Origin of the sequence: Paenisporosarcina sp. OV554, from assembly GCF_003058165.1 — a bacterium.
GTDB lineage: Bacteria > Bacillota > Bacilli > Bacillales_A > Planococcaceae > Paenisporosarcina.
In genome coordinates this window covers 57,672-98,969 of the sequence record NZ_QBUC01000013.1, presented here as the reverse complement: position 1 = coordinate 98,969, position 41,298 = coordinate 57,672, and the positions used below count along the sequence as shown (strand labels likewise).

Sequence of the window (41,298 nt, the reverse complement as noted above, 5' to 3'; positions counted from 1 at the left end):
CACTTATTATACAACAAAAAAAGCGAGCCCTTCCTCGATAAAAATCGAAGAAAGGCTCGCTTAATTTAAACAATATAGACTTTTTCAGTGGCCTCGGAATTAATGAGGAGGTTTTTTGATTGGATTGTTTTTCAAGCGAGAATATTAGTGTTTAACCAGTTGACCTCATTGTTATACTAGGAAAGTAAGTATCAAGGAGGATTTTGGAAGTGAACTTTAATTTTCGTAAAATAGTAGCGTTATTGATTATTGGAAGCATCCTTATCTTTTCAGGTTGCGGAACTACTTTATCAAGTAGTGAAGATGAAAAGTATGAGCCTGTTGTAAAAGAGACGGAAGCTCTAGAAACTCGCTCCGATGATGCCGTAAAAGAAGAAACTGTTGAAGACGAGAAAGAAGTCGCGAAGCAAGAGAAAGTGAAGACCTCAGCCCCTGCCAAGACTGTTCCGAAAGAAGGAACAACAGATCAAATTCCGGTGACGCTTGTTTCAATCACTGACGGAGATACCATTCGCGTGATGTATAACGGTGTCAATGAACCGGTTCGTTATTTATTAATAGATACACCTGAAACAAATCATCCACGTCTTGGGAAACAACCTTTTGGGTCTGAAGCCAAGGAACGCAATCGTGCCCTTGTGAATAGTGGGAACTTAACACTAGAATTTGATGTTGGTGAAAAACGTGATAAATACGGACGTTTGTTGGCATATGTGTATGTCGACGGTAAAAGTGTTCAAGAAGCGTTGATACGCGATGGGTTAGCACGTGTTGCTTATGTGTATCCTCCAAATACTCGCCATTTAACACCTTACGAAGAAGCACAGCAAGTTGCTAAGTCGAAAAAATTAGGCTTTTGGGCAGTTGAAGACTATGCTACAGATTCAGGATTTGCGAATACGCCAACTGCTTCTTCAGAAAGATCTTCTGATGCAAGCTCGGAAGCTGGATCTGAGCGTTCGTCAGAAGTTTCAACAGAGACGACAGAATGGTTCGATAATTGTACGCATCTGCACACTAAGTATCCAAACGGAGTTGCAAACAACCACCCCGCCTACCAGGTCAAAATGGACAGAGATAAAGATAACTTTGCATGTGAAAACTAATGAGAATGGCGAAAATCGACTTTGAATGCGATTCATCCAATTAGAATGTCTTTTCAACCACCTTTGGCGGATTTTCGACCAACTAGAAGGCCTTTTGAACCAAGTTGACTTTTTCACTCGTTTTAATCACTTAAAAACAAAATGGACCTCCTCGGAAAGAAATCGAGGAGGCCTTTCGTGTTTTTAAGATAATTCAATACGATTACAAGAAGCCGACGAAGATACCTGCCAGTATGACAGAAACGATTGTTACAGTGATGAAACCTGCAACTAACATTGGTGGCAACATGTGGCTTGTTAACACTTCGCGTTCCTTTTCATCTGTTGTTAATGAGTTGATTACTTCGTTTGTAATGATGTAATCCGCTGGGAAACCGTATAGTGCGGTTAATGAAACGGCAAAAGCCATTTCTTTACTGACTTTTAATACTTTGCCCATAATCAATGAGAACACGTACATGCCTGCTACTCCAAGGACGATACAGCCAATCAACGGCCAGATCAGTTCCACCATCATTTCTGGTGTGGCTTTTTTCAAACCGTCCAGAATGAACAACATCAATCCTAAAATGGCGAATCCAAAGCCATTTGCTTTTTTCAAAGGGTGTTTTTCTAAGAAGCCAACACTTGTTGCGATTACTCCAAACAATAAACACAATACGAATGGACTAATGGTCACTATCGGCGCAAGCCATACAGACACTTGATAAGCTAAGAAACCAACAAATGCTAAACGGAAAAATTTGAAGAATTCGGTATTGTATTTTTCGGGCATCCACTTAAATAATTTCAATTCATTTACACCTGAATCAATGTTCCCGCCTTCAACTTGTTTCTCCACAATTTCCCCATCTCGGAATTGTTGAAGCAAACGTTTTCCTTCTTTTTTCAACACAACTGATGTTAATGGATATCCTGCGAAACCTTGCATTACATAAATAACGATAGCGAAAACTGCTAAGCTTGGAAGTCCTGCCGCTGCAGCACCTTCGGACATAATAAGTGCTGAAACAAGTCCGCCTACTAAAGGTGGAATGGCAACGATAATCGTTTCACTGCCAAATAGGAATGTTCCTATTGCAAATAATGCTGTGATAATACCGAGAATTCCAGCTAATGCGATTAATATCGTTCTCCATTGCTTGATCAATTCTTGCACAGATAACAACGTTCCCATGTTAGTAATTAACAAGTAAATTAGCATCACCGCTACGGTTGGTGGTATGCCAGCCAGCTCCACAATATTTTCCGGGAAAAATGTCCAATATCCGATTAAGAAAAGGACGGCACTAATAAAAATGGAAGGAACCCAAGCTTTCGTGCGAACCGCAACTACATCTCCAATAAAAAGGAAAAATACCAAAATACTCAATGCTAACATCTGTGACATTACGATTTCCCTCTCTCCATAAACTTTTCTCTTACTCTTCGTTTGTCGAAGTAATGTGTACAACAGTAACATGATTCGACATGATAAATATATAGAATAAATAGAATTGAATGAATATTATGATTTAAATAAGGAAAAACGTGCATGTAAACGCTTATATATGACATAAACGATTAATTATCGTCAGGAAGACTTTATTATGGAAGGAAAAGGGGAATAGAATAAAAATGGACATTAAACTTTCTTAAAACATGACGAATCTACCAATGTCTTTTATGCTACTAATTACAGAATGAATTTTCCCAAATTCTTTGAAAGTTTAGGTGCTCTATATGAAAAAAACAGTACTCGGAATTGCGGCTATCGGAGCTGCTTCTACTCTATTTTTACAGCATTACCCGATGTTCGGAAAAACGCCAAATGCGAAGAAAAGATTGGATTATCAAGGCTCACCAAATTACGAAAAAAATAAATTTAAGAATATCTACCCAACGACTATGGGAAGTGATTTACAGTCTTTAGGTTCTATCATAAGAGATTATACTCGGAAAATCCCTAATTTAACGCCTTCTCTCCCACTTCCGATGCAGAGTTTTAAGTGGGATAATCATTCGCATAATCAAGCAAGAGTAACCTGGTTCGGCCATTCAACTGTGTTTCTAGAGCTCCATGGAAAGACGATTTTTATCGACCCGATGCTTGGTCGTTCGCCATCGCCGTTTCCACAAATCGGTGGAAAACGCTACAGCCAAGACCTGCCATTTGATAAGGAGGACATTCCATTCATTGATATTGTGCTTTATTCTCATGACCATTACGATCATCTAGATTATGATTCAGTTAATTTGTTGAAAAATAAAGTCGGGCAATTTATTGTACCTCTAGGTGTCGGGAGTCGGTTAGAAGGATGGGGTGTTCCTACCGGAAAAATTAATGAACTGGATTGGTGGGACGCAATAGAGCATTCGGGAATACAGTTTATTAGTACGCCTGCTCGTCACTTTTCAGGACGAAGTCTGTTCGATCAAAATTCCACACTTTGGACGTCTTGGGTTATTCAAAGCGGAGAAACGAATATTTTTTATAGTGGTGATAGCGGATACGGTCCTCATTTCAAAGAAATTGGAGCTCAGTACGGCCCATTCGACTTTACTATGATTGAATGTGGACAATATGATGATCGTTGGGCTGATATTCATTTAACTCCTGAAGAAACGGTGCAAGCTCATCTTGATGTAAATGGAAAATTGATGATGCCAATCCATTGGTCAGCTTTTACTCTAGCCTTTCATGAGTGGACCGATCCAATTGAACGTGTAACGAAAGCTGCTATTGAACGGGGTGTCGCTATTACAACGCCGATAATTGGACAGTCGATAGTTGTTGGAGCTGAAGAATATCCATCAGAACAATGGTGGATGACGGTTTAATGTTACAAACATAGAGACGGGCAATTTTAGTTCCATAACGATATAGCTATCATTTTTATCAATAGACCATCTATTTCGTTATCGATAACATGGAACTATTTCGGTTGTTTGAATAAGCGCAAAGAAAAAACTCCTTTTAAAAAGCTAAACATCTTCTTGTAAGATGTTGCTTTTAAAAAGGAGTTTCCATTATGCTAAGTTTTTTTTGCAGTACTCAAGAATTTCTGCTTCTTCGTCGTCTTCTAGAGCAAAGTCAAGTGCATCTCTTGATGCTTTTTCCGTAAAGTAATATTGCACAACGCGCTCTCCATTTTCATCATCTGAAGCAAAAATCACCCGAAGCTCTAATCCACCTTCTGTATAAAGTTCATCGTCTTCTTCAACTTTAATATCTAGTAAAAATTCATAACGGTCTCCGACGATAATACCAGTCGGATCGTTTATTTTATTAACCAAATGACTTATAATTTCCATTATTTATTCTCCTTTAGATGATTTATTGGTCTTGATGTTGTCTTCCTATGGTCTAATTGTATCTGTAGAGCTTATATAATGCCAATCAATATAATAAATCTTTTAATTCTCTTCCCACACATTAAAAACCATGCCGAACGGATCGCGCACATAACAATCCTTTCCTTTACCTTCCCAGCGAACAATTTCACAGCCATTTTGCACAAAAAGTTCCTTAGCCTCATCCAAATTGTTGACGACTGTTCCATAACAGGACCTAAATTTTCATTGCCTGGAATTAGAAAAATGGAATTGTGGTTCGTTCGAAATTCCACTTCATCTACCTCACTTTGGGCAGGCTCTTTCAAACCCATAACCCTCTCATAAAAAAGTTTCGCCTTCTCTACGTCGTCTACTTGAAAACCAATATTCTTAGACATACTAAAATTCATCTTATTATCTCCTCCTCATCAAGTAAAAGTTTGAGGACCTTGTTAATTCCATATTCTATCTAGATCCTATTAGGTTTTTCAATACTTCATTAGTTAAGTTTGGCACGATATTAAGCGTAAAATCGCGTTCCATTCGTTCGTATTGTTTATGTGCATCGTATCCGTAAGGTCCGATATTGATAACGGGGACGTTTATGGCACGAATGGCTTCATAGTCGACATAGTGTTTTGTTCCCCATCCAGGATTATTCGTTGAGACAGCAGAAATCCCTGACTCGTCGTCGCTTAATGCGACAAAACTCATGTCCGAAATGTACGGGAAAAAGTTTTTTGTGACGATTGGATGCGGGTAGTTAGGTTGAACGGTTTCCACTGCCATATCTAAAGCATCAAGTAGGTTTTGTTCTTTGTCACTTTTACCAGTCACTTCAATTCTTGGTGAATAGAGTGATGAGTAAAACAAAATGATGGTTGGATTTTTATCAGGCATCCATTTCCAAGTTTCTTCAACAACGCGAACAGCGAACATGCGTGTATCGAGGTCGGTTTGCTGTAATAATTGATCTTTGAAAGCTTCCACATGTAGCGTAAAAGCTTCACCATGCTCTTTCTGCAGTAGAGATAGCATGTCCTCGTACTTCATGACTCGTGGTTCCCACAGGATGTCATTCATTGGTTCCCCACTTACTTTGCTAAACGTTGCATAATGTTGTTTGAATTCTTGTAGTGCCGTGGAAAATGCCGTTTCTGCTTCGACTGTTAAGAGCTCAAGTACTTCTTTTGGTGACCACGAATGTATAAAGAAATTGAAATAGACATACGCAGATAAAGCTGTCTGCACAGTGTATGTTGGTTTTAAGTCCATTTGTTTTAATGAAACTGGTGGCACCGTCGTTTCCCCAAAAGCTTCATTGCAAAGTGCCGGATTATAACTGATTTGTCTTGTTAAATGAGCAGCGATAAAATTAGGATCAATTCCTTCAAAGCAAGAACCCACATGGGTTTCAGACCCCGTAATGAAGAATGATGGCAATAACTTCCCAACTGTTCCTTTGTAAATGTAGCGGTTAGGATCCCCATTGTAACGAGGAGATACAAAATCAGCATTAATCGCTGCTACATAATCAAATCCATGAACGTCACGAAGACGTTTTAATTCGGTTAATGAAGATATAATCCCGTGCGAACCATCTTCTTCATCACACTCAAAGACCGCCATTAAATTACCTTCAAGCTCTTCAGGATGCTCCGAATAATATTTCAACAAGTACAGATGACTAGCCACGCCTGACTTCATGTCAAGAACACCTCGTCCAAATTCGAATTCACCTGACGTGAGATGATCTTTCACCGCTTCAGGCAAGTCTTCTTGTTGTAAGGCTTGTGCTAGTGCATCGGGGTCCAGTGCATGCTCTTTTAAATTAAAATCGTCGATGCCAACTGTATCAATATGTCCCATTAATAAAACCGTTTTATTGGAAGGGTTTTTTGTTCCTTTAACAAACGCAATGACATTGTAACGCTCTTGCTCATCGTTTTCCGTCTGTTGATAGATTATGTGTTCAATATGTTGTTGGAAATAAGGATAGGAAGAAATGAGCGTATGAAGTGCCTGCGACATCACCTTTTCTCCGCCCTCATTCACAATACTTTCAATTCGCACTAACTGTTTCGTCAATGCCCACACTTCTTCACGGCAATCAAACATGTCTAGTCACCCCTCTAGTCGATATATTTAGTTACACGTAATATATCATAGACAGTCGACATGGGGAACACGCTTTGATTACAATAAGGAGAGTTAGGAGTGAACGAGTATGCAACCATTTACAGCAGAAGTTGTACGCGTATTAAAAGAAATACCTGAAGGCTACGTAGTCACTTATGGACAAGTCGCACGCATGGCAGGTAGTCCTCGCGCTGCAAGACAAGTCGTACGCATTTTACATACGATGAGCGAGAAACACGGATTGCCTTGGCATCGAGTAGTCAATATTCGAGGCGAAATCGCCATTTCTGACGAAGAGTCAAAGAATTTGCAACGCACGTTGCTTGAAAGTGAAGGCGTAGCGTTTCTAGCAAGCGGACGAGTAGATTTAAGTGTGTTTGAAAAGTAAGTGTTTGCGCCAACACTAAAAATCCTCAATAGAAAAAGGCTGCCGAGGCAACCTTTTTCATACTCTATTTATTTTTAATTTTATCTTCTGGACGCCAGCCATTTTGCAAATCTCTTATCGATAAGTCGAAAGTATACTCTAAATGAGGATAGTCTTTGAAGCCAGCCCAGTCACCGCCCCAGTCAAATCCTAGTTCTTTACCGAGTTTGGCAACCTCTACCCAATCCGCTTCACCATTGTTGTTCATGTCGCGTTCCAAATCGTAACTAATCGAGCCATCCTTGTTTTTCAAGACGAAATCGATGGCAAGTCCATAGTTATGAAAGCTTTCACCACCACGCGCATACGTAACGATGTCCCCTTCCATCGAACGTCCTTTGTCATATAATACGTCTTGAGATTCTACAGATCGAAAGCCATCACTTATCATGATGGGGACGCCTATTTCTTCTGCTTGATCTAGTAATTGATTACTTTTTTCTCCAACAATTGGATGCAGTCCTTCTGGTAAAGTTCGTTCCTTAAGCTCTTCTCTAAACTCTAATTCATTGTGAACCCATATAAAGAAGAGCCCGCCAATCACGAGCCAGAACGCAATATTTAACCATGTCCATAGTCGTTTCAGGCGAACTCCTCCTTCCTACACACTGTTTTCCATCTTACGAAATTTCTTTTATTTCTTTCAATGATTTTAAACCGACTATTCCCTTATCGATAAAAGAGTCGCTCCTTTGAAAGGAACGACTCCATTGAAATTAAGCTGTGACATCTCGCTTAGTAAATGACCAGAAGCTGATGACTAAGAATAACAACATATAGATGGTCAAGACCACAAGGGATAATGGCCAAGTAAGTCCTGGAACAAACGTATTTCCCGAGATATATCCAGTTAAATCTGTATGTGTAAACAAGATGTATTTCACGAATTCATATTTACTTAGGAATAGTACGATACTTGGTCCAACAAATAAAAGGAATATCGATAATCCAATGGCAAGAGAACTTGAACGGAAAACACTGCCAATCATAAAGGCAAATGTTAAATAAACGATTATACCTACGAATTGCAAGGCGTATAACGCAAGCACCCTTCCCCAATATGATACTTCGACAACTGCTCCATTACGATAGTCTAAAATTGCGCCGCCACTTGGATCATAGAACAAGTAACCTGCAATTAATGATGCGACAAATGAAATCATAGTTAGCATCAAAGCAAATAACAATGTCGTCAAATATTTCGACGTTAATATTTTCCATCTCTTGACCGGTCTACTTAGTAACATCTTAATGGTGCCTTGTGAGAATTCAGATGCCACAATACCAGCTGCCGCAATAACTGACAACAAGACAACCAATGACAACATAAAGTGTGAATCAAGTATAGACTGTTCTCTACCACTAGGATCCATTGGTTCTAAATCTTTTTCTATACGATATTCTGAAATTGCTAGTTCTTTTTCTAATTGTTTTTTCGTCGTATCATCTATGTTAGGATTTGCAAGTTCAGCAGTCAAAAACGCTTTATTTTCAGCTTCATTTTCTTCCCATGATGGCTGATTTTCTGGTTGGTCTAAAGTGGATTGTACAAACTTCATAATACCGCCAATACCAATTAATATGAATAATAATAAGGCTACCATAATCCAAGTGGCTTTTTTATGCCATAACTTCATCCATTCATTTCTTATGAGATTCAGCAATTTGGCCACCTCCGGTCATTTCTAAGAATTGATCTTCGAGCGTTTTACGGAATGGTTGCACAGCAAATATTTGAAGATTTGCAGTTACCATGGATTGAATGATTGCAGGAATTTGGTCTTGCTCTACTTTGACGATAAATCCATGACCGCTTTCTGCCACAGTTAGTCCCAGTCCTACTAATAATTCACGTGTTTGTTCAACTGGTTGAGCTTCAATATAATAATGTGCTTCTTCTTTTTGATTCATTTCACGAATATCGATAAGTTGACCGTTTTGAATGATTGCAATTCTGTCACACATAAGTTCGATTTCAGTGAGTAAGTGACTCGATACAAATACGGAAACTCCATCTTCTACAGCGATTTTCCGCAAATATGTACGAAATTCTCGAATCCCTGCAGGATCTAATCCGTTTGTTGGTTCATCGAGAATTAAGAATTTCGGACGATGTAATAAGGCTTGTGCTAAGCCTAGACGTTGACGCATTCCGAGTGAATATGAGGATACTTTTTCGTGTATACGATTTTGCATGCCTACTTGATCCACTACTTCGGTAATACGCTCTTTTGTAATCGATTTATTCATGCGCGCAAAGTGCAATAAATTTTTCCATCCAGACATGTATTTGTACATCTCAGGATTTTCTACAATTACTCCTACTTTACTCATCGTTTCTTCAAAATGATCTGTCAGTGTCTGACCTTCAACTATAACTTCTCCACTTGAAGGTTTCATTAATCCTGCCATCATTCGAATAGTCGTTGTTTTACCTGCTCCATTCGGCCCTAAGAAACCTGTGATTTGACCAGGGAATAATTGCAAATTCAAGTTATCAATAATTTTCTTTTTGCCGATGGTTTTTGACAAACCCTTTAACTCAACAATTGGTTGTTGTTCCACTCTTATCACCTTCCTTAAATAACGACATCTGCCATCTACTCCATAAGACGAAGTAACTACTTAAAAGTTCATCATTTCATTGATTACTAATCAATAATCTTTCGGTGGCTATTTTTATATACGAAACACATGGGTCAAAGTTTCATTTTTTGATAAATTTTCTATTTATTTTACAAGTAATTATATGGGAATTATTTCATGCGAAGGATTTATTCGGTGATGTTTATAGGATAAAATAGGGAAAAGGATGTGGTGAATTATCGTGAAAAAATTTCCCAGGAAATATGGGTTGCATTTAGAGTATCCCATAGGAACAGTCCGCTATTCTATAAATATTGATGAAGTGTTTAAGTCTGCTAGCGTCATCAAGCTACCTATTTTTCTTTATGGTTTCAATTATGCAAAGGATTTGGATGATCTCGTAGAAGTTTCACCTGAAGATATCGTAGATGGATCTGGCGTTTTGCAAACACTGGTCACCCAGACGAGAAGTTTTTCAGTTCGTGATTTACATGTACTGATGATCGTAGTTTCAGATAATACTGCAACTAACCTACTGATAAAGCGTTATGGGTTTAAACGTCTAAACAGTTATTTGCAGCATCTTGGCATGACGAAATCGAAACTGGGACGTGAAATGTGTGACCCTATTGCAATTTCCGAAGAACGAGATAATTTTATTTGTGCGCGTGACGTAGTAGCTTGCTTACGTACGCTGGTTAGTTCTCCTGTTTTTCATGACATGTTACATATTTTAGAGAAACAACAATTTCAAGATAAAATACCGGCTGGAGTTAATAATGAGAATTTTGTTTTCTTTAATAAAACGGGTGAGTTAGATGATATTGAACATGATGTTGGACTATTTGTTTATAAAGGACAAATTGGACTTTTCGTTGGCTTAACTGAAGGTGATAATTCACTAGATCGCGAGTTTTTACATGAATTTGGCCATATGTTTAATGAATTATAAAAGAGCAAACCGCTATCGGCTCGCTCTTTTATTTTTCATTGAACAATTGATCATCTATTTTACTTGATTGTCCTGAATCACCGAACCATGATTTCATTTTTTCTTGGGCACGTTGTCTAGTTGGCTCATCAATATGTGAAATTACTTGATACAAAGCATATGCAATAACACTTGCATCATCCGCCAAACCAATGACTGGAATGAAATCTGGAAGGACGTCAGCTGGGAATATTAAGTACCCTAATGCACCAATAATCGTTAGTTTTGCAGATTTTGGTACTGCTGGATTTTGAGTAGTGAAGTATAGTAATAAACTTGTATATACTGTCGTTTCTCCTGCTTTTTTGCTATATTTCAATAGTTTTCTCCAAAACTTTTCTTCTGAATAATGCATTTGCGAGCTTTCAATCTCACTTTGCGGATCTAAGCTTTTTATCAAATCCTTGTTTTTGTTCATATCAACACCCCTTTGAAACTAGTATGTCGGTTTGTGTGATAGTTTTCAATGAATACCTATAATATGTTTTCAAAGACTAATTGCAAAATGAGCAAAGCAGTAACTATCCGTAAGATTGGTTTCACATACTGAGGTTTTATTTTCTCCGCAATTCGTACACCTAGTTGGGCACCTGTAATCGATCCAGCCATTAAGGCAAGTGTTAATGGCCATATAATGACTCCAGATGAAATATAACTAATCGCTGCACCAAAACAACTAGAGAAAGTAGCAAGTCTTACTAGTCCTACTGATTTCACATATGCGATGTTCATGTAACTAAACAAGTAAAGCATTAACGTACCTTGTCCCGGACCAAATAAACCATCATAAATACCGATTCCAAAAAGACCTGGTCCACTAACTCGTGTCAGTTTTAACGGTTTTTCTCCTGTGAAATTGCCTTTTCCAATAAAAGATGTGAGAAAAGCAAATGCTAGCAGGCAAATTGCCAGTACATACAGATTGCTTGCAGATAACTGAGAAGCAATAAACCCTCCCGTTACACCCCCACCCAAACTTATCGGAATTAGCCAAAAAGAATCCTTCAACGTGATTTGTTTACGTTTATACAATGTGAAAAAACTGGAGAAAGAACTTACTGTGTTGGATACTTTATTTGCGCCAATGGCTGAATGAATCGGCATGCCTAGAAGCAACATCGTTGGCAAACTAATGAGGCCACCACCACCTGCCAGAGTGCCGATTGTTGTTGCCGTAACACCAATCAAATACAGTAGTAGATAATCCATAGTCGTCACCTGTCTTTCTTGTTATTCCTTATTGTACTTCGCGTCTCGAAATAAGAACATGACGATGATATAATGAGTTACGATAAGAAAAACTTATGACAAGGGGGATTGATTATGTTTATTGGATCAAAAATTCGTTTAACAGGTATCAGAAAAGAAGACCTTCCAACATATCGTCAGTGGAATAGTGTTGAATCATTTGGCCGTTTTTATAATTCTTCACCTATTCGCGAAGAATCCGAGAAAAATGCGAACCAATTAATCGATGATCATTCAGACCGCAGTTACCGTTTTGCGATCCGTCCTCTTGATACGGAAGAGTTTTTAGGCGTTTGTGCAATTGAAGAAATCGTCTGGCCACATCGTGTTGCCTGGCTTTCAATTGCTCTTGGTCCTGATTTTCATGGCCAAGGGTTTGGTAGGGACGCCATGCTGTTGTTAGTGAATTACGGGTTTAACGAACTCAATTTACATAGATTGACTCTGACCGTTTTTGGCTATAACAAAGGCGCTATCAAGCTCTATGAATCTCTCGGATTTAAACATGAAGGTACTTACCGTGAATTTTTGCAACGCGACGGAAAACGTCATGACATGCATCTATACGGAATGCTTGCCTCAGAAGTAAAACTACTCAAATAATGGAACCGAAAAAGGATGCCTTCTTTTTAGGAGTCATCCTTTTGTTATGCTTTTGAATGGGTAAAGCGCTCATACAAACTGCGCACAATCGTCGTGAGACTTAATATAAATACAATGATTAATGTAATTTGAATCACCATAATCATCCAGTCTGGGAAGGACAGGATGCCAATATTTATTAAGTGATTTAAGCCAACAAAAATAGAGACGAGGGCCGCCAGAAACGCAATCATGGTTGCAAAGAGGGCTGCGAATTGTAGGAATGACAATTGTTTAATATGTTTTCGCAAGCGAATCACTTGCAACAGAATGACCAATAAGAACAGGATGAATGACAGATTGGAAGAACCTATGTAGATTGAATTAGCAATATAGAAAACTAAAATTATACTAAGAATGATGCTTTGGTATTTGTCTATAAATGTTATCATGATGATTTCGCTCCTTTACAATTAGTACGAAAAAGCTATTAAAAAGTTTCAATTTTGGTAAAATTAGATAAAAAACCCATACTTTAACGAAACGAGGAATTTGATGCTTACAATATATATTACTCGACATGGGCAAACTGAATGGAATGTACAATCTCGCATGCAAGGGTGGGCTGACTCCTCCTTAACAGCCAGTGGAGTGGTAGCGGCAACACAATTAGGCAAGCGTCTTCAAGATGTGCCACTAGACGCCGTATACAGTAGTACGAGTGGTCGCACGATGCATACTGCACAACTTATACTCGGCAAACGTACTATTCCACTCATTCGAAAAGAAGACTTACGCGAAATTAATGTCGGTGAGTGGCAAGGTATGTTATCTTCTGACATCGAGCGTGATTTCGCGGAAGATGTAAAAACCTACTATGAACAGCCAAGTCAATTTCAACCAACTTCTGGTGAAAGCTTCTATATGTTGAAAGAACGAATATTGCGTGCTGTTGAAGAAATCGTCACTGCTCATCCAAATGGTCATGTTTTGATTGTAACGCATGGTGTCGTTAAAAAATGTTTAATCAATCATTTTAACGGCGCTGAGTTGGATTCACTTTGGGATCCCCCTTTTATCCACGGCACAAGTTTGACAATGCTGGAAATTGATACTGATCGACGAGAACTCACCTTGATTGGCGATATGTCGCATGCGGAAGAAGTAGAAGGTACAGTTCGAGTGCAGTAATTTTGGATTTTGTACAACCTGGAGCCGCACTCCGTCAACCTAGAGCGACACAACATACATCCACACAACAAAAGCGGGGCTATTAACCCCCGCTTCTCATTTAATGTTTCATTTGAATACGTTGTTTACGGTGTTCTCGACGAGCAGGGCCGGATTCGTAAAGTCGAATTTCGGATTCGCTTTCAGCGATAATGCCCGGCACAGGTGTTGGCTTACCTGTATAATCAATTGCGACAAACGTTAAAAAGGATTCGGTCGTTAGCTTCGTTTCACCTGTTAACAAATTCGTTGATTGCACGCGTACATAGATTTCCATTGATGTTCGACCTGTCGAACTGACGACTGCTTCTAATTCGAGTACATCACCTACACGAGCGGATGATAAAAAATCGACGGAATCGATAGACGCGGTCACGACTGCATTTTTACAATGCTTCATGGCTGTGATTGCAGCTATTTCGTCAATATAAGATAAAACTTTCCCCCCGAAAATGGTTTCGAGATGATTGATATCGGGCGGCAACACTAAATGTGTTTGAATCGTACGGGACTGCTTCATCGGAATTGGTTGGGTCATAATTTAATCTCCTTCATGATTCATAGGTTCATCATACAAAACCTGACCATCAATTTAAAGTATCTAACATAATTATCGTCTTAGCTTTTATTTTTGCAAATAAAAAAAGCCAGTCCTCTATTCATTCATGGACTGGCTTTCAAACTATACGTAATGAATCAGGAAACTGCTTCTTCAGATCTTGCATAGCGTCTTACTGCACACAATTCATTCTCATACTTCGTACCCGCTAATTCAATAATTTCTACACATTGTCCTGTCGATGGAGAATGAACCATTAGTCCATTTCCACAATAAATTCCAACATGTCGAACTTTGTTAGAAACTTCATTTGCAAAAAATAATAAATCGCCTATTTCCCACTGATTTGTATCTGTTGAATTAACTTCTTGCCCATTTCTTGCTTGATCGTCTGCATCCCTTGGAAGGAAATATCCATGTGCTTTATACATGTTGTAACTAAGGCCGGAACAATCATAGCCATATGAAGACATTCCGCCCCAGAAGTATGGTTTCTCTATGAATTTAGTAGCACAAGAAACGATGTCGCCTCCTGAACGTTGAACAAATGATTCAATACCTGGTGAATGTTCGACTTCTTCACTTAAAATTAGCGCTTCTCCATGAGGGGTGTTCACTAAAGTAAACTGATCATTATTATCGATAACCGGTAAGATTGTATTAAATGGAACCACAAGTAACGGTTTTCTTTCCTTCGTCCAAAGCTGAACTTTAGGGAGACGGACTTTCGCATATCCGAAATCTGAAATGCGTTCCATTTCTTTTAATTGAACGAGGGGTACCCATCCTGGATAGCCACGTTCATCTTTTTTAGAATGTTGCCAAGTACAAATTACTTTAGCCCAGTCGCCGACAATTTCTTCGATTAACACAGGCTCCCCATATAACAATTGTGTTTGAATGCGGTTTCCTTCACACAGATCGAGCAAGTCTTTATACGTTAATTCTTCCAACCATTTTGGAACACGGACTGGATTTTCTAAACCTGGTGTATCTTTTTGACGTGCTGATTCAGGAGATGTCCATACTGTTGCTACTGAAACTGAACAAACCCATCTTGTTACTGATTGAAATAGCATTTTACCTCTCCTTATCCTTTTAGAAGTAAACGTTTATTCATTAACTCACTATGTAATCCGAGACCAGGTAATTTAGAAAATCGAATATGTCTGCCTTCGTAAGTTATACCGCCTTCAACAATATCTTCAGCCAACATTAACGGTGCATCAAAATCAAAACGTGTCACATTCGGTTGACTTGCAGCAAAATGAGCGGCTGCTGAAATGCCAAGTTTTGTTTCAATCATGCTACCTGTCATGCATTCTACACCATAACTTTCAGCTAATGCATTAATTTTCAGCGCTTGATAAATGCCTCCAGCTTTCATGAGTTTAATATTAATTAAATCAGCTGCACGCAGTTGTAACACACGTACTGCATCTTTGGGGGTGAAAATAGCTTCGTCCGCCATGATTGGCGTATGTGTATGCATCGTTACATATTGTAGTCCTTCTATATCATACGCTTTTACTGGTTGTTCGATGAGTTCTATTTCAAGACCAGCGTCTTCCATTTGACCAATAGCTCGGACCGCTTCTTTTGCTTCCCACCCTTGGTTCGCATCGAGTCGCAGCTTTGGTTCTTTACCAATCTTCTTTCTGATTGCACGGATACGTTCAACGTCTTTTGCGATATCATCAATACCTACTTTGATTTTCAACACATTAAACCCTTTACCTACATAACGGGCCGCATCCTCAGCCATTTCTGCTGCATCATTTACACTGACCGTAAAATCGGTTTCAAGTGTATCACGATAGCCTCCGAGAAGTGTGACAAGCGGAAGCCCCGCTAGTTGACCGAGCAAATCATGAATGGCCATATCAAGCGCCGCTTTTGCACTTGAATTACCAACCATGGAGCGATGCAATTTTTGGAATACCCGCTCCGAATGGTGTAAATCAAGACCAAGTAAGTGAGGCCCGATCACTTGATCGATTGCAAATTGAATACTCCCAAGCGAATCACCTGTAATGACATGAGTTGGGGGGGCTTCTCCCCACCCATCCAAGCCATCCTCGGTGGTGATTTTCACAAAAACAGATTCGGCAATCGTGACGGTACGAAGTGCAGTTTTAAACGGTTTTGTGAGCGGTACCGCAACCGAAAAGGTTTCGATTGAATGTATGATCATGATGGATTACCTCCCTTTTATTTGACGCCTGGTAAAATGGTCAATGTTTTTGCATCCGCATCTAATCTTGCTTCCACTCCAAGTGGTACTGCAAAATGTGGTTGACAATGACCAATTTTAAAACCAGATACTACTGGCTTTCCTAAATCCCCTAAATAGTGGTTCAGCACTTCTTCAAGTGTTAATGTTGTTTTTCGTTTTTTTGGTTCTGTTTTTGAAAAATCACCTATAACGAATCCAACAGCATCATGTAGTTTCCCTGCTAAACGCAATTGGTTTAACATGCTATCCACTTTATATGGTTCTTCATTTACATCTTCAATTAACAACAATTGCCCACGTGTATCAATCTCATATTTAGAGCCAAGCGCACTGACCAGCAGCGATAAATTACCTCCAACCAATTCCCCTTGTGCCATTCCACCACTTAGAGTTGTTAAAGGTGATATATCTTCGGTATAATGCAGTTCGATTGGTTCGAATAATTGTCCAAACATGCGACCAGATAGTTCCTGGAAGGTGTCTTTTCCGACATCCGATGCGAGCATTGGTCCGTGGAATGTGACTACATTGGCGAATTGACCAATAGTCGTGTGTAAATAGGTAATATCGCTATAGCCCCACAATATCTTAGGTTGCTCAGTCATTAATTGAAAATCGATGCGGTCCGCATAGCGAGCAGCTCCGAATCCTCCTCCTGCGCAAATAATAGCTTTAACGTTTGGATCTGAAAGCATATCGTGTAAATCTCCTAAGCGTTCATCATCTGTTCCCGCTAAATAACCATGAATTTTTTCAACATGTTTCCCCATTTTAACGTTTAATCCTAATTGGTCTAAAAAGGCTAGCGAGCGGTTTAAATTTTCTATATTAGGTGGACTTGATGGAGCGATAATTCCAATCGTATCCCCTTTTTGTAATCGTGTTGGTCTAGTGCGCATGGATGTTGCTCCTCTCTTCTGTCTTGAAAACTAGTTATCTATATTTAAGTATAACTTTTTTTCATAATAGAAGTATTCGACGTCCATTTGAAACGCCACAGCTTTTCATTAATTTCCGAGTCAGTTTTCAGCGTATTGATTATTTGTTGCTGTTGTGCAAATCGCACTCATACTAGCAAAATGTCGTTTGGCACGCTAATTCCACTTGGACTAACATCGCTCGGTAAGCTTCCAATATATCTTTGGCTTTAAATTTCACAATTGTTGTTCCTGGTTCAATTTCACAGCCCGGCATAAGTGCTGCCCACTCGGCTTGTCCGTAGTTGACAAATTCAATTCGTAAAGTTGGATTTTTAGGTGGCAGGAGTGGTTTTACCAAATGTCGATTGTCGACGGCTTTTTGAATTCGTTCAGTTAAAAGTGCTTGTGATTTTTTGGGATGCATCGTTTTTACAGCTTGGCGTGTAATTGATTCTTTGACCGCTACCGTCGTTATGTTTGGAATAAGCTCTTCTGCTTCACGACACGCACCGTCATCACCGGCAACTAGGATGACTGGCACACCAAAATGACCCGCCACATATGCGTTGAACCCAAGTTCCCCAATCTCCACTTCGTTAATATACATATTGCGAACACCAAAAATCATGCTGTGACTCATGACACCAGGCTGTCCAGCACGCGAATGATATCCTACAAAAATCGCTCCAGCATATGTTTCATCCAGCGCTTGCACCATCGAATACGGTTTCACTCCACCCGTAATCAATAGCGCTTCTGGATTCAGTTCTTCTATTAGCAAGTTATTCATTTTCGAATGACTATCATTTACCACTATCTCGGTAGACCCTTTTTTCAGTAAACCTTCAATAACCGCATTTGCTTCATTGGTCATGATACGACGAGCACGTTCATAATTGTGTTTCTGCGAATCTACGAAAGTGTGATCTGGTAAACCAGTAATCCCTTCCATGTCGACTGAGATAAAAAATTTCATATTCTTGCTGTCCCCCTCATAACATATAGTTAATATGTGATTGTTATTATTAAAGTACCAATATTGATTGAATATTTCAATATTATTCCTTTGTTTTTTTCGAGTATCAAAATAAATACAGAGAAAACTCTTTTGATTACTCGTATAAAGAATGGATATTCTATCATGCATGGTTTTCGTCCATTCGAATGGTTTTTCCGACCATTCGTGCATAGTTTCCGACCACTTACGCTTCGTTTTCGACCACTAAAATGTAGTTTCCGACCATTCGCCTATTTTTTAGATTATTTATTAATTTCTCCCCGTATCTGTTGACATATGATTCTATGCGTACTAAGATAGGAACAACTTTTTGATTCGGAATTTTGGTAGAAGGTGTCGGGAGCGACATCGCCAATAAAATTTTAGAACATAGTTGAGAGTGAGTTTAGCTGAGAAAAATCGATGACAAAGAATAGTAGCAGGAGTTTGTCTTAATAGAGAGTCAGCGGTTGGTGGAAGCTGATAGACAACTTGTTGTGAATGGTCTTTGGAGAGTTTCCCAGAAGGTAAGTATGGGAAAACGTTTGATCTACGTTACAGGTCCTAAAGTGAAAGCCATTAGAGGCTTTTAATTTGAGGTGGCACCGCGGTAATTCCGTCCTCTGTACATGAACTTTTCTGTTCATGTACAGGGGACTTTTTTGTTTTTCCGGATGTACACGAGCCGAGCAGAGGAGAGAATAGTATGAATACAAACCTACTACAAACCGCACGAATTACGATTAATGGTGACACGTTATCCCCCATAGCCATTTACAAACGCTTGCAAGGCAAGCGTAAGTTTTTGCTAGAAAGTTCTTTAAAACATGATGCATCTGGTCGCTATTCTTTTATCGGAGCAGAACCAGTAAAAGAATTTAAAGGATCGGCTCAAGAGTTAAAGGAAACGTCCTTTCTATCTGGTCAAGTAATTAACCATTATGGAAAACCGCTTGAATTGTTAAAAACTCTACTACCCGTTATAAATGAACACGATGAATTCCCATTCAACGGTGGTGCAGTTGGGTATATCGGGTATGATGTTATCTCGCAATATGAAGACATTGGTCTCCCCCTCCATGACGACCTAGGAATGCCTGACATTCATTTACTCGCTTATGAAACCGTCATTGTCTATGACCATCTAAAACAAGACGTAACGATTTTGCACACGGGTAACACTCCAAGCAAGATTGAAGAAGTGGAGCACCAATTAGCAGTGAAAGAAAGTGAATTAGTAACTACCACATCTCCACTTCCTTTTACATCGAATATTACAAAGCAAACGTTTATCGACAACGTCTTACGAGCAAAAGAACTAATACGTTCAGGAGAAATTTTTCAAGTAGTGTTATCTCAACGTTTACAAGCACCCTTTTCAGGTGACTCTTTCTCATTGTATCGAAAACTAAGAAAAGAAAATCCTTCTCCCTATATGTTTTATGTGGATTTTGACGAACATGTGGTACTTGGTGCTTCTCCAGAAAGTTTGATGAGCATTCAAGAAAAACGGGTGACGACGAATCCAATTGCAGGTACTAGACGCCGTGGCAAGACATCAGAAGAAGATAAGTTGCTTGAAAAAGAACTTCTCGCGGATCCAAAAGAACTCGCTGAACATCGCATGTTAGTGGATTTAGGACGAAATGATTTGGGGCGAATTAGTGAAGTTGGCAGCATCCATTTAACAAAATACATGGACATCGAAAAGTATCAACATGTTATGCACATCGTTTCTGAAGTTGCAGGTACTTTACGAGAGGACCAACACCCCCTCGATGCACTCGTCGCTTGCTTACCCGCTGGCACAGTATCGGGTGCACCAAAAATTCGAGCAATGCAAGTCATTCAAGATTTGGAGAATGTGAAGCGCGGGGTTTATGCAGGCGCTGTCGGCTATATCGGATTTAATGGCAATATCGATATTGCCTTAGCTATTCGAACACTAGTCGTGAAAAATCAAACCGCTTACGTCCAAGCTGGTGCTGGAATTGTCTATGACTCTAATCCACAAGCAGAATATGAAGAAACGTTACACAAAGCAAAGTCATTGCTAGAGGTGTTGTCATGATTTTACTACTCGATCACTATGACTCGTTTACGTATAACTTGTTTCAAAGCTTGTCGATGCTCGGCGAAGATGTACGGGTGGTTCGTTTCGATGAGATCTCACTTGAAGAAATCCGTCAGATGAATCCAAAAGCAATCGTCTTATCTCCCGGTCCTGGATCGCCAAATGACAAGTTGAACTCTTTATCAATTATCAAAGAATTTTATCAAACAATTCCGATGCTTGGTGTTTGTTTAGGACATCAACTGCTTGGCGTAGCATTTGGCGGAAAAATAAAGCGCGCTACACAAGTCATGCATGGAAAAGTATCCGCAGTTCGTCATTCACATGCGGGCATGTTCGCTTACCTTTCTCAACCTTTACCCGTCATGCGTTACCACTCTCTCGTGTTAGAGGATTTGCCTTCGTGTTTTAACACGACTGCGATTGCGATGGACGACCATAGCATTATGGCAATTCAACATGAGAAATATCCGCTTTATGGTTTGCAGTTTCATCCAGAATCCATAGGGACCCGTGATGGCGAAAAAATTCTACAAGCCTTTTTAACAGACATAGCTTAGCTGAGAATATTTACAATGAGGAGAGATTGAGATGAGAAGATTTACTGAGAGTGTACGTGCAGGGAATTCACTGACGTACCATGAGATGAGAGAAGCAACGAATGCTATGTTTTCAGAACAAATTGCCGGTGTCGACATCGCGAACTTTTTAACTGCATTATCGATAAAAGGGGAAACAACAGAAGAAATTGCTGCACTGGTTGAAGTGTTAAGAGAAAATGCTACCCAAGTTCCAGTTTCCTCTTCAGTCGTCTTTGATAATTGTGGTACTGGGGGCGATGGATCGCAAAGTTTTAATATCAGCACGACGTGTTCTTTTGTATTAGCGGGAGCAGGATTAAAAGTTGCTAAACACGGAAACCGCAGTATCTCGAGCCGCACAGGGAGTGCTGATGTATTGGAAGAACTTGGCATCGCTTTGGATTTCCAACCTCATGAAGTTGATGAGTTACTCAAGTCAACGAACATCGCTTTTTTATTCGCACCACATGTTCACCCAAAAATGAAACGCATACAAGTCATTCGGAAATCTTTAGGGAAACCGACAATTTTCAATATGATTGGCCCATTAACAAATCCCGTTTCTTTATCATCTCAGTTAGTTGGTGTGTATCGACAAGATAAACTAATGGATTTAGCGGATGTCCTTCATCGCTTAGGTCGCAAACGCGCAATCGTACTAACTGGGGCAGGCGGAATGGATGAAGCATCTCTTGCAGGAGATAACTATCTCGTACTGATGAATGAAGGTAAAAGTATTCCGTTTACGCTAAATGCTCATGAAGTAGGTTTATCATATGCACCATTAGAAGCGATTCGCGGTGGAGACGCAAAAGATAATGCAGCTATTTTAAAAAGCGTATTACGGGGTGTTCCTTCGCCTTATTTAGATACCGTTTTGCTTAATGCCGGAATTGGTTTATTTGCAGCAGGTGTCACCTCGACCATTAACGAAGGCGTCCACCAAGCTCGCAAAAGCATTCAAAGCGGCCGCGCACTAAGTATCATGAAATCAGTCATCGCATATAGTCAAAACCGCAAGCAATTGGAGATGAACGCATGACCATTTTAGAGAAAATCTTAGAAGTGAAGAAACTAGAAGTGGAAAACTTATTAGAACATCAAATCCCTTTTGAATTAACTAAAGCACTTACTGATAAGCTTTCTTTATTTGAAACTTTATACAACACGCAACATTTACAAGTAATTTCTGAAATTAAACGTGCCTCTCCTTCCAAAGGATTAATTGAAGGCAATGTGAATCCCGTACAGCAGGCGCTTGCTTATGAAAATGCGGGTGCTGCAGCTATTTCCGTGTTAACAGATCAACAATTTTTCAAAGGATCCTTGAGCGATTTACAAGTAGTTTCTTCAGCAGTTCGCCTTCCCGTGTTGTGCAAAGATTTCATCATCCATCGATTGCAAATCGAGCAAGCAAAACGCGCGGGTGCTTCTATTATTTTGTTAATCGTGGCAGCACTTGAACAAGAGACGCTAAAAGAATTATTTGATTTTGCCACGACTTTAGATTTAGAAGTTTTGGTCGAAGTTCATGATGTTGAGGAATTGCAGAGAGCTTTATTAATAGATGCAAAAATCATTGGAATAAATAATCGTAATTTAAAAACATTTGAAGTGAATTTGGGCAACACGGCAGAAATCTCTGCACACTTCCCTTTTCATGAACAACGCGTGTTAATTAGTGAGAGTGGAATTCGGGATGCAACTGATGCGTCAACAGTCGCCAAAGTTGGTGCCCATGCAGTGTTGGTCGGAGAGACATTAATGCGTAGTGCACATATTGACGAAACGTTGCGTTCGTTTCACGTGAAACGTAGGGAACGATGATGACAAAAGTCAAAATTTGTGGATTGATGGAACTTGAACATGTAAAAGTAGCTGTGGAATCAGGTGCTGACGCAATCGGATTTGTATTTGCCAAAAGCCGGCGACGAGTCACAGTTGAACAAGCTAAAGAACTTGCAACAGCCGTGCCGATTGATGTGTTGAAAATTGGTGTGTTCGTAAATGAAGTGATAGAAGAAGTGGAACGAATCGCAAGAGAAGTATCTCTTGATATGGTTCAGCTACATGGTGATGAAGATCCAGATTATGTTCGACGTCTTTCCTTCCCTACTATTAAAGCATTGTCTATAAAGACTCAAAAAGATGTACAAAAGGCTTCACAATATGAAGTCGATTACTTTTTATTTGATGCACCCGGAGTTGAGTTTCGTGGAGGATCGGGCCATTCATTTGATTGGTCGTTACTCGCCAAGGCGAATATCTCACATAACAAAGTGATTTTAGCTGGTGGACTCACTGAAACTAATATTAATGAAGCAATCAATACCGTACACCCTTTTATGGTGGATGTATCAAGTGGAGTAGAGACAGCGCAACGGAAAGATGCAGAAAAAATCCGCACGTTTATCCGTGCAGTCCGAGATGAGGAGAGATGAGCATGGTAACAACTTACAACCAACCAAACGCAACTGGTCATTACGGCAGATTCGGTGGACGATTTGTTCCTGAGACATTAATGCAAGCCGTGATTGAATTAGAGGAAGCGTATGATATAGCAATAAAGGATGAAGAGTTTCTAAAAGATTTTCGGTTCTATTTAAAAGATTATGTGGGACGAGAAAATCCGCTTTACTTTGCTGAGCGCTTAACGAAGAAAATGGGCGGCGCCAAGATTTATTTAAAACGTGAAGATCTCAATCACACAGGTGCACATAAAATAAATAATACAATTGGCCAAGCTTTACTTGCCGTTCGTATGGGCAAACGAAAAATCGTCGCGGAAACAGGCGCTGGTCAACATGGAGTGGCAACCGCTACCGTCTGCGCACTTTTAGACTTAGAATGTGTCATCTTTATGGGAGAAGAAGACGTTCGCCGTCAGCAGTTGAATGTTTTCCGTATGGAATTATTAGGTGCAAAAGTCGTAACGGTGACGCAAGGTAGTAGAACGTTAAAGGATGCAGTGAACGAAGCATTGCGTTACTGGGTGACGAATGTTGAGGATACTCACTACATTATGGGATCTGTTTTAGGCCCCCACCCCTTCCCTAAAATTGTCCGTGATTTCCAACGTGTGATTGGCGATGAAACGCGTAAGCAAATCGTTGAAAAAGAAGGTCGTCTACCCGATGCAATTGTTGCTTGTATTGGTGGTGGCAGTAACGCAATGGGTATGTTCTATCCCTTCATTGAAGATACAGATGTAAAATTATTCGGTGTTGAAGCTGCGGGTGCTGGACTAGGAACGGATAAACACGCGGCCACTTTAACAAAAGGTTCTGTTGGCGTGTTGCACGGAGCACTTATGTATTTACTGCAAGATGATGCTGGACAAATTCAAGAAGCGCATTCTATTTCAGCAGGACTTGATTATCCTGGTATCGGACCTGAGCATAGCTATCTACATGAAAATGGCCGCGTTAAATATACATCCGTAACAGATGACCAAGCGTTAGCAGCTGTTCAAATGCTGGCTCGCACGGAAGGTATCCTCCCTGCTCTTGAATCTGCACATGCAATTCATTTTGCTGGAGAACTGGCGGCTACGATGAGTCAAGATGAGATTGTTGTCATTTGTTTATCAGGACGTGGAGACAAAGACGTCGTCACTGTGCGTGATGCTCTTGGAGGTGGAAGTAATGACTAAAATGAAATTACAAACTGCCATTGAACAGCAAATCGCAACAGGTGGAAAAGCGTTTATTCCATATATCATGGCCGGTGACGGTGGGTTGTCAAAACTTCGTGAGCAATTACTGTTTCTTCAAGAAGCTGGTGCCACTGCGGTTGAATTAGGTATTCCTTTTTCTGACCCTGTAGCAGATGGACCAACTATTCAAGAAGCTGGCAAACGTGCGTTGGCTGAAGGTGTGACGTTGCGTGGTGTATTAGAAGAAATCGGTCGCTTGCGCAGTGAAGTGACCATTCCGATTGTCTTAATGACGTATTTGAATCCAGTGTTCCGCTATGGCATTGAGGCATTTGCAAAGGATTGTGCAGATGTGGGCGTTAGTGGATTAATCGTTCCAGATTTGCCACTTGAAGAGAGTGCCATGGTGCATGATGAATTTATTAAACACGATTTAGCCCTTGTTCAATTAGTGAGTTTAACAAGCCCTACAGAAAGAATCGAACGCATAGCAAAAGCTTCGGAAGGATTCTTATATGCCGTAACGGTCACTGGAATCACGGGAGCTCGAGCAGAATTTGCGGCAAACGTTGGGGAACATTTGGCGAAGCTGAAAAAAGTTAGTTCCGTACCCGTCATGGCAGGCTTCGGAATATCAACACCTGAGCAAGTTCGAGAAATGGGCAACCTAGCAGATGGCGTCATTGTCGGCAGTCGTATTGTTGATGCGCTTCATGCCGGTGATCTAGATAGTATTCGTGAGTTGATTGCTGCTTCAAAAGCAGTGGGAATTGTTTGATCGTGTAATTTAAAGCTTTTGGACCTCTTGCCTATTGCGTAAGAGGTCTTTTTTAGGAGGGAATTGGGTGAAACGGAATATACACTGGTTGAAGCCGATTAAACTATATTCTTAGCCGAAAAAATTAATTGAAATTTACTTCACCTTTTTTCGGAAGCTTTTCTTTAAATGCAAACTTGATGATTACTCACTAAATCAGTTGTTAGTCATTTGAGTGTGTTTATATCGCATACAATCAAGCTTTCCTTTTTACCGTTGCCTAATCCTGTAATTTAAAACCTAATCTGAACCTCATGCCCATTGGGTCTTTTTTGGGGAGGGAGTTTGGTGAAACGGAATAAACGCTGGGTTAAGTGGAATAATGCTCGGTCGTAGCCGATAAAAGTTCCAGTGAAGCCGAAGAAACTTCCCACGTAGCCGATTAAACATAAATTGAAATTTACTTCACCCCTTGTTCCGGAAAGTGAAACTCTTACGTGCATGACTCGTCTAGTTTTTTAAAGGAGGAATACATGTGGAGATGAAACTTTTGTTGGTTGCCATTATATTATTTTCTTCACTTTGGGTCACTGGGTGTTCTGGCAATACGTTTAACGCAGGAAAAGACACTGCGGTAGTAAGTAAAAATGAATTTCCTCCATCTATCCCTGGAGTCGTTAAGGTTAATAATACAAAACACGAAATGGTAGCTGGAGGTTATAAATGGGAAAGAGAACAAGGTTCTGAAACTCAGGTTGTCCAAACTGACGCTGCTTCCCCATACCAAATTGGTGAAGATTTCAAAGCCATTACTTTAGAACAGAACCAAAAAATCACGATTGAGATTGAAGAAAATCCCGAACTAGTTGTTTACTTATGGAATAAGGACGGAAGAGAAAAAGAAATTACTTTAAATGAAAATCAAATAACAGCTCCTGCAAGTAAAGGTAGATATATATTTGAAGTGTTAGCAAAATGGACTAACGGTGAAGTATCATACACATTTGTGGCAGAAGTAAAATAAAGATTCATTTTTATATAAAGAGAAATTACTATTTGAACTATCGGCACAAGTTAGTTAATTAGTTGTATTATTAGAGCATAATCTTTTCCAGGATGTGATTTCAATGCCCGATTGGTCTTATCATACTGTGTTTAAACCCGTGCTTACTCGCTTGCCGGATTCTTATGGAAGAGAATTCATTCATCGTGGCATGAGTCTTATCTCTACAATTCCAGGGGGAAGCAGTTTAATCAAGAATCTTGGTCATACTGAACCCTCCCAAAAGCTCGAAACAAGTATCTTCGGTCTGACCATTTCGAACCCAGTAGGTTTAAGTGGGAAAATTGATCCTAAAATAACGGGGACTAAGGCTTTTGGAAATCTCGGACTAGGTTTTTTAGAAGTTGGCCCTGTTTCAATAATCCCAAATGAATCGAGTTCACCACGATTTACACAAGAAAGGGACAATCTTGTCTACTCTTATCCATTAGAATCACTAGGTATAGAGGAAACAGTTAATAAGCTTAAAGAACTGAAGAAATTTAACAAGCCGATCTTTATTCGAATTGGGAAAACTGGCTTATGCGAGGAAACTGTCTCATTAGTAGAAACCTTATTTGATTACGGAGATGCTTTTATACTGGAGAAACGGTTTAGCGACCATGACTTGGAATTGATTAAAAAGGTCTTAAAAACGAAGCCATTATGTTTCTCGTTCTCCCAATCACAACTGGATACCGACTACTTGTCTAACTTAATAAGAAAAAAATATATAGATGGCGTCATCATTGAGGAACAGGCAATTGATACGGGTTCTGGTCAGATGTTTCCACTCGTTCAAGTCGAGAATTTAACAAAGACCATTCAAGAGGTTAAGGCAATAACGGATATCCCCATTATCGTTTCGGGTGGAATCCTTGAACCTAAAGATGCTTTGGGTTTATTTCAATCGGGAGCCGACCTTGTCATGCTATCAAGTGGCTATGTCTTTTCAGGACCCGGACTACCGAAAAGAATTAATGAAGCGTTAATGAGTGTAAAAGTGCAGGAAAGAACCGAGTATAAAGGCTGGATTTGGCATTGGTTATTCGGTTTGATTATGCTTTTTGGCGGCTTGTTAGCTTTACTAATTAGCATGACAGTGATTGTCCTACCTTACGATGAAGCATTTTTGCAGTTAACGCGTGAACAACTAATGGCAATAAATCCAAACATCATCCGATTCATGCAACACGATCGAATGACGTTAGCCGGAACGATGATTTCGGGAGGATTTCTCTACATGCGCATAGCCCGATATGGTGTTAGATACGGGATGTATTGGGCCAAAAAATCGATTCATACGGCAGGAATCGTTGGATTTCTTGGGATACTCCTGTTTATTGGATTTGGTTATTTCGATTGGTTACATGGGCTTCTTTGGCTCATGTTACTTCCATTTTTCTGGATTGGTTATCGAACAACTAGAAACTTCGCTGAGCATCCGACTTCTAGTAATCGGACCAACCATTCCGCTTGGAAAAAAGGATTATGGGGGCAATTTGCATTTGTGATCCTTGGATTTTCGTTTATCCTTGGTGGTTTCGTCATTTCCACAATTGGCGTTACCGGGGTATTTGTGCCGACCGACCTTATTTATATCTGTATGACTCCAGATCAATTAAACGACATAAATAACCGACTAATTCCAGTAATCGCCCATGACCGAGCAGGCTTGGGAAGTTCCTTAATCAGTGTAGGATTATTAGTATTAATGCTGGCATTATGGAGCTTTCAGCAAGGTGAAAAATGGGTGTGGTATACGTTCCTAATCGGAGGTATACCTGCTTTTAGTGCAGGTATTTTCATTCATTTTGCTATTGGATACATATCTTTTATTCATATACTACCTGCTTATTTTGCGTTGCTGCTATTTGTGATAGGGCTTGTCCTTTCAAAGGATTTTTTCTTGAAAGGGAAATGAAAAACACTTAAAAGAGATGTGTTTTTTAGGTCACCCAATTTTATGGTTGATCTTTTTTTAATGAAGGGACCGGTTGATAAAAAATCAGTATTACTTCTCTAATTAAATTAAAAGGCAACCCACTTATAAAAGTAGATTGCCTTAGTTGCCTTCTATTAAAACACGGTTTTCATCGTAATAAACTTCATTTCGGTCATTTCATCGACTGCAAACTTCACGCCTTCGCGTCCGTAGCCACTCATTTTTATACCGCCGTATGGCATATGATCTGTACGGAAGGTTGGAATGTCGTTAATAATAACTGCTCCCGCTTCAATTTCATCTGCAGCTCTCATGGCATCTGTTAAGACATTCGTGTAGATTGCTGCATTTAAACCGAATTTCGAATCATTTACATACCCAATCGCTTCATCAAGCTTGTCGTAAGGAATGATTGAAACGATGGGTGCGAATACTTCTTCGCATACGATTTGCATGTCTTCTTTTACGTTTATCATTACTGTTGGCTGCAATTGACGTTCTGTAAACTCTCCACCTGTTGCGACCGTAGCACCGAGAGTCTTGGCTTCTTCAATCCAACTAACGATGCGTTCTACTTCGTCAGGATGAATCATGGAACCAATATCCGTATTTTCATCAAGCGGATCGCCCACTACTAATTTTTTCGTTTCTTCCACAAATGCCTGTACAAATTCATCATGCACTTTACGATTTACATAGATACGTTGCAGGGATATACACACTTGTCCAGCAAAGCCAAACGCCCCTTCCACGCAACGTTTCACGATTTTTTCAATAGGTACACTTGGCTCTACAATTAGCGCAGAGTTGGAACCTAGCTCAAGAGTGATTTTGCGTAATCCCACTTTTTCTTTAATTGATAATCCGACAGGCACACTGCCGGTAAAGGTTACTTTTTTTACGTCTGGATGAGTAATGAGTGAGTCACTTAATTCACTCCCACTCCCCGTGATAATTTGAAGGACTCCGTCTGGCAAGCCAGCTTCTTTAAAAATTTCTGCCATGACAATTGCGCTCAATGGAGTTTGTGTGGCAGGTTTTAAAACTACTGTATTGCCTACTGCAAATGCAGGTCCAAGCTTGTGTGCAACCAAGTTAAACGGAAAGTTGAAAGGTGTGATAGCTGAGACAACGCCAATCGCTTCTTTTTTAGTCCAGCCAATTCGGTTTGCTCCACCCGGTGCTGCATCCATAGGAATCGTTTCCCCGCGGTATTGCTTCGCTTCTTCTGCAGAAAATTGATAGGTAGCAATTGTGCGATCCACTTCAGCACGCGCGGTTTTTAGTGGTTTCCCTGCTTCTTGTGCCAAAATCTTCGACAGCTCTTCTTTGCGTTCACGCATGATATTTACAACTTTATATAACATTTCCGCTCGATCGTAAGCTGTCCATTTTTTGAAGGAATGAAAAGCTTGTTCTGCTCCAGCAATTGCTACTTTGACATCTTCTACTGTCCCTTTAGCTACATGTGCAAGTACTTTCCCATCATATGGAGCTTTTAATTCATACGTTTCACTTGGTTCTCGCCAATCACCGTTAATCCAAAGTCCGGTTTCTTTCAAAAGAAACACCTCCTGATATTCGATATAGTCCTGCTTAATCTTAGTCTATCATTCTCCCCCACCACTTGACGCAGTTGCCGCATTCGTTGCAGCCATCGTAGCAACCATGGCTGCTTGTTGTGCTTGCATCATCATCTCAATCGTGGTGGCAAAACTAACCGATGTGATATCTTCATTGTCTATCATATGTTTCGTTTCAAGCTGAACAGCTATCGATAAAATCATTTCTTTATACCAATTGAATAACTTCATAGTTTCAAGGTCACGGTATGTTTCAATTACATGTTCTAATGCCCCTTCTTTTATTTCCAATGCTGCTAAAAACCCAACCATAACATAATGCATCGATTTTATTTTGATTTTTGCATTTTTTAATTGGTCTCTTATTTGGACAGCCTGTGCAACTACATTAGCATTATAAGTTGGACTCTTAAATGTAAGAATTTGAGACATCCACTGTAGCTCATTACCCATATAAAAACCTTGGGACCGTAATTCCCTATAGTATCTATTCATCGTCATTGCTCGCTCTTTTGGATCACCAGGCATTTTTCCGAGCATGACTGCATAAGGCACATCGTCAGGTTGAGTTAAGAATGGATGATGTGACTTCATCTCATCATATAGATACTTAGCTTGAGATGCTTCATGATTAGAGTCGTCGGTCATCAACACGGCTGCTAAATAACTGTAGACGTTCGATTTGAAGCCTGCCGCCTTTAAAATGTCTTGTTTCATTAAAAGATTATCGACCATTATAGATGAATCTTTATGTTCATTTTGTAAAAAGGCAGCCATCATGTAATGAATATGAGAACGAAGCGGTGAAAACCAACCTGATTTTTGCTTAATGGCATCGGAAGTGACCAAAAATTGTTTCGCATTAAAAGTTTTACCCGTAGTCACATAATAACTAGCTATCGATAATGAAATTCGTTTATCGACAGTCCATCCAACCGCGTTTTTCACTTGTTCAAATGTGGTTTGTAAATCTTGTTTCATCTGGTCCATCGTCATATCATTCACTCCCTTTTGTTACTTCTACGAGGGATGACCATTAAAAGTTTCGTTCTTCCACGTTCTCAACTCATTTTCATATGGGATTCGATTGTGACGTAAGTTCTCTTCCATTTCTAAAAGCTTTTCGGACTGCCACTCTTCTAAATGTTTAAGATCCCAGCTCTTTTTGAATAACAAGTATAAAAACAACTCCCGCATTTGCAAAAACAATTCCAGTTGGACTAAATCATTTTCTGTAAGTTCTCGGACGCTCAAGTAACCTTTTAGAAAATATTCTAAAAATTCTTGGTGAAACTTGTCCCACTTCGGATGGTAAGCACCACCTGTCCATAGCGCATGGTAAATAGAAGTCGAAAGGTCTTGAACGTACCAATTATAAGAACAATCGTCAAAATCAAATAGTACGAGTTGATTAGAGCTAACAAAAAAATTCCCTTGATGCAAATCGTTATGAATCAATCCGAAATTACGTTTGGCTTGAGGGAATGTAGCTAGTTTTATTAAAAGGTCTTTGTAAATTTCCTTTAACCAGTGCTTATTATCTACCAAGAGTGATGGAATTGGGTTTACTTCCCTATCATCTTCCATCCAAACTGGTCTATGAATTTTTTCCAGTGAAGTTTCACTGATTCGGTGCATCTGGCCAATAGTTTTACCCCATTCAAAAAAGAAATTCGCGTTCCATATGGATAAATCGGATACATCAAGTTCCTGGTTTTCTACAAATTGAAAAATAGTAATGTAAAAGAGCTTATTATCAATAATCAATTCTGTTACTCTTTTGTCATTAATTGAAATCACATCTGGTGTTTGAATATTATTTTTCCTCATTGCTTTCATAAATGACAGTTCAGCTTCAATCAATTCTTTTGACCTCTTTTTTATGGGTGTTAAACGTGCAATATACCAATGGTGATCCATTAAAAACCGAAACACATGGTTTTGGAAACCGCCAGAAAGTGGTTCAACTTTCTTAATCTTTTTTTGGGTTAATAACGTTAAGTTCTCTGAGATGCTTTCAATATTCATCTTGATTCCTCCTGTTCGTATTATGATTCAACTCATCGTAATTCTATAAAAAAATATAAAAATGATTAAATGAACCGTTAATTCGTTCACTTTTGGGCATACCAATATAAATTGAATTGAAAGGATGAGGATGAACATGACATTCAAAAAAACTAAGGTTGTTGCCAGTTTACTACTTTCTGCCGCTTTGCTCGGAGCTTGTGGAGATAAGGACGAGATAACAAAAGATGTTACAAATAATAATACGAACAATGACATTGAAGATGATGCACCTGGTGAAAATCCGGCCGATACCGGGGAAAATGAAATTTATGGATTTAAAAAGTTTGAACTTGAAGTAGATTATCCAGATCAAGAAGAAGCGATTGATGTGAATTATGAAGAAGAGAAAGACTCAACGGATGCTGAATATAAAAATGTGGCGGATGATACTTCAAATGCCACAGGTAAAGAAGCAATGGCCAAACTTAGACCATTATTTGGTCAACTTCAATTAAAAGAAGACATGACCGATGAAGATATCATTAATCGAGTTGTTGAAACGTTCGATATACAAGACAATTACACCAAAATCGATGTTGATATCATCTGGCATAATAATAAGAAAAAAGAAATTGAATTAGTAAAATAGGCTAGAAATGAAGTCCTTAACATTGGTTGAGGACTTTTATCATGAAAAAAATTGCCGAGTAAGTTACATTACTACATACACGTTACTCTATGTGAATGAAAGGATGTTCATTTTGCAAAAACAAATTAAGCTCATTCAACGACCTACAGGTACACCTACAAAAGATGATTTCGAAATGGTGAATGCACCAATTGGTAAAATATCTGAAGGCGAAGTGCTTGTTAAAACTGTCTATATTTCTGTTGATCCCTATTTACGAGGACGTATGAATGATACGAAATCTTATATTCCTCCGTTTGAATTAAACCAAATGATTTCGAGCGGCGTTGTTGCTCAAGTTGTTGACTCCAAGTCCGCACTTCTTGAAAAAGGAGATATGGTTTTAGGATCACTTCCTTGGCAAGAATTCAGCATAGCAAAAGATAATACGGTACGTAAAATTGACCATATACTTGCCCCTGCCTCTGCGTATTTGAGTGTACTTGGGATGACTGGATTAACAGCTTATTTTGGTTTACTGGATATCGGGAAGCCAAAAGAAGGTGAAACCGTTGTCGTTTCCGGAGCAGCTGGAGCAGTTGGTTCCATTGTTGGGCAAATCGCAAAAATTAAAGGTGCTCATGTTGTGGGAATCGCTGGTTCAGATGAAAAAGTGAAGTTCCTAATAGATGAATTAGGATTTGATGCAGCCATTAATTACAAAACGCAAGATGTGGCGGAAGCCTTACGTGAAGCATGTCCTAACGGAATAGATGTTTACTTTGAAAATGTTGGCGGAGAAATTGCTGATGCCGTCTTTCCACTATTAAATAACTTTGCACGAATTCCAGTGTGTGGCGCTATTTCTTCTTACAATAATGAACAAGTAGACGTTGGACCGCGTGTGCAAGGCTACTTAATCAAGACTAGCTCGTTAATGCAAGGTTTTACGATTGGTAACTATACATCTCGTTTTGGCGAAGGCGCAAAAGATTTAGCAACTTGGTTAACTGAAGGCAAACTCAAGTATGAAGAAACAATTACAGAAGGTTTTGACCATACCATAGACGCATTCTTGGATCTTTTCAAAGGTGCAAACCTAGGGAAATCTGTTGTTAAGGTGGCTGAAATCGAAAAATACTAATAGAGCAATGCCGTTTTGGAGTAATTCCTGAGCGGCTTTTTCTTTGAAATTATGTTAGAAGTTTTCTACCTTTCTGAGGACGATACTTTTTTCCTATTATGAATATGATTGGTGTTCCAATTATTGTTGGCAAGAACCAAAACCAAATCACGGGGTATTCATTTAACAACGGTATTCTATCGATATTCACGACTAAAGTAGCGGTGACTATACCTATATATGAACCTAACATTCCACCGATATGTGTCCCTAGCCAATTTTTCCATCGTATTTTCGCAGATAAATAACCAAGGAAAGCAAGTGAATACGAAAATACGCCAATATAAAATAGATAAGCACTTTCATTCCAGTGAATGATGGACATAACGACTGCACTAATAAATACGAAAACGAAAGAACCGTGATATATTTCCCCGAATGCCGTATGTTTTCCTTTTCTTTTCTTCGATAATCCTGCTAATAAACCTGTTAGTAAACAAATCATTCCTGTTATAATATGAACTGTTAAAAATATATTAAAAGTTTCATATGACCTCCAATACTTACAATCTTATACAGTTATTATAGCAATTAAATGTATGTTACTGGTGACAAAAAATAGAATATTGCAAGTTGTCACTTTTCTCAACAATTAACCTAAAGGGGCATAAAAACATGAGTGAATTTGATCGCGTACAAGAAACCACTTCTTTTCAATCAGTGGAAACGTTAAAACAACAATTACTGACGCTTGGTATTCAAGCGGGAGATGCTATTATGGTCCACTCTTCTATTAAGTCAATGGGATGGATTGCGGGTGGAGCGAAAGCCGTTATCGATGCTTTGATGGAAACCATAACACCGCAAGGCACTATCGTCATGGCTGCACAATCTGCAGAGAACTCCGAGCCTTCCTATTGGATGTTACCGCCTGTTCCGAAAGATTGGCATGAACCTATTCGTCAACATATGCCTGCATATGATCCACACTTAACACCTTTACGTGGAATGGGTAAAATTGCTGAATGTTTTCATCGTCATCCGAAAACGATTCGTAGCTATCATCCTGTACATAGTTTTATGGCTTGGGGCAAAAACGCAGAAAAATGGATGATGGAACATCCTTTGGAAGATTCTTTTGGCATGGGATCACCACTCGGCACTTTTTTAAATGAAAACGTCAAAATCCTGTTGATTGGTGTAGGCTATGATTCCTGTACAGCTTTACATCTATCTGAGAATTTTCTTGAAACGAAAACGTATACCAATCAAGGTGCGGCGATGTTAGTGGACGATGAGCGAATATGGATTGAGTATCAATCTGTAGATGGAGATTCGGATCGTTTCCCGGAACTTGGGGAAGCTTTTGAAAAAACACATGCAGACGCATTCTTTGTTGCTAAGTTAGGTCAAGCTGATTGTCGTGTTATTCAAATGAAACCAATTGTGGAATTTGGCATAGAGTGGTTAAAAGTGAATCCAGTAGTGGACCAATAAAAAATTTTTGAATTGCACAAGTAAAAATCTTATTTTTGTTCATCCTAAAGTATTCAATACTTTGGAGGGTCAAAATGAAATATTCGATTTATAAAATTGTCATCACAGCCATTATTGGGCTGTGTGTAATTGCTCCTATTGCTACTTTTGCAACTTATTACACTAATTCTCAAGATGAAAAATCAACTAATCTTGAAATTAACATTCTACAGTCAATTGATGATGACAACATGTACAAAAATATCAAATCTCTATCCAAAAAACCTCGTGTTGCGGGAACCGAACAAGAAGATGAAGCGGTTGGCTATATTAAAAAGCAATTCGATTCCTATGGCTATAAAACCGAGGTTCAAACATTTACTTTCAATGACTATACAGCACCTCATACCATTGAATTAACGCTAGATGGATTTATACATATTGTAGATCCAAGTGCCTTAGAATATTCAGTTAGTGGACATGTAGTTGGCGAAGTTATCCCAGCTGGGCTCGGGAAAGTTAAGGAGCTACAACATCTCGATTTAGCTGGAAAGATTGTTCTTATAAAACGTGGCGATATTAGTTTCAAGGAGAAAATGTTAAATGCGGCCAAGAAAGGGGCAGCTGGTGTGATTTTTTACAACAATGCTCCTGGCGATATTATGGGAAGTCTTGGTGAAGCAAACGACTCCTTTATACCCGCTGTATTATTGACACAAGCTGAAGGGGAAAAGTTGGTAAAGCAAGTCAAAAATAATCCCGATACTCAAGCTACACTTAACATTGAAGGAGCAAAATCTATTACAAATATTTCTCACAATGTCATTGCTACTAAGAAACCCTCAAATCAAAACAACTCTAAAATCAAAGCCAAACATGACATAATCGTAATTAGTGCACATCATGATTCGGTTGCTGGAGCACCTGGTGCCAATGACAATGCATCAGGGACTGCTATGACGCTTGAACTCGCTCGCATCTTTAAAACCATTCCTAGCGATACAGAAATTCGATTTATAACATTTGGCGCTGAAGAACTGGGATTACTTGGCTCAAATCATTACGTTGATCAGTTATCAGCTAATGAAATTGGTCGTATCAAAGCAAACTTTAATTTAGATATGGTAGGTAGTAAAGATGCGGGTAAATTAACTTTAGAAACGATAGACGACAAGCCTAATCTAGTCACAGAACTCACTCAAGCAGCAAGTTTAAAATTAAACGGAAAACCAACTCCTGTAAACCAAGGTGACCGTAGTGATCATGTTCCTTTTGCAAAAGCAGGCATTCCCGCTGCTTTATTCATTCATAATCCAGCAGAGCCTTGGTATCATAAACCCGAAGATAAAATAGATAAAATCAGCAAAGCAAAGCTCCAAGATGTTGCTGAAATTGTCACTCTTGCCATCATGAATCAAACCCGTGTAGAGCACTATGCGAAATAAATCATCATACATGAAAACCCTACGTACCTGGAAAATAATCAGGTTACGTGGGGTTTTCTTTTAATTAGATGGAAAAAGCAGGAACTTGTTTTTTAGTAACGAATATTATAAGATAAAAACTTTTTATTTGTTGTTCTTAAAGGAGAATGAATGTAGATCCTTCATTATAATTTATGTATCTAACAGAAGATGAATTACATAACTATGCTATAGCGGGTCCTTATGCAATTGTTCAAGTTAAACATGACATTCTTTTTGGATTTAACCACTTTCGTAAAAGATGGGAACTACCAGCAGGAAGAAGAGAATTAAATGAATCTCCTAAAGAATGTGCTATTCGTGAACTGTACGAGGAAACGGGACAAAAAGTTGAAAACTTGGCATTTCAAGGTTTAGCAAAAATTCGAAATCTAGAAACACAACGTGTAAAATAAAACCCCGTCTACTTTTGTAAAGCCTCTCACTTAACTTCTTTTATTCCGAATGACGAAATGGAACGAATCACATTATGGGATTTATCCAGTGATATTGGACCTGTCGATCACTTAGATTTACAGATTTGGATGGCGTTACAACATAGTCAACCACTTATTCACGGTTAGCGCTTAGACCTATATCGTTCACCCTGGGATCCTCCTTTAGAGGACATTTTAAAATAATTAAATTTTTAATTTTACGAATGGCGGTGTTTTATGTCAAAGAAGGGTAATTTTAAATTCTTTCCTTTCGATATTATTAAAGGGGAAGAAATCGATTTAATAATAGAACAAAAAATTCCTGAAAATAAAGTAAAAGGATTTGTTCCAACCTATTGTTATGCAATCAATCTGACAGGAACTAAACTAACCATAGGAACCATTGATCTTCGTATAGGTAACAATACACTTACTTACTATGGTGGACATATTGGATACGGCATAGATAAGAAACATAGGGGACATCACTATGCAGCGAAAGCGTGTAAATTACTCGGAAAAGTTGCGCTAGCTCATGGAATGGATGAGTTAATTATTACGTGTAACCCTGAAAATATCGCATCCCAAAAGACGTGTATTAGAATTGGGGCAGAACTTATTGAAATAGTAGACTTACCAACTGACACCGATATGTACTTAGAAGGGGAACGTCAAAAGTGTATCTATAAATGGAGGATTTTCTCATGACTACAACCTACGTAACCTGGGGACAATCTCTTAATGATGCACTCCTTTCTCAACTCTTTATAAAATTGAAAACAATATAAAACATTGAGAAACATAACTTATAGGTTAAGCGTCACTTAGAAACGAAAGGTTGATATTCTACATGCTTGAAAAATTCAAAATTCCTATCTCGGCTTTCAATCATGAAAGAACGATTCGCGTTTATACACCACCCACTTATGAGGCAGAACAAACTAAACGTTACTCTGTCCTGTATATGCACGATGGACAAAATGTCTTTGAAGACCAAGATGCAATTCAAGGGGTTTCATTAGGATTGAAAGATTACTTAGATAAAAGTAGATTAGAACTAATTGTGGTAGGCATAGATACAAACACGCTAGGTGATGAACGCAAAAATGAGTACTGTCCTTGGGTTGATGGTGAATATAGTAAGAATTGAATTTAATCGGGATAGAAAGTACTACCGGTGGTAAAGGTGCAGCTTACGTTGAGTTTATTGTTAATGAACTTAAGCCATTTATTGATTCTAAATATAGAACACTTGAGCACTCCACTAGTATTGCGGGTGTTTCCCTGGGTGGTCTGATTTCAACGTACGCTGTATGTCGATACCCTCACATATTTACCAAAGTCGCAACCATCTCTTCTGCTTTTTGGCGTAACCAAGAAGAAATAGAAAAGTTGCTAATACATACAGATTTGTCGTCCATAGAAAAGTTTTACATGGATGGTGGAACGAAAGAAAGCGAAGACGAGCGGATAAGCAAAGGATTTCTAGAATCCAACCAAGCAATATTTGATATCCTATCAGGGAAACTAACGGATACTAAATTTGAAATACTGGAAGATGCTGAACATAATTATTCGTCTTTCCGTAAAAGGGTCCCTGAAATATTCACTGAACTATTTAGTTGAAATCGCTCAAACAAGTAATTTGGTTACTTTTTAAGAAATAGGAAATTGCAAAAGGAATGCCTCCTTCTCTCAATATGAAGAAGTCATTCCTTTTTCTGAAACTTATTTAGCCAAACCATTAAATCCTTTAACATCTCTAGGGAAATTTGATGGTTGATATCTTCGTAAATCAACAAATCGACATCTTTTCTCCCTTCGACTTCAATCAAGTGATTAAAGTAATCCTTTTGCCCCTCCACTGGAACTGTTTGATCTGAATCACCATGCATAAGAAGTACGGGTGAATTACAATTTTTTCGCTCAACTGGATTATATTTTCTCGACATATGTTCTTCTTCCACTGGTATCTCAGGTCGGTTGTCCATCTTTCTAAACTGTCTTTCTGATAACAAAAAAGATCCAGACCCGTTAATGTTTACTAAGCCGCCTAATTTTTTTGAGGATGCAAAAATACCATTCGCAATAAAACCTCCCATAGAGCTTCCCGCAACGATGGTTTTTTGCAATTGAATGCCTAATTCTTTCGTAAACTCATCAAACTCTTCAATACTTTCAACAATCGTTTTCCAAAAATATTTCTGTATTACTTCTTTATTAATGTGGTTTTCTAATAAATTTCTAGTATCGTGATAAATGATTTCCGGAACGATTACCCTAAATCCTTTCTGTGTAATATTCTCAGCTAAATTACTGTAGCTATCCGCATCTGTTCCCCAACCATGATATAAAATAATAGTTAGCCATTAATGTTATGTATTGGCTCGAACAACTTATAATTAAAGTTTTTCAATTTCACTTTTTTCATTAATCAGTTCAATCCTTATTATAGATTCTGTTACCTTTAACAGATTTCATAAAAAAGCACTTACCACAATTAATCCATATTAAAATTCCGGATATCAGCTATTGGACCGACTTCTTTATAGTCTTCGTTTTCCATGAACGAAATTAGTTTTCGCGCAGTTTGTTCGGCACTGCTTAGTAAACCTTGTTCTTTGTAATCAATGAACTTATCAAGTAGTGGAAACGCATCTTCACTGCTAGCTCGAATATTCTCTTGCATGCCCGTGTCGATTATACCAGGAGCGATTGAAACAATTTCTATAGGATGCTTAGCCTTCAATTGCTCAAGTGCCACAACCCGTGAAAAATGATCAAGTCCCGCTTTTGTCGCACAGTAAGTTCCCCAGCCTTCATATGCATTTCGACCAGCACCAGACGAAATATTGACAATACGCTTTGTTCCCTGAAAATCCTTCAACTTAGAGATATATGCATTAGAAATAATCATTGGTGCAGTCAAATTGACCGCGATTGCCTTCGTCATTTCTTCAGGACTTACAGACCCAATTAACCCTATTGGATCAACCATCCCTGCATTATTAATGAGTGTGAATGAACCAACATTTTCTGGTACAGACTCGATTACTTCATTCAACAGCGATTCAAGTTTCTCCGTCTTAGAAAGGTCTGCCTGAATGAATTTCATCCCGTCTAGTTCGCTCTCTGTACGGGCGATTCCAACAACACAATGACCCGCTTCGATAAGCTGTTTCGCAAGTTCAAGGCCAATTCCTTTTGATGCTCCAGTGATAATATATGCTTTCATTTATTCCATCCCTTCGAGGCTCTATCTTAAAAGTCGTAAAACTCCATATGTCCCTTATCTTTCTTGTAATAATCCATTCGGTCTTTTAGGGTGCCCGTATGAAATTCGAATTTATGTCCGTCTGGATCTTCAAAGTAAATGGACTTTTTATCCCGAGCATCTCTCGCTCGACTAGGCAATATCGAAACATTTAATTTCTTCAATTTATCAAGTGTTTCATCAAATTCACACAGATTGATTGTGAATGCCAAATGTGTGTAAGAATCGTAAATTTCATTTCGTGGAATGTCTCTTTCTTCATTCAATGCAAGCCACAAACCATCTAAGTCAAAGTAGGCGGTCGTTCTGCCTTTTGCTATTAACTTAGCACCAAGGACTTTCGAGTAGAATTCAATCGAGTTCTCTAGACTCGATACAGAAAACAACAAATGATTAATCTTCATCTCGGCTATCCCTGCACACGTTCAAGTAATCGATATGGTCTTACTTCATATGATTCATAGGCTACATTTCCTTGGTTCATGGCATCAAAGACTCGCGTTGCAAAGTGCTCTCTTGTAATCCAATCGGCTACATTCGTTTCATTTAGTTCAACAAACTGCGCATCGATTGTTTCTCCCGGGTTAGGTGTAGCGCTTCCCGAAATCCACTTTCCTCTGTAAACGAGACAAAGTACTCCAGTCGTGACATTTTGATAAACACCCACCATATCACCAATCTCCGCATGAATTCCTGTTTCTTCAAGAACTTCGCGAGCTACAGCATCCTTCATACTCTCCCCTGGCTCTACTCGTCCACCTGGCATCTCGTACGTGTTGGAACGATGTTCATTTCGAACAAGCAGGACTTGCCCCGCTTCATTTTGAATAAAACCAGATACAGCCACAATATAAGGTGATGTTGAATAGTTGCCTGTCGACTCCATAAAGTCTTCTGAACTGTTCTCAAATAAA

The 41,298-nt window shown here is 39.1% G+C and carries 46 protein-coding genes and 1 other annotated feature (1 of these 47 cut by a window edge); of the genes, 23 read left to right on the top strand and 23 right to left on the bottom strand.

Annotation, left to right across the window (positions count from 1 at the left end; genetic code table 11):
• Positions 1–209: 209 nt before the first annotated feature.
• Positions 210–1,106, top strand: a complete 897-nt coding sequence (locus C8K15_RS12530) for a thermonuclease family protein (RefSeq protein WP_108586740.1) — start codon at positions 210–212, stop codon at positions 1,104–1,106.
• 202 nt (positions 1,107–1,308) lie between these two features.
• Here C8K15_RS12530 and C8K15_RS12525 read toward each other — a convergent pair whose 3' ends face one another.
• Positions 1,309–2,496 (bottom strand): hypothetical protein, encoded by a 1,188-nt coding sequence (locus tag C8K15_RS12525; RefSeq protein ID WP_108586739.1) that lies wholly within the window; start codon positions 2,494–2,496, stop codon positions 1,309–1,311.
• 332 nt (positions 2,497–2,828) lie between these two features.
• Between C8K15_RS12525 and C8K15_RS12520 the strand changes: the two genes are divergently transcribed.
• Complete coding sequence (locus C8K15_RS12520) at positions 2,829–3,926, top strand: MBL fold metallo-hydrolase (protein ID WP_108586738.1); 1,098 nt, start codon at positions 2,829–2,831, stop codon at positions 3,924–3,926.
• Between the two features lie 189 nt (positions 3,927–4,115).
• Here C8K15_RS12520 and C8K15_RS12515 read toward each other — a convergent pair whose 3' ends face one another.
• The 3 genes from C8K15_RS12515 to C8K15_RS12505 all read right to left on the bottom strand — a co-directional run bounded on the left by C8K15_RS12515 (position 4,116) and on the right by C8K15_RS12505 (position 6,539).
• Entirely contained in the window at positions 4,116–4,400 is a 285-nt protein-coding gene (locus C8K15_RS12515; protein WP_108586737.1) for a DUF6509 family protein, read from the bottom strand.
• A gap of 71 nt (positions 4,401–4,471) precedes the next feature.
• Positions 4,472–4,831 (bottom strand): VOC family protein, encoded by a 360-nt coding sequence (locus tag C8K15_RS20335; RefSeq protein WP_108586736.1) that lies wholly within the window; start codon positions 4,829–4,831, stop codon positions 4,472–4,474.
• Between the two features lie 55 nt (positions 4,832–4,886).
• Entirely contained in the window at positions 4,887–6,539 is a 1,653-nt protein-coding gene (locus C8K15_RS12505) for a M20/M25/M40 family metallo-hydrolase (RefSeq protein ID WP_108586735.1), read from the bottom strand.
• Positions 6,540–6,648: 109 nt separating this feature from the next.
• Between C8K15_RS12505 and C8K15_RS12500 the strand changes: the two genes are divergently transcribed.
• Positions 6,649–6,948 (top strand): MGMT family protein, encoded by a 300-nt coding sequence (locus C8K15_RS12500; RefSeq protein WP_108586734.1) that lies wholly within the window; start codon positions 6,649–6,651, stop codon positions 6,946–6,948.
• Positions 6,949–7,012: 64 nt separating this feature from the next.
• Here C8K15_RS12500 and C8K15_RS12495 read toward each other — a convergent pair whose 3' ends face one another.
• From C8K15_RS12495 to C8K15_RS12485, 3 genes are all read right to left on the bottom strand, one after another.
• Positions 7,013–7,573, bottom strand: a complete 561-nt coding sequence (locus C8K15_RS12495; protein ID WP_108586733.1) for a M15 family metallopeptidase — start codon at positions 7,571–7,573, stop codon at positions 7,013–7,015.
• A 130-nt stretch (positions 7,574–7,703) separates the two neighbouring features.
• Entirely contained in the window at positions 7,704–8,624 is a 921-nt protein-coding gene (locus tag C8K15_RS12490) for an ABC transporter permease (protein ID WP_233260476.1), read from the bottom strand.
• A gap of 4 nt (positions 8,625–8,628) precedes the next feature.
• Positions 8,629–9,552: an ABC transporter ATP-binding protein gene (locus C8K15_RS12485; protein ID WP_108586731.1), complete on the bottom strand. Its 924-nt coding sequence runs from the start codon at positions 9,550–9,552 to the stop codon at positions 8,629–8,631.
• Positions 9,553–9,814: 262 nt separating this feature from the next.
• On the opposite strand from C8K15_RS12485, the gene C8K15_RS12480 reads away from it, so the two are divergent.
• Complete coding sequence (locus C8K15_RS12480; RefSeq protein WP_108586730.1) at positions 9,815–10,525, top strand: serine hydrolase; 711 nt, start codon at positions 9,815–9,817, stop codon at positions 10,523–10,525.
• A gap of 28 nt (positions 10,526–10,553) precedes the next feature.
• Here the strand turns inward: C8K15_RS12480 and C8K15_RS12475 are convergent, their stop codons facing one another.
• Entirely contained in the window at positions 10,554–10,982 is a 429-nt protein-coding gene (locus C8K15_RS12475) for a YkvA family protein (protein ID WP_108586729.1), read from the bottom strand.
• Positions 10,983–11,038: 56 nt separating this feature from the next.
• On the bottom strand, positions 11,039–11,773 hold the full coding sequence (locus tag C8K15_RS12470; RefSeq protein WP_108586728.1) for a sulfite exporter TauE/SafE family protein: 735 nt from the start codon (positions 11,771–11,773) through the stop codon (positions 11,039–11,041).
• Between the two features lie 114 nt (positions 11,774–11,887).
• Here C8K15_RS12470 and C8K15_RS12465 point away from each other — a divergent pair, with 114 nt between their 5' ends.
• Positions 11,888–12,415: a GNAT family N-acetyltransferase gene (locus C8K15_RS12465; protein ID WP_108586727.1), complete on the top strand. Its 528-nt coding sequence runs from the start codon at positions 11,888–11,890 to the stop codon at positions 12,413–12,415.
• A 44-nt stretch (positions 12,416–12,459) separates the two neighbouring features.
• On the opposite strand, the gene C8K15_RS12460 is transcribed toward C8K15_RS12465, so the two are convergent.
• Positions 12,460–12,846: a hypothetical protein gene (locus C8K15_RS12460; RefSeq protein WP_108586726.1), complete on the bottom strand. Its 387-nt coding sequence runs from the start codon at positions 12,844–12,846 to the stop codon at positions 12,460–12,462.
• A 103-nt stretch (positions 12,847–12,949) separates the two neighbouring features.
• Between C8K15_RS12460 and C8K15_RS12455 the strand changes: the two genes are divergently transcribed.
• The gene (locus C8K15_RS12455; protein ID WP_108586725.1) at positions 12,950–13,585 is read left to right on the top strand and encodes a histidine phosphatase family protein; all 636 of its coding nucleotides are present in this window, start codon (positions 12,950–12,952) and stop codon (positions 13,583–13,585) included.
• 100 nt (positions 13,586–13,685) lie between these two features.
• On the opposite strand, the gene C8K15_RS12450 is transcribed toward C8K15_RS12455, so the two are convergent.
• From C8K15_RS12450 to C8K15_RS12430, 5 genes are all read right to left on the bottom strand, one after another.
• Positions 13,686–14,162: an acyl-CoA thioesterase gene (locus C8K15_RS12450; protein WP_108586724.1), complete on the bottom strand. Its 477-nt coding sequence runs from the start codon at positions 14,160–14,162 to the stop codon at positions 13,686–13,688.
• A gap of 158 nt (positions 14,163–14,320) precedes the next feature.
• Positions 14,321–15,262, bottom strand: a complete 942-nt coding sequence (locus C8K15_RS12445) for a C40 family peptidase (protein ID WP_108586723.1) — start codon at positions 15,260–15,262, stop codon at positions 14,321–14,323.
• A gap of 11 nt (positions 15,263–15,273) precedes the next feature.
• A complete protein-coding gene (locus C8K15_RS12440; protein ID WP_108586722.1) occupies positions 15,274–16,377 on the bottom strand; it encodes a mandelate racemase/muconate lactonizing enzyme family protein in 1,104 nt (367 codons plus the stop codon).
• A gap of 17 nt (positions 16,378–16,394) precedes the next feature.
• Positions 16,395–17,318: a S66 peptidase family protein gene (locus tag C8K15_RS12435; protein WP_108586721.1), complete on the bottom strand. Its 924-nt coding sequence runs from the start codon at positions 17,316–17,318 to the stop codon at positions 16,395–16,397.
• Positions 17,319–17,490: 172 nt separating this feature from the next.
• A complete protein-coding gene (locus tag C8K15_RS12430) occupies positions 17,491–18,315 on the bottom strand; it encodes a M55 family metallopeptidase (RefSeq protein ID WP_108586720.1) in 825 nt (274 codons plus the stop codon).
• Positions 18,316–18,750: 435 nt separating this feature from the next.
• Positions 18,751–18,963 (top strand) — a binding site (T-box leader).
• Positions 18,964–19,042: 79 nt separating this feature from the next.
• Here C8K15_RS12430 and trpE point away from each other — a divergent pair.
• The 9 genes from trpE to C8K15_RS12385 all read left to right on the top strand — a co-directional run bounded on the left by trpE (position 19,043) and on the right by C8K15_RS12385 (position 28,369).
• Complete coding sequence (gene trpE, locus C8K15_RS12425) at positions 19,043–20,407, top strand: anthranilate synthase component I (protein ID WP_108586719.1); 1,365 nt, start codon at positions 19,043–19,045, stop codon at positions 20,405–20,407.
• The gene (locus C8K15_RS12420; protein ID WP_108586718.1) at positions 20,404–20,970 is read left to right on the top strand and encodes an anthranilate synthase component II; all 567 of its coding nucleotides are present in this window, start codon (positions 20,404–20,406) and stop codon (positions 20,968–20,970) included. Before trpE ends, C8K15_RS12420 begins: the two co-directional genes overlap by 4 nt.
• A 31-nt stretch (positions 20,971–21,001) precedes the next feature.
• Entirely contained in the window at positions 21,002–22,033 is a 1,032-nt protein-coding gene (trpD, locus tag C8K15_RS12415; protein ID WP_108586717.1) for an anthranilate phosphoribosyltransferase, read from the top strand.
• A complete protein-coding gene (trpC, locus tag C8K15_RS12410) occupies positions 22,030–22,818 on the top strand; it encodes an indole-3-glycerol phosphate synthase TrpC (RefSeq protein WP_108586716.1) in 789 nt (262 codons plus the stop codon). The genes trpD and trpC overlap by 4 nt, the downstream gene beginning before the upstream one ends.
• Positions 22,818–23,432: a phosphoribosylanthranilate isomerase gene (locus tag C8K15_RS12405; RefSeq protein ID WP_108586715.1), complete on the top strand. Its 615-nt coding sequence runs from the start codon at positions 22,818–22,820 to the stop codon at positions 23,430–23,432. The genes trpC and C8K15_RS12405 overlap by 1 nt, the downstream gene beginning before the upstream one ends.
• Before the next feature lie 2 nt (positions 23,433–23,434).
• The gene (trpB, locus tag C8K15_RS12400; protein WP_108586714.1) at positions 23,435–24,643 is read left to right on the top strand and encodes a tryptophan synthase subunit beta; all 1,209 of its coding nucleotides are present in this window, start codon (positions 23,435–23,437) and stop codon (positions 24,641–24,643) included.
• Entirely contained in the window at positions 24,636–25,424 is a 789-nt protein-coding gene (gene trpA / locus C8K15_RS12395; RefSeq protein ID WP_108586713.1) for a tryptophan synthase subunit alpha, read from the top strand. The genes trpB and trpA overlap by 8 nt, the downstream gene beginning before the upstream one ends.
• Before the next feature lie 520 nt (positions 25,425–25,944).
• Positions 25,945–26,427 (top strand): hypothetical protein, encoded by a 483-nt coding sequence (locus tag C8K15_RS12390; RefSeq protein WP_369973748.1) that lies wholly within the window; start codon positions 25,945–25,947, stop codon positions 26,425–26,427.
• Positions 26,428–26,530: 103 nt separating this feature from the next.
• Positions 26,531–28,369 carry a beta/alpha barrel domain-containing protein gene (locus C8K15_RS12385; protein ID WP_108586711.1) on the top strand — a complete coding sequence of 613 codons (1,839 nt, stop codon included), beginning with the start codon at positions 26,531–26,533 and terminating at the stop codon, positions 28,367–28,369.
• Between the two features lie 155 nt (positions 28,370–28,524).
• Here the strand turns inward: C8K15_RS12385 and C8K15_RS12380 are convergent, their stop codons facing one another.
• From C8K15_RS12380 to C8K15_RS12370, 3 genes are read right to left on the bottom strand one after another with little or no spacing between them, the layout of a single operon-like run.
• Positions 28,525–29,952, bottom strand: a complete 1,428-nt coding sequence (locus C8K15_RS12380; protein ID WP_108586710.1) for an aldehyde dehydrogenase family protein — start codon at positions 29,950–29,952, stop codon at positions 28,525–28,527.
• A gap of 48 nt (positions 29,953–30,000) precedes the next feature.
• A complete protein-coding gene (locus C8K15_RS12375) occupies positions 30,001–30,969 on the bottom strand; it encodes a DUF4003 family protein (RefSeq protein WP_108586709.1) in 969 nt (322 codons plus the stop codon).
• A 24-nt stretch (positions 30,970–30,993) separates the two neighbouring features.
• Positions 30,994–32,001 (bottom strand): phosphotransferase enzyme family protein, encoded by a 1,008-nt coding sequence (locus C8K15_RS12370; RefSeq protein ID WP_108586708.1) that lies wholly within the window; start codon positions 31,999–32,001, stop codon positions 30,994–30,996.
• 136 nt (positions 32,002–32,137) lie between these two features.
• Here C8K15_RS12370 and C8K15_RS12365 point away from each other — a divergent pair, with 136 nt between their 5' ends.
• Complete coding sequence (locus tag C8K15_RS12365; RefSeq protein WP_108586707.1) at positions 32,138–32,632, top strand: YusW family protein; 495 nt, start codon at positions 32,138–32,140, stop codon at positions 32,630–32,632.
• A 103-nt stretch (positions 32,633–32,735) separates the two neighbouring features.
• Positions 32,736–33,755 (top strand): NADP-dependent oxidoreductase, encoded by a 1,020-nt coding sequence (locus C8K15_RS12360; protein WP_108586706.1) that lies wholly within the window; start codon positions 32,736–32,738, stop codon positions 33,753–33,755.
• A gap of 49 nt (positions 33,756–33,804) precedes the next feature.
• Here the strand turns inward: C8K15_RS12360 and C8K15_RS12355 are convergent, their stop codons facing one another.
• Complete coding sequence (locus C8K15_RS12355) at positions 33,805–34,239, bottom strand: DUF2306 domain-containing protein (protein WP_108586705.1); 435 nt, start codon at positions 34,237–34,239, stop codon at positions 33,805–33,807.
• Between the two features lie 170 nt (positions 34,240–34,409).
• Between C8K15_RS12355 and C8K15_RS12350 the strand changes: the two genes are divergently transcribed.
• From C8K15_RS12350 to C8K15_RS21175, 6 genes are all read left to right on the top strand, one after another.
• Positions 34,410–35,231 carry an AAC(3) family N-acetyltransferase gene (locus C8K15_RS12350; RefSeq protein ID WP_108586704.1) on the top strand — a complete coding sequence of 274 codons (822 nt, stop codon included), beginning with the start codon at positions 34,410–34,412 and terminating at the stop codon, positions 35,229–35,231.
• A 74-nt stretch (positions 35,232–35,305) separates the two neighbouring features.
• Entirely contained in the window at positions 35,306–36,655 is a 1,350-nt protein-coding gene (locus tag C8K15_RS12345; protein WP_108586703.1) for a M28 family peptidase, read from the top strand.
• Between the two features lie 173 nt (positions 36,656–36,828).
• Complete coding sequence (locus C8K15_RS12340) at positions 36,829–37,089, top strand: NUDIX domain-containing protein (protein ID WP_108586702.1); 261 nt, start codon at positions 36,829–36,831, stop codon at positions 37,087–37,089.
• A gap of 258 nt (positions 37,090–37,347) precedes the next feature.
• Positions 37,348–37,818 (top strand): GNAT family N-acetyltransferase, encoded by a 471-nt coding sequence (locus C8K15_RS12335; RefSeq protein WP_108586701.1) that lies wholly within the window; start codon positions 37,348–37,350, stop codon positions 37,816–37,818.
• Positions 37,819–37,960: 142 nt separating this feature from the next.
• A complete protein-coding gene (locus tag C8K15_RS21180) occupies positions 37,961–38,260 on the top strand; it encodes an alpha/beta hydrolase-fold protein (protein ID WP_255421110.1) in 300 nt (99 codons plus the stop codon).
• On the top strand, positions 38,257–38,736 hold the full coding sequence (locus C8K15_RS21175; RefSeq protein WP_255421109.1) for an alpha/beta hydrolase: 480 nt from the start codon (positions 38,257–38,259) through the stop codon (positions 38,734–38,736). Before C8K15_RS21180 ends, C8K15_RS21175 begins: the two co-directional genes overlap by 4 nt.
• Positions 38,737–38,819: 83 nt before the next feature.
• On the opposite strand, the gene C8K15_RS12325 is transcribed toward C8K15_RS21175, so the two are convergent.
• The 4 genes from C8K15_RS12325 to C8K15_RS12310 all read right to left on the bottom strand — a co-directional run.
• Positions 38,820–39,467 (bottom strand): alpha/beta hydrolase family protein, encoded by a 648-nt coding sequence (locus C8K15_RS12325; RefSeq protein ID WP_255421112.1) that lies wholly within the window; start codon positions 39,465–39,467, stop codon positions 38,820–38,822.
• A 143-nt stretch (positions 39,468–39,610) separates the two neighbouring features.
• Entirely contained in the window at positions 39,611–40,345 is a 735-nt protein-coding gene (locus C8K15_RS12320) for a (S)-benzoin forming benzil reductase (protein ID WP_108586699.1), read from the bottom strand.
• A 26-nt stretch (positions 40,346–40,371) separates the two neighbouring features.
• Positions 40,372–40,788 (bottom strand): metallothiol transferase FosB, encoded by a 417-nt coding sequence (gene fosB / locus C8K15_RS12315; RefSeq protein WP_108586698.1) that lies wholly within the window; start codon positions 40,786–40,788, stop codon positions 40,372–40,374.
• 5 nt (positions 40,789–40,793) lie between these two features.
• Positions 40,794–41,298, bottom strand: the 3' portion of a protein-coding gene (locus C8K15_RS12310) for an NUDIX hydrolase (RefSeq protein WP_108586697.1). Its footprint extends 257 nt past the window's final position; only the last 505 of its 762 coding nucleotides appear in the window; its start codon lies off the right edge, out of view; its stop codon occupies positions 40,794–40,796.

Excerpts from the sequence above, each read along its gene's own strand:
- C8K15_RS12365 (WP_108586707.1), top strand. The coding sequence starts at position 32,138 with ATGACATTCAAAAAAACTAAGGTTGTTGCCAGTTTACTACTTTCTGCC.
- C8K15_RS12320 (WP_108586699.1), bottom strand. The coding sequence starts at position 40,345 with ATGAAAGCATATATTATCACTGGAGCATCAAAAGGAATTGGCCTTGAA.
- C8K15_RS12390 (WP_369973748.1), top strand. The coding sequence starts at position 25,945 with ATGAAACTTTTGTTGGTTGCCATTATATTATTTTCTTCACTTTGGGTC.
- trpE (WP_108586719.1), top strand. The coding sequence starts at position 19,043 with ATGAATACAAACCTACTACAAACCGCACGAATTACGATTAATGGTGAC.
- C8K15_RS12405 (WP_108586715.1), top strand. The coding sequence starts at position 22,818 with ATGACAAAAGTCAAAATTTGTGGATTGATGGAACTTGAACATGTAAAA.
- C8K15_RS12420 (WP_108586718.1), top strand. The coding sequence starts at position 20,404 with ATGATTTTACTACTCGATCACTATGACTCGTTTACGTATAACTTGTTT.
- trpC (WP_108586716.1), top strand. The coding sequence starts at position 22,030 with ATGACCATTTTAGAGAAAATCTTAGAAGTGAAGAAACTAGAAGTGGAA.
- C8K15_RS12385 (WP_108586711.1), top strand. The coding sequence starts at position 26,531 with ATGCCCGATTGGTCTTATCATACTGTGTTTAAACCCGTGCTTACTCGC.
- C8K15_RS12500 (WP_108586734.1), top strand. The coding sequence starts at position 6,649 with ATGCAACCATTTACAGCAGAAGTTGTACGCGTATTAAAAGAAATACCT.
- C8K15_RS12435 (WP_108586721.1), bottom strand. The coding sequence starts at position 17,318 with ATGCGCACTAGACCAACACGATTACAAAAAGGGGATACGATTGGAATT.
- C8K15_RS12345 (WP_108586703.1), top strand. The coding sequence starts at position 35,306 with ATGAAATATTCGATTTATAAAATTGTCATCACAGCCATTATTGGGCTG.
- C8K15_RS12445 (WP_108586723.1), bottom strand. The coding sequence starts at position 15,262 with ATGCTATTTCAATCAGTAACAAGATGGGTTTGTTCAGTTTCAGTAGCA.
- trpA (WP_108586713.1), top strand. The coding sequence starts at position 24,636 with ATGACTAAAATGAAATTACAAACTGCCATTGAACAGCAAATCGCAACA.
- C8K15_RS12355 (WP_108586705.1), bottom strand. The coding sequence starts at position 34,239 with ATGATTTGTTTACTAACAGGTTTATTAGCAGGATTATCGAAGAAAAGA.
- C8K15_RS12375 (WP_108586709.1), bottom strand. The coding sequence starts at position 30,969 with ATGACGATGGACCAGATGAAACAAGATTTACAAACCACATTTGAACAA.
- C8K15_RS12340 (WP_108586702.1), top strand. The coding sequence starts at position 36,829 with ATGTATCTAACAGAAGATGAATTACATAACTATGCTATAGCGGGTCCT.
- C8K15_RS12460 (WP_108586726.1), bottom strand. The coding sequence starts at position 12,846 with ATGATAACATTTATAGACAAATACCAAAGCATCATTCTTAGTATAATT.
- C8K15_RS12440 (WP_108586722.1), bottom strand. The coding sequence starts at position 16,377 with ATGATCATACATTCAATCGAAACCTTTTCGGTTGCGGTACCGCTCACA.
- C8K15_RS12470 (WP_108586728.1), bottom strand. The coding sequence starts at position 11,773 with ATGGATTATCTACTACTGTATTTGATTGGTGTTACGGCAACAACAATC.
- C8K15_RS12490 (WP_233260476.1), bottom strand. The coding sequence starts at position 8,624 with ATGAAGTTATGGCATAAAAAAGCCACTTGGATTATGGTAGCCTTATTA.
- C8K15_RS12450 (WP_108586724.1), bottom strand. The coding sequence starts at position 14,162 with ATGACCCAACCAATTCCGATGAAGCAGTCCCGTACGATTCAAACACAT.
- C8K15_RS12370 (WP_108586708.1), bottom strand. The coding sequence starts at position 32,001 with ATGAATATTGAAAGCATCTCAGAGAACTTAACGTTATTAACCCAAAAA.
- C8K15_RS12465 (WP_108586727.1), top strand. The coding sequence starts at position 11,888 with ATGTTTATTGGATCAAAAATTCGTTTAACAGGTATCAGAAAAGAAGAC.
- C8K15_RS12350 (WP_108586704.1), top strand. The coding sequence starts at position 34,410 with ATGAGTGAATTTGATCGCGTACAAGAAACCACTTCTTTTCAATCAGTG.
- C8K15_RS12520 (WP_108586738.1), top strand. The coding sequence starts at position 2,829 with ATGAAAAAAACAGTACTCGGAATTGCGGCTATCGGAGCTGCTTCTACT.
- C8K15_RS20335 (WP_108586736.1), bottom strand. The coding sequence starts at position 4,831 with ATGAATTTTAGTATGTCTAAGAATATTGGTTTTCAAGTAGACGACGTA.
- C8K15_RS12515 (WP_108586737.1), bottom strand. The coding sequence starts at position 4,400 with ATGGAAATTATAAGTCATTTGGTTAATAAAATAAACGATCCGACTGGT.
- fosB (WP_108586698.1), bottom strand. The coding sequence starts at position 40,788 with ATGAAGATTAATCATTTGTTGTTTTCTGTATCGAGTCTAGAGAACTCG.
- C8K15_RS12525 (WP_108586739.1), bottom strand. The coding sequence starts at position 2,496 with ATGTCACAGATGTTAGCATTGAGTATTTTGGTATTTTTCCTTTTTATT.
- C8K15_RS12505 (WP_108586735.1), bottom strand. The coding sequence starts at position 6,539 with ATGTTTGATTGCCGTGAAGAAGTGTGGGCATTGACGAAACAGTTAGTG.
- C8K15_RS12430 (WP_108586720.1), bottom strand. The coding sequence starts at position 18,315 with ATGAAATTTTTTATCTCAGTCGACATGGAAGGGATTACTGGTTTACCA.
- C8K15_RS12455 (WP_108586725.1), top strand. The coding sequence starts at position 12,950 with ATGCTTACAATATATATTACTCGACATGGGCAAACTGAATGGAATGTA.
- trpD (WP_108586717.1), top strand. The coding sequence starts at position 21,002 with ATGAGAAGATTTACTGAGAGTGTACGTGCAGGGAATTCACTGACGTAC.
- C8K15_RS12475 (WP_108586729.1), bottom strand. The coding sequence starts at position 10,982 with ATGAACAAAAACAAGGATTTGATAAAAAGCTTAGATCCGCAAAGTGAG.
- C8K15_RS12335 (WP_108586701.1), top strand. The coding sequence starts at position 37,348 with ATGTCAAAGAAGGGTAATTTTAAATTCTTTCCTTTCGATATTATTAAA.
- trpB (WP_108586714.1), top strand. The coding sequence starts at position 23,435 with ATGGTAACAACTTACAACCAACCAAACGCAACTGGTCATTACGGCAGA.
- C8K15_RS21180 (WP_255421110.1), top strand. The coding sequence starts at position 37,961 with ATGCTTGAAAAATTCAAAATTCCTATCTCGGCTTTCAATCATGAAAGA.
- C8K15_RS12360 (WP_108586706.1), top strand. The coding sequence starts at position 32,736 with ATGTTCATTTTGCAAAAACAAATTAAGCTCATTCAACGACCTACAGGT.